The organism is Mycobacterium shimoidei, from assembly GCF_900417275.1.
In the GTDB taxonomy this organism is placed as follows: domain Bacteria; phylum Actinomycetota; class Actinomycetes; order Mycobacteriales; family Mycobacteriaceae; genus Mycobacterium; species Mycobacterium shimoidei.
This window is the reverse complement of sequence record NZ_UEGW01000001.1, coordinates 3,219,691-3,276,642: the sequence shown is the minus strand read 5'-3', so window position 1 is coordinate 3,276,642 and position 56,952 is coordinate 3,219,691. Positions and strand designations below refer to the sequence as shown.

The following is a 56,952-nucleotide window of genomic DNA, read 5'->3' as shown; positions in this document are numbered from 1 at the left end:
TTGGCGTCGGCGTTGTCCATAGACACCAGATCCATGATCACCGGCGTACCGTCGCGGAACCGCTCACCGATGGTGCGTGCCTCGCTGTAGTCCTTGGGCCGCAGCGTGGTGATCTTCGACAGCGGGCTGCCCTCCTCGAACAGCATCGCCATCCGGCGTGGGTCCATCGCCAGCGCGCCGCGCGTCGAGCCACGCAGTGAGCCGAACCGCGGCCTGGGAAGCTCGCTGCGCTCGAAGTCACGCGGGTGGAACCGGTGGTCGTCGGCGTAGCCGCCGCGGTAGCTTCCCGGCGGCTCGTCGTACTCGCGCTCGTCGAAGCGCCCCTCGTAGCGGCCGTACCCGTCGCCGGCGAAGCGCTGGCGCGAGTAGCCCGCGGAGCCACGGTCGTCGTCGTAGTACTCGTCGTCATAGTCCTCCATCGGAGCCATACCGAAGTAGGCCTTGACCTTGTGCAGTGTGCTCATCTGGGTGACCCCTTCTTTGCCGAGGCTCTGGTGTCCGTGATGAAGATGTGACTAGAGTGACTGCTCACGGTGACGGTAGCGGTCGCCGACCCAATAACGCGGTACCGACACGCACACAGGTCGAACCATGTTTCACCGCGCTCTCCAGGTCGTTTGACATGCCGGCCGACAATCCGGTCGCGTTCGGGTGGGCCCGGAGCACCCTGGCGTGTTCGGTTTGCAGGCGCGCGAACGCCGCCTCCGGGTCCGCGTCAAGCGGCGGAATACCCATCAGCCCAATCAGTTGCAGGGACTCTGCGGCCTCGACCTCGGCGCAGATCTTGTCGACTTCGGCGGGCTGCGAGATGTCGACACCACCCCGGGACACGTCGCCGTCCAGGCTGATCTGCACGTATATCTGCAGCGGACGCTGGCGACGGCCCTCGCGCAGTGCGGCAGCCACGGCCCGGTCGAGCGCGCTGACCACGCGGCTGCTGCTCACCGAGTGGACGGTGTGCGCCCAGCGGGCCAGCGACCGGACCTTGTTGCGCTGGATCTGGCCCACCATGTGCCAGCGCACCGCGGCTGCCGCAGGACCCAGCAACCTAGCAAGCTCATCTACCTTCGCCGACGCCTCCTGTTCTCGAGACTCCCCGAACGCCTGGCATCCCAATTGCGACAAAATCGCAACATCGGTTGCTGGAAAGAATTTGGTAATTGGCAGAAGTTCAATTTCGGCGACGTTGCGGCCGGCCGCCTCGGCGGCGGCGGCAAGCCGCGTCCGTAGCGCGGTCAAGGCGTTGACCAATTCGGATTCCCGGTTCGCCAGCATGGCGGTCATTCCATCCACACCACCGACGCCAGCCGCCCGGTCGGGGCGCTACGGCGATGGCTGAACAGGTTGGTGTCCGCCACGGTGCAACGCGGGTCGATGTCGATGGCCGTCACCCCTAAGCGTTTGAGCTGACCCGCGATTCCGGCTCGCAGATCCAGCGCGGGGGTGCCGGCCGAGGTGGTGGTGCGACTGCCCGGCAGCGTCGCTTCCACCTCGTCGGCCATCTCGGCGGGCACTTCGTAGTTGCGGCCGCTGACCGCCGGTCCGAGCAGGGCAGAGATGTCTTCGGCGTGCGCCCCGATCGCCAGCATGGCTTCCAGCGCCCGGGCCACTACGCCGTCGCGCGCGCCCACGCGACCGGCGTGCACGGCGGCAACGACCCCGGCCCGCGCGTCGGCCATCAACACCGGCACGCAATCAGCGGTCACCACGGCCAGCGCCAGCCGGGGGGTGGCGGTCACCAGGGCATCGGTGTCGGCAACCGCGTCCTTCCGCGGGCCTTCGACCACCGCGACGTGGTCGCCGTGCACCTGATGCATCCAGACCAGCGGGTGGCCGATCGTGGCGGCGAGCCGGGCGCGGTTGGCCGCCACCGCGGCCGGGTCGTCACCGACATGGTCGCCGAGATTGAAGGTGTCGAACGGTGGCGCGGACACACCGCCCGCCCGGGTGGTGATCACCCGCCGGATACGAACGCCCACGTGCCCAGTATCGGGGGCGGCTAGCGTCGCATGAAGGGCGGCACGTCGACGTCTTCGTCGTCATCGCCGCCGATATTGAGGGTCGAACCGTTGGTCTGCACCGGCACGCTGACGGCATCGGCCGGCTCGAACAACGTCGAGGTGACTTTGCCGGCCGTCCCCGGCGCTATCGTCTGGCTCTGATCGCTGCCGACGATCGGCTTTCTGCTCGGCCCGGTGGCGTCGAAGCCGGCCGCGATCACCGTGACCCGCACCTCGTCGCCGAGCGAGTCGTCGATGACCGTCCCGAAGATGATGTTGGCGTCCTGGTGGGCGGCGTCCTGCACCAGCGAGGCAGCCTCGTTGATTTCAAACAGGCCCAGGTCGCTGCCGCCGGCGATCGACATCAGCACCCCGCGGGCGCCTTCCATCGACTGTTCCAGCAGTGGCGAGTTGATCGCGATCTCAGCGGCTTTGAGCGCCCGGCCGTCGCCCCGGGCTGAGCCGATACCCATCAGCGCGGTACCGGCGCCGGACATGATGCCCTTGACGTCCGCGAAGTCCACGTTGATCAGGCCCGGGGTGGTGATCAGGTCGGTGATCCCCTGCACGCCGTTGAGCAGCACCTCGTCGGCGCTGCGGAATGCGTCCATCAGCGACACCGCGGCATCGCCCATCTGTAGCAGCCGATCGTTGGGGATCACGATGAGCGTGTCGCAGCTTTCCCGCAGCGTGGTGATGCCCTGCTCGGCCTGGGTGCCGCGCCGTTTGCCCTCGAAGGAGAACGGCCGGGTGACGACGCCGACGGTCAGCGCGCCCAGTTTGCGGGCAATGCTGGCGACCACCGGCGCCCCGCCGGTGCCGGTGCCGCCGCCTTCACCGGCGGTCACGAACACCATGTCGGCGCCTCGGAGCAGTTCTTCGATGTCGTCCTTGGCGTCCTCGGCGGCGCGCCGGCCGACCTCGGGGTCGGCGCCGGCGCCCAGGCCGCGGGTGGAGTCGCGTCCCACGTCGAGCTTGACGTCGGCGTCGCTCATCAACAGCGCCTGGGCGTCGGTGTTGATGGCGATGAACTCCACTCCCTTGAGGCCCTGCTCGATCATCCGATTGACGGCGTTGACGCCGCCGCCGCCGATTCCCACGACTTTGATGACGGCCAAGTAGTTATGCGGGGGGGTCATCATTGAAGTCTTCCTCCCTAATGGGACCTGGCTGGCAAACCTCAACCTCAACTAGAGGCTTAGAGTTATGTCAAGTTGTTCCGGGCAAACAGAACGGTATGGGGCAGATGCGCGCTATCGCCGCAGGCGCGCCGACGTGATGCGGGCGAATTTTGTGCAATTTCTCGCCGCGGTCTCGCCACAGCACCACCGAGAGTGAAGCTGGCCGCACGCTCGACGCCGAGAGTGAAGCTGGCCGCACGCTCGACCGGTGGGCCTCTACTGCACTACTTGACGGTCGGCAGGTCCGGGCTGGACACGTCGTAGGTGTGCCCGGGCTGGGTCAACAGCGCCGCCAGCTTCTCGGCCTTCTCGTCGGTGCGGTCGGTGGTGCCCCAGATCACCGTGCGCCCGTCGGTCAGGGTCAGCGTGATCGAGGCAACCGATGGAGCCGCGATCCTGCCGACCTGACCGGCGACCTCGGGTCGCAGCGCCGTCAGCACTTCGAGCGCGGCCTTGGTCGCCGGATCGCTCGGCCCGGGATTGTCGACGTCGATATAGGGCAACGCCGCGGGCGGCGGCGCTGTCGCGAAGTCGACGCCGTCGCGGTCGTAGAGGTGTGGTCCGTCTGGAAAGTCTTTGACCACGACGGGAATTCGCTCGACAACGGTAATGCGTAACGCCGAGGGATACTGGCGCTGCACCCGCGCGCTGGCCACTCGGCGGATCGCTGCCACCCGATCGGCGATCGCGCCGGTGTCGACCTGCAGCAGTGGGGTCCCGAGCTGGACTTTCGCCGTGTCGAGCACCTCCTCGCGGCTCACCGCGCCAACGCCGATGACGATCACGTCGCGCACCGACATCACCGGCGTGAAATACAGGATCAGCCCCAGCCCGATGGCGGCCACCGACACCAACATCGTCGCCAGTGCCATCTTCAGGCCCCGAACCGCGCCTCGCGGAACGGGTTTGGGTTGGGCCCCGGCGCGGCCGCGGGCGCGGCGCTTGGCCTCCCGGCGGGCCTGCTCGATCGCGGTGGCCCGCGCCTGCGCGGCTCGACGCTCGGCACGTTCCCGACGTGCCCGCCGCCGTGGACCCTCGAATACCTCGGGGCCGGCCTGCTGTTCGGCCGACTCGGTCGCAACGGGTTCGGTCGGCGCTTCGGTCGGGGTGTCGTTTGCCTCGGTCACCAGCGCCGCTCCTGCTCATCGCTTCGCTCTGCATCGTCGCCGGCGCGGGTCACCACGACACCCCCGGTGCGCTGCGGTTGGCCCGCACCCGCAGCGCCGTGACGATCTCCGGCGCCAGCATGGTCACGTCTCCGGCGCCCATGGTCACCACGACGTCGCCCGGCTCGGCGGCAGCAGCCACCAGCTCGGCGACTTCGGAGAAGTTTGGAACATACTGCACCGGCACGCTCACGTGCTCGGCGACACTGGCTCCACTGACGCCGGCCAGCGGTTGTTCGCGGGCAGCGTAGACATCCAGCACGAAAACCTGGTCGGCCTCGTCGAGCGCGCGGCCGAACTCAGCGGCGAAATCCCTTGTTCGCGAATATAAGTGCGGCTGGAACACCACTAGCGACCGACCGCCGCCGCTTTGCTCGAGCAAGGTGCGGACCGCTCCCAGCGTCGCGCTGATCTCGGTCGGATGGTGGGCGTAGTCGTCGAACACCCGCACCGAGCCCGCGGTGCCGATCAGCTCGAATCGGCGGCGGACACCTTCGAAACCGGCCAGCCCGTCGAGCACGCACTCGGCCGGAGCGCCGACCTCGATCGCGGCCAGCAGGGCGCCCAGCGCGTTGAGCGCCATGTGCCGGCCGGGCACCGACAGCCGAAGCACCCACGGGTGGATCTCGCCGGCGAGCTTGATCTGCGCGACGCCGCCGGTGCCTTGCTGCTCCCAGGACAACAGTTCGCCGGCTAGCTGGTCACCCGACGAGCCATACCGCAGGACCCGAATCCCCAGTGCGGCAGTGCGTTCGGCAAGTGCTGCCGCGCCCGGGTCGTCGGTGCAGACGACGAGCGCCCCACCGGGGGCAAGCCGCTCGACGAAGGAATCGAACACCGCGGTATAGGCGTCTGCGGTGCCGAAGAAGTCCAGATGGTCGGACTCGATATTGGTCACCACGGCGACATTCGGGGTGTATTCGAGTAGCGAGCCGTCGCTTTCGTCGGCCTCGGCGACAAAGCAGTCGCCGCTGCCGTGGTGGGCGTTGGTGCCGGCCTCCCCCATTTCGCCACCGACGGCGAACGACGGATCTTTCCCGCAGTGCTGTAGGGCGACGACGAGCATCGATGTGGTGGTCGTCTTGCCGTGCGTGCCGGTGACCATGAGCGTGGTGCGCCCGGCCATCAGCTTGGCCAGCACCGCGGGCCGCAGCACTACCGGGATGCCGCGCCGTCGGGCCTCGACGAGCTCGGGGTTGGTCTTGGGGATGGCGGCGTGGGTGGTGATCACCGCGGTGGCGCCGCCGGGCAGCAGATCCAGTGAGTCGGCGTGGTGGCCGATCCGGATCAACGCGCCACGGGCGCGCAGTGCCCGCACGCCGCGGGACTCTTTGGCGTCCGATCCCGACACCATCCCACCGCGGTCCAGCAGGATGCGGGCGATCCCCGACATGCCCGCTCCCCCGATGCCGACCATGTGTACCCGCTGCAGCTCGGGCGGCAACGGCTCGGTGATCATCGCGAACTCCGGTCGCGGGCTTGCCGGGCCACCTCCAAGGCGATTCGCGCCACCTGCTGTGCCGCGTCGCGGTGACCGACCCGGGCCGCGGCCGCCGTCATCGCGGCCAGCCGAGCTGTGTCGTTGAGCAACCCGGCCACCTCGCCGGCCACGAAGCCCGGGGTGAGGTCCGCGTCCGCGACAAGGAGCCCGCCGCCGGCCTTGACCACCGGCAGCGCGTTGAGTCGCTGTTCGCCGTTGCCGATCGGCAGCGGCACATAGACCGCGGGCAGCCCGACCGCGGACACCTCTGCGACCGTCATCGCACCGGACCGGCAGATGGCCAGATCGGCGGCGGCATACGCCAGATCCATCCGGCTCAGATACGGCACCGCCACGTAGGGCGGGGCGTCGGGCGCTCGAGCAGGCAGATCGAGGGTGTTCTTGGCGCCGTGGGCATGCAGCACAGCCACCCCGGCGGCGGCCAGGTCGCCGGCGGCCGCCGCGACGGCGCGGTTGATCGAGGCCGCGCCCTGCGATCCGCCGAACACCAGCAGCACCCGGGCGTCCTCGGCGAAGCCGAAGTGCGCACGTGCCGCCGACCGTAACGCCGAGCGGTCCAGCGCGGTGATCGCCGACCGGATCGGGACGCCGACCACCTCCGAATGCGGCAGGCCCGAATCGGGCACCGCGGACAGCACGCGTTGCGCCGAGCGGGCCCCCACCCGGTTGGCCAGTCCGGCGCTGGCGTTGGCCTCGTGGATCACCACCGGCACCCGACGCCGACGTGCGGCCAGGTAGGCGGGCAGCGCCACGTATCCCCCGAACCCCACCACCACGTCGGCGTCGACATTTCGCAGCACAGCGCCGGTCTGCCGGACCGCGCGCAGCACCCGCGACGGCAGCCGGACCAGGTCGCCGGTGGGTTTGCGCGGCAACGGGACCGGGGTGATCAGCTCCAGGTGGTAGCCCCGCTCCGGCACCAGCCGGGTCTCCAAACCGCGCTGGGTGCCCAGCGCGGTGATGCGGACCGCGGGATCCAGGGCTACCAGCGCGTCGGCGACGGCCATCGCGGGTTCGACGTGACCGGCGGTGCCGCCGCCGGCGAGCACCACCGACAACGACCTGCCGCCGTGCTGGGTCCCCGAGTCGCCGTTTATCCCGCTGGCCGGCTCCAAGACCGAGTCGTTCACCGCCTAAGCTGACCTTCCAGTGCGCGACCCCGCCGCCCCCGAACCCGACGGTGATCGACATATCGCCGTTCACGTCCATGATGCCTTGACCGAGGCGGCCGCCCGCCCCCGCTGGGGGGCTTGGCAGCGGCTTTGGGCGACGGCGGGCGGGGGCGCAGGCGGTCACGCAGCGCCCCGACCCGGGTCGGCGCGTAGGGCTCGGGCAGTGGCAGCCGCAGCAGCCGGTTCATCCGGTCGTCGCGTCCGGCGCGTAGCGCGGCAACGGCCTCGGGTTCGTGACGTGCCGCGTTGGCCATCACGCCGACCATGAGAAGTGTTGTCGCCGTTGATGTTCCACCTGCCGAGATGAGGGGCAGCTGCAGGCCGGTGACCGGCAGCAGACCGATCACATAGCCGACGTTGATGAACACCTGGCCGAGCACCCACAGCGTGGTGGTCGCCGTCAGCAGTCGCAGGAAGGGGTCAACCGAGCGGCGTGCGATGCGCATTCCCGTGTAGGCGAACAACCCGAACAGCGCCAGCAACCCGAATGCGCCGACGAAGCCGAGCTCTTCGCCGATGATCGCGAAGATGAAGTCGTTGTGGGCGTTGGGCAGGTAGTTCCACTTCGCGGTGCCCTGGCCCAAACCGTGGCCGAAAATGCCGCCGTTGGCCAACGCGAACTTCGCCTGACGAGCCTGGTAGCCCGATCCCTGCACGTCGGCGGCGGGATCGAGCCAGGACCGCACCCGTTCGGATCGATAGCCCTCGGACACCGCCAGGACCGCCGCCGACACGATGACGGCGAGCAGCGAGCTGCAGAACACCCGCAGCGGCAGCCCGGCGTACCACAACAGGGCCAGCAAAATGATGCCCAGCGAGACGGTTTGTCCCAGGTCGGGTTGAGCGACGATGAGCGCCAGCGCGATGACGGCTGCCGGCACCAACGGGATCAGCATTTCGCGCAGCGAGGCTCGCTCCATGCGCCGCGCGGCCAGCAGGTGCGCCCCCCAGATGGCGAAGGCGATCTTGGTCAGCTCCGAGGGCTGCATGGAAAAGCCGCCGATCACGAACCAGCCGCGAGAGCCGTTGGCGTAGTGGCCGATTCCGGGCACCAGCACCAGCACCAGCAACACGATCGACAGCGCGAAACCCGAGAACGCCATGCGGCGCATGAACCGCACCGGCACCCGCAGCGCCACGTAGCACGCGATGAGCCCGACAATCGTCCACATCACCTGCCGGCCGAAGATCACCCAGGCCGAGCCGTCGTCGTCGTAGGAGCGCACCCCCGATGCGGAAAGCACCATGATCAGACCCAACGTGGTCAACAACGCGGCCACGGCGACGATCAGGTGAAACGACGTCATGGGCCGGCCCAGCCAGGTCCCGAACCGGGTCCGCGGGCCCGAGCCGGACACCCTGTGCGAAGCCGGCGTTTCGCCGGCGTTCTCGTCATCCTTGGGACCCCGGTGCAGCAACCGGGCCAGCGCCTGTGTCACCGGTGCTTACCCGGTCGTGGCGTGCACCGCCGCCGCGAATTGGTCCCCGCGGTCGGCATAGCCGCTGAACTGGTCGAATGATGCACCCGCTGGCGCCAGCAGCACGGTGTCGCCCGGGTTGGCGAGGTCTCGGGCCGCAGCTACCGCGGCGGCCATCACGCGGCTGCCCAGCGGTTCGCCGGACACAGTCACCACCCTCGTCACATGAGTCACACCAGACTCAGCAGTCGCATACATACCAGCATCCTCGCCTGTCACAAGCTCGATGACGGGGAGATCGGGCGCGTGTCGTGCTAACGCCTCGGCAAAGTTGGCCCGGTCACGACCGATCAGGACTGCCCCGACCAGCCGCGATGCCATCCCGGCGACGGCCGCGTCGACGGACGCGCCCTTGAGCAGGCCGCCGGCGATCCACACCACCCGGGGGTAAGCACGCACCGATGCCTCGGCGGCGTGCGGGTTGGTGGCCTTCGAATCGTCGATGTAGCTGATGCCGTCGACGACGGCTACCACCTCGCCGCGGTGCCGACCGACCCGAAAGCCGGCCAGCGCGTCCGCGATCGCCTGGGCGGGGACGTCGACGCTGCGCGCCAACGCCGCCGCGGCCAGCGCGTCGAGCACACCCACCGGGCCGGGTACCGGTAGCGACGAGACCGGTGCCAGCGCCAGCTCGTCGGCGCCGGCGCAGCCAAAGGCTCTGTCGATCAGCTGGCCGTTGCGCACGCCGAGTTCCCCGGCGGCGGGTTCGCCCAGCCGGAACCCGACCCGCACCGGCGCCGCGGCACCGCTCAGCAGCGCGGCCGCCCGCGGATCATCCAGCCCGACGACCGCGACCCGGCCGCCCAGCACGCGCGCCTTGGCGGCGATGTAGTCGGCCATGCTCGGGTGCCAATCCAGGTGATCCTCGGCGATATTGAGCACCACACCGGCCTCCGGTCGCAGCGACGGCGCCCAATGCAACTGGAAGCTGGACAGTTCGACGGCCAGCAGGTCGCCGGGCTGTTGCAGCGCATCCAAAACCGGAGTGCCGATGTTGCCGCACAGCGTGGCATCGAGCCCCGCGGCGGTCAGCATGGCGTGCAACATCGACGTGGTGGTGGTCTTGCCGTTGGTGCCGGTCACCGCCAGCCAGCGACGCGGCGGCCCGTAGCGGCCCGCCATGTCAAGCCGCCAGGCCAGCTCCACATCGCCCCAGATCGGCACGCCGGCCGCCGCGGCCGCAACCAGCACCGGCGCCGCCGGCGGAAAACCAGGGCTGGTGACCACCAGCGCGTAGTCGCTGATGCGCGCGGCGGCGTCCGACGAGCTCATCGTCGCCACCCCGGCATCGGTGAGCCGGCGGCGAGTATCGGCGTCGTCGTCGCACAGCGTTGCGGCCACATCCAGTGGCCGCAACGCCGCCAGCACGGACTGCCCGGTGACGCCGGCCCCGGTGATCAGCACCGGCGCGCCGGGCGCCAACGGGTGCAGTGTCACCTCAGCCACCGGTCGCGGCGAGCCACTCGCTGTAGAACAGCGCAACACCCAGCCCGCAGCTGATCGCGGTCAGCAGCCAAAACCGAATGATGACAGTGGTTTCGGCCCAGCCGACCAGCTCGAAATGGTGATGGAACGGCGCCATCCGGAACACGCGACGGCCGGTGGTGCGAAACGCCAGGATCTGGATTACGACCGAGGTGATCTCCGCGACGAACAGTGAACCAAGCACCACCGCCAAAATTTCGGTCCGGCTGGTCACCGACAGTCCCGCGATGATGCCGCCCAGTGCCAGAGATCCGGTGTCTCCCATGAAGATCTTGGCGGGCGCCGCGTTCCACCACAGAAAGCCGATACAGGCGCCGGCCGTCGCCGCCGCGACCAGCGCCAGGTCCAGCGGATCGCGCACGTTGTAGCAGCCCAGGCCCGGTGCGGTGGCGCACGCATTGCGGTACTGCCAGAACGTGATCAAGACATAGGCCGCGGCCACCATTGCCATCGCGCCGCCCGCCAGCCCGTCCAGGCCGTCGGTGAAGTTCACCGCATTCGACCAGGACGCGACGATCACCACGCAGAACAACACGAATACTGCGGGAGCCAGTGTGACGGTGGCGATTTCCCGCACATACGACAGGTCGGCGCTGGCCGGTGTGAGGCCGTCGCCATTGCGGAACTGCAGCGCCAGCACACCGAACAGCACAGCCGCAGTGATCTGCCCGACCGTCTTGGCCGTCTTGTCCAGCCCGAGATTGCGAGAACGGCGAATCTTGATCAGGTCGTCGACGAATCCGACCGCCCCCAATGCGGTGGCCAGCAACAACACCAGCACGCCGGAGGCTGACGGCCCTTCACCGCCGAACGCCAGGCCGGCGATGTGGGTGCCCAGGTAGCCAGCCCACATACCGGTCAGGATCGCGACGCCGCCCATCGAGGGTGTGCCGCGTTTGGTCTTGTGGCTCGGTGGGCCGTCCTCGCGGATCTGGTGGCCGAAGCCCTGGCGGGTGAACAGCCGAATCAGCATCGGCGTCAGCACGATAGACACCATTAGCGCGATGGCGACGGCGATCAGGATTTCGATCATTGGGCGGCGCCTTGGCCGCCACCTGCGGCATCGGCGACCAGCGCGTCGGCCAGCGTCCCGAGCCCAGCGACGTTCGATGCCTTGACCAGCACCACGTCCCCCGGCCGGAGTTCGGCGCGCAACAGCGCCAGAGCCGCATCGGCGTCGGCCACCATGGTGGCCCCTCTTTCACCGTCCGAGCCCCATGCGCCCTCCATGACCGCCCCGTGGTGCATGGCGCTCATAGACCTCCCTGTTCCGACGACAACGAGTCGAGACACATCTAAGCGCACCGCCAGCCGGCCCACGCGATCATGCTCGGATATCGCGTCCTCGCCGAGTTCGGCCATCTCGCCCAGCACCGCCCAGCTTCTTCGCTCCCTTTTTCGCTCTCCAGACCCACCGTGGGCCATCCAGGCCAGTGCCTGCAGCCCGGCCCGCATCGAGTCGGGGTTGGCGTTGTAGGCGTCGTCGATGACGGTCACGCCGTCGGCGCGCGTGGTCACCCGCATGCGATGACCCGACACCGGACGCGCACCGGCCAGCGCGGTTGCCACCTGCTCGGTGCTGGCGCCGCACTCCAGCGCGACGGCGGCCGCGCATAACGCGTTGCCCACCTGATGGTCGCCGTGCACGGCCAGGCTGATTTCCTGGGTTCGCTCGCCGGCGTGCAGCGTGAATCGCGGCCTGGCCAGTTCGTCGAGCGTGACCGGACCGGCCCGGACATCGGCGGTGGATTGCTCACGACTGACGCGCACCACCCGTGCGGCGGTGACGTCGGCCATTGCCGCCACCGCCGGGTCGTCGACATTGAGAACCACCACCCCCGACTCTGGGATTGCTTGCGGCAGTTCCGCTTTGGTATTTGCGATCACTTCTCGCGAGCCGAATTCACCCAGGTGCGCGGTGCCGACGTTGAGTACCACTCCGATCGTCGGCGGCGCGATGGCCGCCAAGGCGGCGATGTTGCCGGGATGACGCGCCGAGAGCTCCAGCACCAAGTAGTCCGTTTTTTCGGTGGCGCGCAACACCGTCCACGGATGGCCGAGTTCGTTGTTGAACGACCCGGGCGGCGCCACCACCTCACCGAGCGGCGCGAGCACCGCGGCCAGCAGATCCTTGGTCGACGTCTTGCCCGACGATCCGGTGACACCAATGATGGTCAGCCCGTTGGCGACCAGCTTGGCGGCCACCGCCGCGGCCAGCCGGGCCAGCGCGGCCAGCACCGCGACGCCCGATCCGTCGGTGTCGTACTCGAGCACACCGGCGGTGCTCGCCGCCTGCGCGTCCGGGGCGACCACGATCGCCGGCACGCCGACCGGCCGGGCGGCCAGCACGGCGACCGCGCCCGCGGCGACCGCGGATTGCGCGTAGTCGTGCCCGTCGGCGCGTGAACCCGGCAGGGCCAAGAACAGTCCGCCGGGCGTGACCGCGCGGGAGTCGAATTCGACGGTTCCGCTGACATGTAATTCCGCTGCCGCCTGCGGTGAGATGTCGGCCAACTCCCCGCCGACGATCTCGGCGATCTGAGCAACGGTCAGATCGATCATTGACGCCGCTCCTGCAGCGCGGCTGCAAGCTCGACCCGGTCGTCGAACGGTCGGATCTGCCCACCGCTGGTTTGCCCGGTCTCGTGGCCCTTGCCGGCGACCAGCACGATGTCGTTGCTGCGGGCCCAGTTGACGGCGTGCCGGATCGCTGCGCGTCGGTCGCCGATTTCGACGATTTCGGCAGATCCTTCCGTTGTGCCGGAAAGGATTTCGCGGCGGATCGCGGCAGGATCCTCACCGCGGGGGTTGTCGTCGGTGACGACGACGAGATCAGCCAGCTCAGCGGCGACCCGACCCATCGGTGCCCGTTTACCCGGGTCTCGTTCGCCGCCGGCCCCGAACACCACCGCCAGCCGACTGCCGGGACGACGCAGGGACTGCAGCACCGCCCGCAGCGCGCCCGGCTTGTGGGCATAGTCGACCAGCGCGAGAAAGTCTTGGCCGCGGTCGATTTGTTCCAGGCGCCCAGGGACCCGAATATCGCGAAGTCCGGCCGAGGCCTGCTCGGGTGACACCCCCAACACATCCAGGATCGCCAGTGCGACAAGGGTATTGGCGATGTTATAGTCGCCGGACAGGCCGATGCCCACGCGGTGGTGCACACCGGCGGGGTCGACCGCGGTGAATGTTTGTCCACGCGCCGAGGCGGTGACGTCTTCGGCTCGCCAGCTTGCGGGTTCGCCGGTGGCGCTGACGGTCACCGCGTCCTCGGCGAGTTCGGCCATTGCGCGTCCGGCGTCGTCGTCGATGCACACCACCACCGAACGCGCCCGCAGCGGCGAGGCCGGATCGAATAACCGGGCCTTGGCCTCGAAGTAGTCGGCCATGCTGGGGTGAAAGTCCAGATGGTCGCGGGACAGGTTGGTGAAAGCGCCCACCGCGAACCGGATGGCATCGACGCGGCCCAGGCGCAAAGCGTGGCTGGACACTTCCATCACCACGGTGTCGACCCCGCGTTCGGCCATCGCCGCGAGCAGGCCTTGTAGCTCCGGAGCCTCCGGAGTGGTCAGCGCGCTCGGCACGTCGGCGCCGTCGATGCGAACCCCGATGGTGCCGATGAGTCCCACCGTCCGGGCGGCCGCACGCAGGCCCGCTTCGACAAGATGTGTGGTCGTCGTCTTGCCCGATGTTCCGGTGATCCCCACGACGGTGAGCCGATCGGACGGATGCCCGTAGACGGTGGCGGCAAGCTCGCCGAGCACGGTGCGCGGCGTCGGGTGAATCAGCACCGGAACTGCGGCGTCAGCCAACTGCACGGCCCCGTCGGCGTCGGTGAGCACCGCCAGCGCGCCTCGCCGGATCGCTTCACCGGCATAGCGGGCACCGTGGGTCGATGCGCCCGGAAGCGCGGCAAACAGGTCGCCCGGCTGTGCGTCTTGGGCCCGCAGCGTGACCCCGGTGACCCGCAGGTCGGGGACCACGCTCCCCTCCGCGGACACGGCGCAGATCTGGGCCGCCAGCGCCGGCAGCGGCACGCCTGACCCAGCGCTGGGCCGCGGCGCAGTGGGCACCGTCATCACCTCCGTCCGCTGCTGCCTCCAGGCCGTGATCACCACATCGACGGCCCTGCCACCTTATCCATCCGACCTGCTGGTATCAGTTACCGCTCAGGTACCGGCGGGTTCGAGCGAAGCCGAGCTGGTAACGGGGCTTCAAGTCTAAGCGGGCGTAGGGTGACCGTCTGGCGGGAGCTTTGCCGATCAACGGCCGGTTGGGCCGGTCACAATGCTTGGAGGGTCAATGGCGGCCCGGGATCCGGTGAGAGCGGCACGTTTTCGCGCTGCATTAGCCAGCCGGCGATGTTGTGGAACAGCGGCGCCGCAGAGGTTCCCGGTGAACCGTCGGCCGCGTGGTGCGGGTTGTCCAGCATGATGCCGACCACGTAGCGCGGATCGTCTGTCGTGGCAATTCCGGCGAAGGTGATCCAGTAGACGTCGTCGTAGTAGCAGCCACAGGCGGGGTTGATCTGTTGTGCTGTACCGGTTTTGCCGGAGATCTGATAGCCCTCGACCGCGGCTGCCGGCCCGGTGCCCTGCTGAACGCCGGTGGGATCGTGTTGCACGACCGCCCGCAGCATGTTGCGGACGGTTTGCGCGGTCCGTGCGGAGACCACCTGAACGCCTTCCGGGCGTGGCTCTTCGGTGCGGGTGCCGTCCGGAGCGATGGTCGCCTTGACAATACGCGGCGGCATCCGTAGCCCGTCATTGGCAATGGTTTGGTACATGCTGGTCATCTGCAGCAGCGTCATCGAAAGCCCTTGCCCGATAGGCAGGTTCGCGAAGGTGCTGCCCGACCATTGGTCGATCGGCGGCACTACCCCGGCGCTCTCGCCGGGCAAACCGACACCGGTGCGCTGGCCGAGGCCGAATTTCCTGAGCATCTCGAACCAGCGATCCGGGCCGACACGCTGGGCGAGCATCAGGGTTCCGACGTTCGAGGACTTTCCGAAGATCCCGGTGGTGGTGTAGGGCGCGACGCCGTGCTCCCAGGCGTCGTGCACCTCGACGCCGCCCATGTGGATGGAACCCGGAACCTGTAGCACCTCATCGGGATTGCTCAGGCCGTATTCGATGACCGACGAGGCGGTGATGACCTTGTTCACCGAGCCGGGTTCGAACGGTGATGACACGGCCGGGTTACCCATCTGCCGGTTACCTTGGCGTCCGATGTCTTGAGAGGGGTCGAACGTGTTGTCGTTGGCCATGGCCAGTACTTCGCCGGTTTTGGCGTCGAGCACGACCGCGGACGCGTTGCGGGCGCCCGACAGGTTCTTGGCCTGCTGCACCTGCTGCTGGACGTAGAACTGGATGTCGTTGTCGATGGTGAGCTGCACGGTCGACCCGTTGACCGCCCGGTGCTGATTGCGATAACTGCCGGGAATCACCACTCCGTCGGAGCCGCGGTCATAGGTGATCGAGCCATCGGTGCCGGCCAGCACTGCGTCCAGCGAGTCCTCGAGGCCGAGCAGGCCGTGTCCGTCCCACGCCACGCCGCCGACGATGTTGGCCGCCAGGGATCCGCCCGGGTACTGCCGCAGGTCCTGACGCTCGCTGCCGACCTCGGGATATTTCAGGTTGATAGCGCTGGCGATAGCGGGATCGACAGCGCGGGCCAGGTAGACGAACGTCTCGTCGCTACGCAGCTTTTTCAGCACCGTGGCTTCGTCGGGTTTGTTATTCAGCCGTGTCGCAACCTCTTTGGCGATGTCGCGTAGTCGCTGCTGCGGGTCCGGTGCGTTGTCATCTTTTTGCTTGGCCTCGGCGAGTTGCTTGCGGATCTTGCGCGGCTGAAATGTCAGCGCACGGGCTTCGATCGTGAACGCAAGCTGGTCGTTGTGGCGGTCGACGATGCTGCCGCGGACCGCCTTTTGGGCGTCGGTGACCTTAAGCTGCCCGGCGGCCTCGGCGCGTAGACCCGACGCCTTTGGCACCTGCAGATAGAACAGTTGCGCGGTTGCCACCAGCAGCGCCAAGAAGATCACGACATTGCCGGCCCGGTGCCGATACAGAAATGACGCGCCGCTCATACCCACGTCGACGGCTTGGCGGGTTCGTCGTTCCCGCGCAGAATGGCCCGCCGCGGCGGGAGTTCCAGCCGGCTTCTTGGGCTTGCCGAGCCGCTTTCGGGCGTCGCGCCCGCGCGGCGCCGGTTGCGACGGGCGCCCACCGGAACGCTTGGCGGTCCTCATCGTGCGGCGCCTGGAGTCATGGCGGACAGTGGGCCGAATTGTTCGCCGACGGCCGGCGGCAACGGCGCGGCAGGCGCGGGCAACGGCGCGACCGGCGCGACCGTAGCCGGTCCAAGCGCTGGTGCTTGGGGCAGGCCGGGCAGCACCGGCACGGTCTGGTCCGGCAGAGGTTGAGCGCCCAGCGTCGTTGCGCCAGTGGGGTCTCGGAGCAGAACTTCCGGCCCGGTTGTTGCGGGCGGCACCGGGGCACCGCCACCGGGCAACACCCGCACCGGCACCTCAACCGAATTCATCGCGGGCGGCGGTGACGGCGGTTTTTCTTCCGGCAGCTTGGTGTTCAACGGCGGCGGTGGGACGCCCTCGGCCGGCTTGGGCGTCCCAACGACGACCCAGTTTCCCGCTGGATCCTGCACCAAGTGGGCGGTGTCCCGCGTCGGAATCATGCCGAGGTTGCGGGCAGCCTCAGCCAGCGCCGGCGCAGCCTCCGCCTGCAGCACGTCGCGCTCGAGTGCCTCCTTCTGTTGCTGCAGGAGCCGGTTCTTCTCCCGGGCGTTGGCTAACTCATAGGAACGCTCGGCGGAATCGGTGGACAGCCACAGCGTGATACCCAGCCCGGTGCCGAGCGAACCGATGATCAGCACCACGAACGGCACCTTGGCAGCCAAGGTACGCGGGCGCAGATCGATCGATGCCAGCCGCGTCAGAAGTCGCTCTCGAAGAGGTGGCCGAATAACTTTAGGCGCTTTAGCTTTTCGGGCTTTGGCGCGGGCCTTGGCCTGGCTGGTGTTCTTCGGCCGAGCCGGTCGTTCGACAGGTCGAGAGATCGGTGTGGTTTGCGGCGACGACCGCGACACCCGGGGCTCGCGGGCAGGAGCCGACGCCTTTCCGGCGTGCGCCCGGCGCCCGGCGGCCGGCTCAACCGGGCGGCGCTTGCCCTTACCGGGGGCGTTGTCGTGTCCGCGGCGACGACCGCTGTCACGGCGCTGCGGCGCTTGGCGTTTGACCTTCATCGATCGCCCTTCCTTGCTGCCTGCGCGTCGTGCTCGGTGTGAGGCCGGATCTTTTCCAGGGCGCGCAACCGCACCGCCGCGCTTCGCGGATTGCGCTGGATCTCGGTGTCGTCGGCGCGTTCGGCGCCTCGAGTTAGCGACTTGAATTGCGGTGCATGCCCAGGAAGTTCGACCGGCAGACCGGTCGGGGTCCGAGAGGCGCTCGCGTCGGCGAACGCACGTTTGACGATGCGGTCTTCGAGTGACTGATACGCCAACACCACGACCCGCCCACCGTCAGCCAGGGCGTTCAGGGCGACCGGAAGGGCGCTTTCCAAGGAATCGAGCTCAGCGTTGACAGCGATGCGTAGCGCCTGAAACGTCCGCTTGGCGGGATGCCCGCCGGTGCGACGGGCCGGCGCCGGAATCGCGTGGTAGATGACCTCGACCAGCTGCCCCGTCGAGGTGAACGGCGTGCCGCGGCGGCGGCGCACAATCTCCGCTGCGATCCGGCGCGCGAATCGCTCCTCGCCGTAGCGCCGCAGGATGTCGGCGAGCGCGGCCTCGTCATAGGTGTTGACGATGTCGGCAGCGGTCTGCGGCGCCGTCGGGTCCATTCGCATGTCCAACGGTGCGTCGTGGGCATAGGAGAAACCTCGTTCGCGGCGATCCAGCTGCATCGATGACACGCCGAGATCAAACAGCACGCCATCCACTGAACCTGTTGCGGGATAACCAGATTCGGCGAGTGCCTCCGCAAGCCCGTCGTAACGTGTGTGGATCAGCGTGACCCGGTCGCCGAACGGCGCCAGCCGGCTGGCAGCGATGTCCAACGCCGAGGGGTCGCGGTCGAGTCCGATCAACCGCAAGCCGGGAAGCGCGGTGAGAAAGCGTTCCGCGTGCCCACCCGCGCCGAGGGTGGCATCGACCAGCAGTGCTCCCGACCCGTCAGGATGGCGTCGAGTCAACGCCGGGGTGAGCAGCGTGACACAGCGGTCGGCCAGCACCGGTACGTGGCCGAAATCACTTGTGTCCTCAGCCACGGCAACACCTCCCGCTGCGCCCGGCTCCGCCGCGCTTGCGATCGCCCGGCCAGTCGGCGGGCGACCCGCCGCGCCCGGCTCCGCCGCGCTTGCGATCGCCCGCGCATCGAGGTCCCTGTCCGAGAGCGCGAACCTGGCGTTGGGGAAGTACGTCAGGGTCGGTTCGGGCAGAGGCCACCATGCACGGGCACAGGCCTCAGATGATGTCGCCGAGTGCTTCATCGCTGGCTGCGGAGAAGTTCTCTTCGTGGGTCTGCTGGTACTCCCGCCAGGCCTGCGCGTCCCAGATCTCGAGGTAGTCGACCGAGCCGATCACCACGCAGTCCTTCGTGAGGTTGGCGTAGCGGCGATGATCCGCTGACAACGTAATCCGGCCCTGCGCGTCGGGGTGTTGTTCGTCGGTGGCGGCGGCCAGATTACGCAGGAAAGCCCTTGCCTCCGGGTTACTGCGAGATACCTTGCTGGCCCGGCGAGCCAGTGCTTCGAATTCCGCCCGGGGGTAAACGGCCAGGCTGTGGTCTTGGCTCTTGGTGACCATCAAGCCTCCTGCCAACGCGTCGCGGAACTTCGCAGGCAGCGTCAGCCGCCCCTTGTCGTCGAGCTTGGGCGTGTAGGTGCCGAGGAACACCTGGCCACCTCCCGCGCCACGAAGCGGAACCGTTTTGCCTCCGCCTCACCCACGACTTCCGCCACCATACCCCACAATCCCCCACTTTGCTCCATTTAGTGGGTAACAGATTCGTGTTTTGCCGATCTACGCTCCACACAGGCCGCCTCCGGCCCAGGGGATTCCGGCACGTCAGGAAAACAATTCCCAGGTCAGAGCTGATGGATTAGCAGGTGGGGTGTTGTGGGGCGTTCTGCTTGTTGTGGGATCACGCACTCACACAAAAAAGGGCAGCCGATTCGGCTGCCCCTCATCAAGTCACCTAATCGTCGAAACGACGCCGGAACCGGTCCTCCATGCGGCTGGTGAAGGAACCGCCGCTGCCCTTCGGACGGCGCTGACGCGTTCCCAAGGCCGAACCGGGCTGATCCCGCTTACCCGCCAACCGCGGGCCGGTGATGGCGAATACCACCCCACCGAACATGACGAGGAAGCCGAGAACGGAAAGGACAGGGAAGTTTCCGATCATGGTGGCCTTGAATGCCACGCCGGAAACCAGCATTCCCAAACCGATCACGAACAGTGCGGCGCCCTGCAGCCGCCGCCGTGCGGTCGGCGCGCGGAACCCTCCGCCGCGGACGCTCGATGCGAACTTGGGGTCTTCGGCGTAGAGAGCGCTCTCGATCTGGTCGAGCATCCGCTGCTCATGATCGGAGAGTGGCATCCGTCCCTCCTTGCCGACAAGCCGTCACGTGACGATGCCCGTTTGCGTGGGCAACTAACTCAAATGATACGAGGTCAACCTGTGCCATACCACCGGTTCGAGAGCCGATTGTAGCCGCGCCGGATCGGCGGTCAGCATCAGCTCACCCGTCCGATAATGGCGATGTAGGCAGCGCATCAGACGACGATCGTCAGGAGGACACCGCGAGTTGACGACTTTTGTCATCGACCTGGCGGCGCACGACATGCAACGCCGTCTCGGTGACGCGTTGGGCGTGTATGTCAACGCGATGCACTACCCGCCTGGCACCGAACATCAACGCGCCGCCATGTGGCTGGAACACACTCGGCGCCGGGGCTGGCAAGCGGTGGCCGCGGTGGAGGTTGACGCCGAACCCCAACAGACGCCGTCGGCAGGCCAACTGAGCAACGCTCCGCTGCTCGGCGTGGCCTACGGATATTGCGGCGCGCCCGACCAGTGGTGGCAGCAGCAAGTGGTCTCGGGGTTGCAACGCGGCGGCTTCCCGGGCCAAGAGATCGCCGACCTGATGAACAGCTACTTCGAATTGACTGAACTGCATATCCATCCGCGCGCGCAAGGCCGCGGGCTCGGAGAGGCGCTGGTGCGTCGTCTGCTGGCCGACCGCGGCGAGGCGAACGTGCTGTTGTCGACACCGGAAACCAACGGTGAGTCCAACCGCGCGTGGCGGCTGTACCGACGACTGGGCTTCACCGACATCATCCGCGGCTACTACTTCGCCGGTGACCCACGGCCGTTCGCGGTATTGGGCCGCAAGCTGCCGCTCTGACGCCCACGTCTGGCACGATGACCTGGTGCATGCCCCCGCGGTCGAATTCCGGTCCCGACGACGCATCGCCGCCGGCATCCTCGCCTTGGTCATGCTGTTGTTGGTGACGCCGATGGTCGCCGGATGTCTGCGGGCCAGGGCGTCGATCACCGTCTCGCCGGACGACACGGTGTCCGGGCAGATCATCGCCGCGGCCAAGCCCCGCAACGACAAGGACGCCGGTCCACAGCTCGACCCCAACGTGCCGTTCAGCCAGAAGGTGGCAATCTCCAGATACGAGCAAGACGGGTATGTCGGGTCGGAGGCGGTGTTTTCGGACTTGACTTTCGCCGAGCTGCCGCAGCTGGCGAACATGAACCCCGATGCCCAGGTGGTGAACCTGACCCTGCGCAGAGCCGGCAACGTGGTGATCCTGGAAGGCCGCGCCGATCTCACGTCGCTGACCGATCCCGACGCCGACGTCGAACTCACCGTTGCCTTTCCCGGATCGGTCACCTCCACCAACGGTGAACGCGTCGATGCCGAGATGGTGGCGTGGAAGCTCAAACCCGGCGTCGTGAACACGATGACCGCCCAGGCTCGCTACACCGATCCGAACATCCGCTCGTTCCGCGGGGCGGCGCTGTGGCTGGGGTTGTCGTCGGTGGCCGTGGCCGGGGTGGTGGCGGTACTGGCCTGGTTCGGCCGCGACCGCTCTCCGCGGTTCGCTGACACCAGTGACGAGTCGTCCGACTGAATCCGCTCGCCCGGCTAAGCCGGCGACCAGTACTCCAGCATCGCAGCGAACGTCTCGAAAGCCGCGGCATTCACGCCGTAGGTCGCCTCGAAATGCACGCTCAGCGGGTAACCGAGGTCGACGACGCCGTCGATGACCCGCTTGTACAGGTCGACCATCAGCTTGCACCGCTGATCGCGTTCGGCGTTGGCCAGGCTCTTTACAAAGGCCTGCTCTTCGGCGACGACGGCGTTACCCGGGTCCTGGATGAGCCAGTTGATCAAACCGACCCGGGTCTCCACTTTCGGCACGAAGCCGAACGACAACAAGATCTCCGGCCGATGCTCGCTGGTCTTGGCGAATTCCGTCAAAAACCCCACAATCGCGTCGGAATACAGCAGCTGGGTCAAGGCGAAGGTCGCGCCACGATTGCACTTGAACTCGAATCGGCCCTGTTCGCCCTCCCGGGTCGGAATCATGATGACGCCGCGGTTGGCCACCTGCTCGCGATAAATCGACAGCGCGTCGGTCGGCGCGACGCCGGTGCCCTCCCCGTCTTGCATGGTTCGTGGCACACCGACGAAGACGATGCCCTCGATACCGGAGTCGACCAGTTCGGTGAGGCGCTGGCGCAGCGGCTGCTCGTCCATGAAAGCGGTGACCTGGGTGCACAATCCGCGCACACCCGGCAACTCCGGTTTGATCGCCGACCAGAACTCAAGCACGTCCAGCTTGGGCTTCATCTCAATCGGCCGGTCTTCTTCCTCGGCGATCATGCCCGGGATCATCACGTGCCCAATCCGGCCCTCCAAACCGGCGCCCGACGCGCATTGCAGCACTTTGTGTGCCTCGGCGACGGCTTGATCGATGCCTCGATCCGCGTTGGGCGGCACCAGCTCGAGCGCGATGGTATTGAGAGTCAAAAAACTGCTCCTCGTCGAATGGCTAGGTTCCCGCCGCGGCAGGCCGACCGCCAGCATAGTGAGCCGGTCGAAGCAACTGCAGCGGCCGCGGGCGACATAGACTGTCGGACCAGAGTGGCCAACGCGGAAAGGGGCGTCGCGCTGAGCGTCGAAGCAGCGGGAATCGTCGAAATCGCCGACGCCATCACCAACCAGTTGCGGGCGTATCTGCACGACCGCCGGCATGATGCCGCCCACATCGCGCCCGAGTACGACGCGCTGATCGCCGGCCTGGAAGAGTTCGTCCTGGGCGGCGGCAAGCGTATTCGGCCGGCCTTCGCCTACTGGGGATGGCGTGCGGTGTCAAACAAAGCCGCCGATGCTCAAGTGCTGCTGCTGTTTTCCGCGCTCGAGTTGCTGCACGCCTCCGCGCTGGTCCATGACGACGTGATAGACCGGTCTGCAACCCGGCGCGGCAGGCCCACTACGCATATGAAATTCGCTGCGCTGCATCGCAACCGGCAATGGCAGGGGCCATCGGACCGGTTCGGCACCTCGGCAGCCATCTTGCTCGGCGACCTGGCGCTGGCCTGGGCCGACGATATCGTCGCCGGTGTCGATTTGTCGCGCCAGGCACGTCGGCGCGTCCTGCGGGTGTGGGCCGACATCCGCACCGAAGTTCTCGGTGGCCAATACCTCGACATCCTCGCCGAAGCCAGCGCCGCCGAGTCGGTCGCCTCGGCGATGACCGTCAACACCTTCAAAACCGCGTCGTACACGGTGTCGCGCCCGCTGCAGTTGGGTGTGGCCGCGGCCGCGGACCGGCCCGATGTTCATAACCTCTTCCACGAGGTTGGCACCGATTTGGGGGTAGCGTTCCAGCTGCGCGACGATGTGCTGGGTGTATTCGGGGATCCGGCGGTGACCGGCAAGCCGTCCGGCGACGACCTGCGCTCGGGCAAGCGTACCGTGCTGCTGGGCGAGGCGATTGAGCTGGCAGACAAGTCAGATCCGTTGGCGGCCAACCTCTTACGCACCTCAATTGGCTCCGACTTGACCGACGCTCAGGTAGCTGAACTCTGCGCGGTCATCGAGGGAGTGGGTGCGCTGGCAGTGGTAGAGGAGCGAATCGAGACGCTGACCCAGCGGGCACTAGCCGCGCTGGCCGCAGCTCCCATCAACGCGTCGGCCAAAGCCGGGCTGTCCGAGATGGCCCGGACAGCCGCGAATCGATCGGCCTGAGCCACATGGCAAGTTCGACCATCACTTCGCTTGCCGCACAACATTTTCTGCGGCTACGCGAGTTCATACGATCCGCCGACGGCCGGCCGGCGCTGTTGGGCTGCGCCGGCGCGGCGCTCATCACCGCCGGCGGTCTCGGCGCCGGCAGCACCAAGCCGCACGATCCGCTCCTGGAGTCCATGCACCTGTCCTGGCTGCGTTTCGGCCACGGACTGGTGTTGTCCTCGGTACTGCTGTGGCTCGGTGTCGCGCTGATGCTGGCGGCCTGGCTGGCGCTGGGCCGGCGCGTGATGGCCGGCGGTGTCTCGGAATACACCATGGTTGCCAGCACGGGCTTCTGGCTCGCCCCGCTGCTGCTGTCGGTGCCCGTTTTCAGCCGGGACACCTATTCGTATCTGGCCCAGGGCGCCTTGCTGCGCGACGGATTCGACCCGTACGCGGTGGGTCCCGTCGACAATCCGAATGCGTTGTTGGACAACGTCAGTCCCATTTGGACCATCACCACCGCACCGTACGGTCCGGCGTTCATCCTGATCGCAAAGCTTGTCACCATGCTGGTCGGCAATCACGTGATCGTCGGAACGATGGTGCTGCGGCTGTGCATGCTGCCCGGCCTGGCGCTGTTGATCTGGGCCACGCCTCGGCTGGCCCGGCATTTGGGCGCTGACGCGTCGATAGCGCTGTGGATCTGCGCGCTCAACCCGCTGGTCATCATCCACTTGATGGGCGGTGTGCACAACGAGATGCTGATGGTCGGTCTGATGATCGCCGGCATTGCGCTGACCTTCGAGCGCCACCCCGTGACCGGTGTCACGCTGGTTGCCGTTGCGGTTGCGGTCAAGGCCACCGCCGGGATCGCGCTGCCGTTTTTGGTGTGGGTGTGGATGCGTCAGCTGGCCGACCGACGCGGCTACCGCCCGCTGCGCGCGTTCACGGCGGCGACTGCGACCTCGCTGCTGATCTTCGTCGCCGTGTTCGCGCTGCTGTCGGCGGTGGCGAGGGTGAGTCTCGGCTGGCTGACCGCACTGGCCGGTTCGGTCAAGATCATCAACTGGCTGACCGTGCCCACGGCGGCCGCCAACTTGATTCATGCCCTCGGCGGGTGGTTTTTCCCGGTCAATTTCTACGCGGTATTGCAGGTCACCCGGATTGTCGGGATCGCGATCATCGCGATTTCACTGCCGCTGCTGTGGTGGCGATTCCGCCGCGACGACCGTGCCGCGCTGACCGGCATCGCGTGGGCGATGCTCGTCGTGGTGTTGTTCGTGCCCGCGGCGTTGCCGTGGTATTACACCTGGCCACTGGCGGTGCTGGCACCGTTGGCCCAGTCCCGGAGGGCAGTCGCGGCGATCGCGGGATTCTCGACCTGGATCATGGTCATCTTCAAACCCGATGGCGCGCACGGCATGTACTCCTGGATTCACGTCATCATCGCGACGAGCTGCGCACTGCTCGCGTGGTACACGTTGCACCGGACGGCGGAGCCGGTGGCCCAGAGCGCCGAAAGTGTCAGTACGCCATAGCTTGTGCACGGCGCAGCACTTCGCGCGCCTGATGGGCGTGCAATGCGTCGACCGGGCGGGCGTTGTGGATCTCATCACGCGAGCCGTCGCGGGTGAGGGTCAGCGACGGGTCCCGGGTGAATAGCCACCGCATGATCTCGGTGTCTCGGTAGCCGCCGTCGTGCAGGACCATCAGCAGCCCCGGCAGGCTTTTGACCACCTGACCGGATTCGGTGAAGAAGACTCGCGGTACCACTACGTCGCCGGCGCGCCGCACGGCGACCAGGTGGCCTTCCCGCAGCTGCTGGTGCACCTTGGTCACCGGGACACCCAGCAACTTGGCGACACCGGGAAGGTCGTAGGTGGGCTCGTCGGGGTCGAGAACGTCGTCGCCTGCCGGAACACTGCTCATCGCCCCCAGTTTAGGGCTGATCGCGGCGCGCTGAGTGCACCTTCGCGGTGAAATTCCCGCTCCCGCCTACCATGGCCCCGTGACCGGCGCGGTGACGGGGGATGCCTTGGAGGGCAGGCTGCTCGACGGGCGCTATCGGGTGGTGGCCAAGATCGCCACCGGTGGTACCTCGACGGTGTACCGCGGCCTCGATGTCCGCCTGGACCGGCCGGTGGCGGTGAAGGTGATGGATTCCCGCTATGCCGGTGACGAGCAGTTTTTGACCCGGTTTCGGTTGGAAGCCCGCAGCGTCGCCCGGCTCAAGGATGCGGGCCTGGTCGCGGTCTACGACCAGGGTCTGGACGCCCGCCACCCCTTTTTGGTGATGGAGCTCATCGAAGGCGGGACGCTGCGCGAGCTGCTGGCTGAACGCGGACCAATGCCGCCACATGCCGTGGCCGCGGTGCTGCGCCCGGTGTTGGGCGGGCTGGCCGCCGCGCATCGCGCCGGCCTGGTGCACCGAGACGTCAAACCCGAGAACGTGTTGATCTCCGACGACGGCGACGTCAAGATCGCCGATTTCGGGTTGGTCCGCGCTGTCGCGGCGGCCGGAATCACCTCGGCCAGTGTGATTCTCGGCACCGCCGCCTACCTGTCCCCCGAGCAGGTGCGCGACGGCAGCGCCACTTTCCGCAGCGATGTCTACGCGGTCGGGATTATGGCCTACGAGCTGCTCACCGGCAGGCCTCCGTTCTCCGGGGACTCCGCGCTATCGGTCGCCTATCAGCGACTGGAGACCGACGTCGGCGCTCCTGGCGACGTGATCGACGGTGTGCCACCCCAATTCGACGAGTTCGTGGCGCGCGCCACGGCGCGCGACCCCGCGGATCGCTTCGCCGACGCTAAACAGATGCAGGACGCGCTCAATGACCTCGCCGATAAGCTGGCCCTGCCGGATTTCCGGGTGCCGGCACCACGCAACTCGGCAGGACACCGCTCGGCCGCCCGCTATCACAATCGGATGGAACAGACCCGGACCACCGGCCAGGATCGGCCAACGCCCCGGGTGTTGCAGCCCACCCGTGCGCTGCCTCGCGACAATCGGCCGAATGAACCCGAGAAACGCGACGCGGCGCGGCAATTCGCGGGTATCGAAATCAGCGAATTCGTCTGGGCGCGCCAGCACGCCCAGCGGATGCTGCTGATCTGGCTCGTCGTGGTGCTAACGCTGACCGGCCTGGTGGCGGGAGCGGCGTGGACCATTGGCAGCAATCTGAGCGGACTCCTCTGACCGCTGCCCGACGAAATGCTGAACGAAGTCAGTCGCGCAGCATCTCGGCGACCAGGAACGCCAGCTCCAGCGACTGTTGGGTGTTCAACCGCGGGTCGCATGCCGTTTCGTAGCGCCCGGCGAGGTCGGTATCGGAGATGTCCTGCGCACCACCGAGACACTCGGTGACGTTCTCGCCGGTGATCTCCACGTGGATGCCACCGGGATAGGTACCCAGCGCGCGGTGCACCTCGAAGAAGCCCTGAACCTCGTCGACGATGCGGTCGAAGTGCCGGGTCTTGTACCCGTTCGACGACTCGTGGGTGTTGCCGTGCATCGGGTCGCACTGCCAGATCACCTGATGACCAGTGGCCTGCACTTTCTCGATGATCGGCGGCAGCAGGTCGCGCACCTTGTTGTTACCCAGGCGGCTCACCAGGGTCAACCGGCCCGGTTTGTTGTGCGGATCGAGCCGCTCGACGTATTCGACGGCCAGTTCCGGGGTTGTCGTCGGGCCGATCTTGACGCCGATCGGGTTGGCGATCACCTCGGCCAACCCGATGTGAGCACCGTCGAGTTGGCGAGTGCGGTCGCCGATCCACAGGAAATGCGCTGACAAGTCGTACAGTTGCGGCTCACCGCTCTCGACGTCGGACAGCCGCAGCATGGCCCGCTCATAGTCGAGCACCAAAGCCTCATGACTGGCGTAGATTTCGGCGGTCTGCAGATTGCGATCGGCCACCCCGCACGCGCTCATGAATCGCAATCCACGGTCGATCTCATTGGCCAGCGCCTCGTAGCGCGCACCGGCCGGAGAGGTCCGCACGAACTCCCGGTTCCAGTCGTGCACCAGGTGCAGCGACGCCAGCCCCGACGAGGTCAACGCCCGCACCAAATTCATCGCCGCGCCGGCGTTGGCATAGGCGCGCACCAGCCGCGACGGGTCGTGCTCGCGAACCGCGGGGTCTGGCGCGAAGCCGTTGACCATGTCACCGCGATACGACTTGAGCCCGAGCGCGTCGACATCGGACGACCGCGGCTTGGCGTACTGGCCGGCGATGCGGGCCACCTTGACCACCGGAACGCTGGCGCCGTAGGTCAACACCACCGCCATCTGCAGCAGCGCCCGAATATTCCCCCGGATATGCGGCTCGGTGTTGTCGACGAACGTCTCGGCGCAGTCGCCACCCTGCAACAGGAATGCCTCACCGCGGGCGACCTTGGCCAGCATTTCCTGGAGCCGGACAACCTCGGACGGCACGGTGACCGGCGGCACGCTTTCCAGAACCGTCCGCATCGCCTTGGCCTGATCAGCCGGCCAGCTGGGCTGCTGCGCCGCCGGCTTGGCCAAGGCCTCGTCCAAACGAGCCCGCAGATCCGCCGGCAACGGAGGCAGCGGCGGCAGCTGGTCAATCGGGATGTCAACGGTCCAATTCACCCGTACATGGTAACCGGGCGCAGCACCCCGTTAATCAGGGCGAACGCTATTGTCCAGCTGTTAGGAGGCTGTGATGAGCCGGAAACGCCGCAGCTGGTCCCGCGCGTCGACAAGCGCGTCGTGCGCGTCGGCTGATCGGCGAGGCATCCGTGGGCTTCCGCGCTCTTCCCAGAGTTGGCGCAACTCGCGGGTGAACCGCGGCATGGCCGCCGGCAGCTCCGTCATCGGGCCCCACAACTGACATAACGCCACATGGTCGTAGGCGCCCACCCAGGCCCATAACTCGATCGGTTCGGTGCCGTCGATGCCGAAGAAGCTCTCCAGATCCGAACGGATCTGGGCGCGGGAGCGCCACAGCGGCGAAGCCGGCGGCGGCAGCTTGGGCAGCACATGGCTGCGTACCCAGCTTCCGGCCCGCTCGGCGTCGAATTCGGTGGACACGGCGTAGTATTCGCGGCCGTCTTCGGCGGCCACCCCGATCGAGATCAGATCGATCGTGCGGCCGTCCTCAATGAATTCCGTGTCGTAGAAATACCGCACGCCTAGCCTGCCACCAACGGAGGCTGCCAACGGTCAGCCGCCTGGGCGAGATCGTCCGGCGGCGGCGGGGCGGCACGCACCTCAGCGTCCAGCTGGGCGTCGACCGTGTGCTCGTCGGGAAGCCGTGGCGCACCGGCAATCATGTTTTGCACCCACAACTTGGCGCGCACGAAGGGCCGGCGCAGCCGGCGTTCGCGCTGTACCGCCCGGCGCATCTTGTCCAGATGGCTGTTGTAGCGCCACCGCGCCCACGGCGCGTGCGGACGCGACAGCCGAACCGCCCCGATGACCAGCAGCACTACGAAGAACATGCCGATCAGGCCGGTCCACACCTTGCCCTTGAGCAAGACCACGATCGCCAGCGGCGGCATCAGCACCAGCCCAAGGATCACCATGGCATGCATCAACGGCGAGTGGGTGTCTCGCCACAGCGAGAGGAAAAACATCAACGGGTGCAGGCCCAGGACCAGCAGTCCACCCACCGCGACGGCGGCGAAGACCGCGTCCACCGATGCCCGACCGTCTTCCTCCCAGTAGACGTCGGACAGGTGCAGGATAAGCGCATACTCATCGAGCACCAGCGCCGCCCCGATACCGAAAAGTATTGCGACAGCGATGAATTCGGATTGATGTCCGTCCTCGGCCAACGTCACCAGTGTCACGCCGGAAACCATCACCAAGACCACCCCGACCACCACATGGTGGATGTGCCTGGACCCGACGTGAATGTTGCGCGGCTCCCACCACCTCGGCGGTATTCCGAGGTCGGCGCGATAGCGGATATAGCGCACACAGATCCGGGTTACGAAGAAGGTCAGGATGAATGCGATAAGGCAGCACAGCAACGGCAGTCGGCCGCGGTCGACGATGTCATGCTGTAACCAGTCGAGCATCTCTAAAAATTACGCCCACTTCCCCCGCGCTGCGCGGCGCAATGCCGGATGGCGCCGCAACTACCCGATAGGCTGTTTGCGAGATGAGTACGTGGCGGCCCGACGTGGGCAGTTGGCACGGGCGGGCAGCCGGGGGGCGGGCCGCCGTGTGGGGGTTGCTGCTGGTGGTCGCTGCCGCGTCACTCGGCTATGCGCTGTGGCAGCTGATCTGGCACGCGCAATACCGCATCGACATCGATGTCTACCGGATGGGCGGTCAGGCCTGGCTGGATGGCCGTCCGCTCTACAGCGGCGGGACGATGTTTCACACTCCGATCGGGCTGGACCTGCCGTTCACCTATCCCCCGCTGGCGGCCATCACGTTTTGCCCGTTCGCCTGGCTGGGGTTGCCAGCGGCCAGCGTGGCGATCACGGTGACGACGCTGGTGCTGTTGATCGCCTCGACGATGATCGTTTTGACCCGGCTCGAGGTGTGGGACACCTCCAGCACCGTGGCCGGGCCCGCCTGGCTACGGCGCTGCTGGCTGGCGGTGATCGTCGTGGCCGCCGCGGCGATCTGGCTGGAGCCGATCAAATCGAACTTCGCATTCGGGCAGATCAACGCGGTGCTGATGACGCTGGTGATCGTCGATTGCCTGCCCCGCCACACTCCGTGGCCACGCGGGCTGATGCTGGGGCTGGGAATCGCGCTGAAACTAACCCCCGCGGTCTTTCTCCTTTATTTCCTGCTGCGCCGCGACGGCCGCACGGCATTGACCGCGGTGGCGTCATTCCTGGCGGCGACGCTGCTCGGTTTCGCGCTGGCCTGGCGCGATTCCTGGGAGTACTGGACCGACACTGTGCGCAAGACCGACCGGATCGGGGCGGCGTCGTTGAACACCAACCAGAACCTCGCAGGCGCGTTGGCCCGACTCGGTCTCGGCGAACACGACCGCGCCCTGCCGTGGGTGGCCGGCTGCCTGCTGGTGCTGGCTTTGACGGTGTGGGCGACGCGCCGGGTACTCGGCGCCGGCGAGCCGACGCTGGCGGTCATCTGCATCGCCCTGTTCGGGTTGGTGGTTTCCCCGGTGTCGTGGTCACACCACTGGGTGTGGGCGCTGCCCGCGGTCCTGACGACGGCTGTGATCGGCTGGCGGCGTCGCAATGCCGCGCTGGTCGCGATCGCGGTGGCCGGGGTGGCATTGATGGTGTGGACGCCGATCGACCTGCTTCCCAAGCACCACGAAACGGCCGCGGCGGGCTGGCGTCAACTGGCCGGAATGTCCTATGTGTGGTGGGCGCTGGCAACCATTCTGGTTGCCGGAATCGCCGTCGCCGACCGGGCAACACGAACCGAATCGACCACCCAGCGATCCGTGCCCGTCCCGGCCGGGACCTGATCGAAGGACTAGCCCGCCGCGGTCTGGGGAATCCGGGCCGGGGGTTTGCCCGGCGACGCCGACTCGTGGCCGTCGTTTTTGGCTGTGGCGGCGTAGATGTCGACGTATTCCTGACCGGATAGCCGCATCAGCTCGTAGATCACCTCGTCGGTGACGGCCCGTTCGATGAATCGATTGCCGGCCAGTCCTTCGAACCGCGAGAAGTCCATCGGCTTACCGAACCGCACCGTGACCCGGCCGAACCGCCACATCTTGCTGCCCGGTGGGTTGACGACGTTGGTGCCGATCATCGCCACCGGGATCACTGGAACACCGGTCTGCAGCGCGAGCCGAGCCAGGCCGGTCTTGCCCTTGTAGAGCCGGCCGTCGGGCGAGCGGGTGCCCTCGGGGTACATGCCGAGCAGTTTGCCCTCGCTCAGCAGCCGCTGGGCGGTTTGCAGCGCGGCGTCGGCGGTGTCGGCGTCGGTGCGGTCGATCGGAACCTGCCCGGTGGTGCTGTAGAACCAGCGCAGGAACCAGCCCTTCAATCCGGTGCCGGTGAAGTATTCCGACTTGGCCAGGAAGGTGATGCGACGTCGCACCACCAGCGGCAGGTAGAAGCTGTCGGCGACGGCAAGATGATTACTGGCCAAGATCGCCGGCCCGCTTTGCGGGATGTTCTCCAGTCCTTCGACTTTCGGCCGGCCGAGCAGCGCAAGCAGCGGGCCCATGAAGATGTACTTGAAAAGCCAGTACCACATGGCCCCTCCCTCTCGCCCGCGCCGATGGTGTTCTGCGCCAACTGTACCGATCGAGGGTGGATGGGACCACAGTGCGACGTCAGACTGGCTTGTCGGCGACGACCCGCCGCGCCCGGCTCCGCCGCGCTTGCGATCGCCGCTACTACTCGTCGACAGTCACCGAGATGGGCTGATACCGACTTTTGGTGCCGGCATCGTCTGGCGCCTCCGCGGCCGCGCCGCCATCGGGCGGTCCCTCGGGTGGCCCCGGGGTGGTAGACCCGTTCGCGTCAGCGATGATGGCGCGGATCACCGCCAGCAGCGCGACGCTGTGTTCGGCGATCACGCTCAGCAATGGATGCTGCTCGCCGGTCACCACCGCGGCCAGGGCGCACACCGGGCACCAGACCTGTTGGCATCTCCCGGGACCCGCACCGCTGCCCGCTGCCCGGGACGCGGCCGCGCGTACCGCAGGGTCGATGCCGTCCAGGATGGTCTGCGCGAGTTTGCGCAACTCCGGACCGAGGTCGGGGTGAACGGTGTCCATTTAGCGCCGCTCCTCCTCATCGCTCACCCCGGCCACAGCTCCGGATCCGGTCGAAAACGGACCGTCAACTCACTACCTCGAAGATGCGCATCAAGCACGATGCAGCGTCTCAGTACGGACGCCAACCGCACTCTGCGGCGGATTCCTCCGGCACTGATGATCAGGTCGTCGTCGACTCGGCCCAGGGCCAGCTGGCCGGGATCGACTTGGGGCAACTCTAACCGCAGCCGGTACACCGAGCCCAGGCCACTTCCCGATTCCAAGTCCACGACCGGACGCAGCGGTCCCGGCGGCGGCGAGCCGTCGCGTCGGCGCACCTGCTCCATCAACTCGCCCAGCGCCTTGGGGCCGATCGGCTCACCGGCCAGGTGCGGGGCTAGCACGAGCGCCACGTCGCCGATGGTGGCATCCAGTTCGTCGAGCACCGCGCGCTGCTCACCGATGCGTTCGGCGTACCAGTCGAAGGCCGGATGTTCGGGCAGATTCCGGTACTCGTACGAATCATCTTGCACCAGAATCTGATTGACAATCATCTCCTCGACGCGTACCCCCATCAGCGCCAGCGAGCCCAAGGTGCGGACCGTTTCGGCCGCCACCACCCGTTCGGCGGTCAACACCAGGTGCGCACCGACCAGTTCGGGATCGGTGAGCAGCGTGCTGAGCCGCTCGACGCTGGCGTTGATGCGCTCGAGCAGCGCGACCAGCGCGTTCGAACGGGCATCGTCTGCAGCGCTGGACAGTCTGCGGTGCCGCGGCCAGGCGCGCTCGACATAGAGCGAGAAGGTGGCGGGCAGGGTAAGCATGCGCAGCGCATCGGCGGTGGAGGCGCAGTCGACCACCACGCGATCCCACGATCCGGCCGCGGCCAGTTGGCCGACCTCGTGCAGGCCGAGTACTTCCTGGACGCCCGGCAGCGCCGAAAGCTCTTCGGGCGCAATACTATCCAGCTCAGATTCTGGAAACCGCCGGCCCAGCGTGTCGACGACGTCGCGCCAGCGGGCTTCCAGTAGCGCCAGGGTGTCCATGGCCAGGGCATCGAGAGAACCGCCGCCGGTTTCGAGTTCGGTCAGCACCTGGACCGCGTCGCGCTTTCCAGTCGGTGGCACCGGGACGCCCAGCACGTCGCCCAGCGAATGCGCCTGATCAGTGGACACCACGAGCACCCGGTGGCCGGCGCGCGCATCTGCGACCGCCGTGGCGGCTGCCAGGGTGGACTTTCCTACCCCGCCCTTGCCGACGAACAGCCTGATCCGGGCCAGGGCGGGCGCTGCAGACTCACTCAGCCTCGACTCGTTTCTTCAGATCCTTCAACGCGGTGTCGGTCAACCGGCGCTCGGCCTTTCGCTTGAGCAGCCCGATCATCGGGATGGCCAGGTCGACCGTGAGCTCGTAGGTGACGTCAGTGCCAGAATCCTTGGGCGACAACCGGTATGCGCCTTCCAGCGAGCGCAATATCGAGCTGGACACCAGTGACCAGCGTACCGAGCCGCGGTCTTTGGGCCAGTCGTAGGAGAACACCATGGTGTCCTTGAGGACGGTGGTGTCAAGCACCAGCCGAGCGACCTTCGGGTAGCCCTCCTCGTCAGCCTCGAGCACTTCGGCCTCGGTGTACTCCGAAACCCACTCGGGGTACGAACCGATATCGGCAATGACGCTCATCACCGTGCCGGGGTCGGCATCGATGTGGATCGTTTGCGCCGTCTTCTCCGCCACCTGGCTGCTTCCCTCTCCCCCGCAAGCGGATGGTAGCCCCCAATCTTTCGGCAGAAACGCTACTCCGCGTTCTCGCTCAGACGGGCTCAGGCCACCGGGGCGACCCCCACAGGACGGGACCGCTCGAGCGCTGCTTTCACCTCGAAAGCCATTTTCTTGCCCGCGACTCGGCGTCGGTGGGTCATTCGGGCCAGATTCATTCGGGCCAACTGCCAGGCCGCCGCACCGGACGGCTCGGCGTGCAGAAAGTAATGCAGCAGTACGCCGTCGAGGGTGGGTTCCAACCAGATCTCCATCGTGCCGGTGAGCGGGCCGGTCACCGTCCACCTGATTCCCTTGTCGGCGCGATCTTCGACGACCTCCAGGCGCAGATCGGGCCACCAGCGTCGCCAGCTGGCCCGGTCGGCCACCGCCGCCCCCACCCGGGCGGCGCTGGCGGCGACGAATGTCGCGTCGGCGACTTGAATGCTGTGCACGACGTTAGCTTCACACATCGCCACCCGACCCGCATCGTTGCCTACTAGGCTGGATTGCACTCAGCCAGCTATCAAGCGAGGTTCAAAAGAGTGCGTGAGATCAGCGTGCCCGCCCCATTCGAGGTCGACGAACGCGACAACGTCGTCGCCGCGGCATTCGCCCATGAGCGCGACGACCCGGACTACGTGATCTTTCAGCGCCTGATCGACGGTGTCTGGACCGACGTCACCTGCGCCCAGGCGGCATCTCAGATTCGTTCGGCGGCACGGGGTCTGATCGCGCTAGGAGTGCAGGCCGGCGATCGGGTGGCTATTTTTTCGGCTACCCGCTACGAGTGGGCGATCCTCGACTTCGCGATCCTGGCGGTGGGCGGGGTCACCGTCCCGATCTACGAAACCTCGTCGGCCGAACAGGTGCGCTGGGTGCTGCAGGACTCGGGGGCCGTGCTGGCGTTCGCCGAGACCGATGCCCACGCCGCGATCGTCACCGAACTCATCGACGAGCTGCCCGAACTACGCCGGGTACTGCACATTGACGGTGCGGGTCCCAAGGCGCTGGACCAGCTGGCCGAGGAGGGCGCATCGGTCGATGACGCCCAGCTGACCGAACGGCTCGACGCGCTGCGCGCCGCCGACCCGGCCACGTTGATCTACACGTCGGGCACCACCGGGCGGCCCAAAGGCTGCCAGCTCACCCATTCCAACCTGGTTTACGAGATTCGCGGGGCGAAGGAGGCCCTGCCGACGCTGTTGACTGAAGGGCAGCGCCTGCTGATCTTCTTGCCGCTGGCCCATGTGCTGGCCCGGGCGCTGACCCTGGCTGCCTTCACCTACAAGGTGACGGTCGGATTCACCAGTGACATCAAGAATCTGGTGCCGATGTTCGCGGTCTTCAAGCCGACGGTCGTGGTCTCGGTGCCCCGGGTATTCGAGAAGGTGTACAACACCGCCGCACAAAACGCCGCCAATGACGGCAAAGGGCGAATCTTCCAGATGGCCGCCCAAACCGCGGTCGACTGGAGCGAGGCCTGTGACCGCGGCGGACCGGGTTTGATGCTGCGGGCCAAGCATGCGCTTTTCGACCGGCTGGTCTATCACAAGCTGCGCGCGGCGCTGGGGGGCAATTGCCGGGCCTCGGTGTCCGGCGGCGGACCGCTGGGTGCACGGCTTGGCCACTTCTACCGCGGCGTGGGCCTGACCATTTACGAGGGGTACGGCCTGACCGAGACCAGCGCGGCGATCACCGTCAACCGGGTCGGGGATCTGAAGATCGGCACGGTCGGCAAGCTGTTGCCGGGAAACAGCATGCGCATCGCCGACGACGGCGAGGTACTGGTGCGCGGCGGGGTGGTCTTCAAAGAGTACTGGCGCAACGAGCAGGCCACCGCGGAGGCGATGACCGACGGGTGGTTCAAGACCGGCGACCTCGGCGCGATCGACGACGACGGGTTTTTGACGATCACCGGACGCAAGAAGGAGATCATCGTCACCGCGGCCGGCAAGAATGTGGCTCCTGCCGTGCTGGAGGACCAGTTGCGGGCCCATCCGCTCATCAGCCAGGCCATGGTGGTCGGCGACGCCAAGCCGTTCATCGGCGCGCTGATCACGATCGACCCCGAAGCCTTGGACGGCTGGAAGCAGCGCAACAGCAAGCCCGCCGACAGCTCGATGGGCGATCTGGCCACCGACCCCGACCTGATGGCCGAAGTGGACGCCGCGGTCAAGCTGGCCAATCAGGCGGTCTCGAATGCGGAGTCGATCCGTAAGTTCCGCATCCTGCCCGTCGACTTCACCGAGGTCACCGGCGAGCTGACCCCGACGATGAAGGTCAAGCGCAAGGTGGTGGCCGAGAAGTTCGCATCCGATATCGAGGCGATCTACACCAAGAACTAGCCAAGAACTAACCGCGCAGCAGGTCGGCCAACCGCGCGGCCAGCATGTCCCAGCGCCATTGCGCCGTCGCCCACTTTCGGCCGGCGGCGCCCATCGCCGCGGCACGGTCCGGATCTGCCAGCAGTTCGATGACGGCTTCGGCGACCCGGTCGGGCGAACGGCCGTCGATCACCAGGCCGGTCTCGCCCGGCCGCACGGTTTCGGGTGCACCGCCTGACGTTCCGGCGATCACCGGCACACCGCTCGCCGACGCCTCGAGGTACACGATGCCCAACCCCTCCACATCAAGACCGGCGCCGCGGGTGCGGCACGGCATTGCGAACACGTCGGCCATCGCGTGGTGCGCGGGCAGCTCATCGGTGGGCACTGCGCCGGTGAAGGTGACGTGATCGCTGACCCCGTGGCGACGGGCCAATTGGCGCAGCGAATCCAAATACGGTCCGCCGCCGGCGATTACGAGCGCGGCGCCGTCGACCCGGCGCCGAATCGCCGGCAGTGCCCGGATCAGCATGTCCTGACCCTTGCGGGGTACCAGTCGCGACAGACACAGCACCGTGGGCCGCTGCCCAAGCCGGTACCGGGCGCGCAGTTCGGTGCGCGCCGCCGGGTCGGGGCGGAACCGGTCGGTGTCCACGCCCGGCGGCAAGTACTCCAAACCCGCGGCGGGCCCGAATGCGGAGGCGAACCGGCGGCGGGTATAGCGGCTGACAAACGTGACGACGTCACAGCTCTCACCGATGCGGCGCAGCACCGATCTGGCCACCGGAAGCATCGACCAGCCCACTTCATGGCCGTGCGTGCTGGCCAGCACCCGGCTCGCCCCGGCCCGCCGCGCGCAGGGCGCCAACAGGGCCAGTGGCGCGGCCGCGCCGAACCAGACGGTGTCAATACTGTTTGCTGCGATCAGCCCGCGCATGCGCGCAGCGACTGCGGGTCCCGGCAGCATCAGCGTCCCCGGGTGGCGTACCACCTGGTAGCCGGTCACACGGGCGTCAAATGTGTTGGCGCCCTTCCATTCTGGCGCGTATACCGTCAATGTGTGCTCTCCGCTGGCGGCCAGCCGGTTGACGAGCTCGCCCAGGTAGGACTGGATGCCGCCGCGCCGCGGCGGAAAGTCGTTGGTTACCAGCAGGACCCGGGACACCCCGATAGGCTAGCTGGTTAGCCATTGCCGCCAGCGGGCAAGCAGATCAGCCACATCGATCCCCAGCACGTCGCGTACCGCGCTGGTCATGTCCACATGCCCGGCCCCGCAGGCGGCTCGGTAAAAGGAGGCCAGGGTGGCCGTGTCATAGCTGTCGGCGATGAACCGCGCGAACCACCAAGCACGGTCATAGGCCGAAGACCGCTGCGACCCAGGGTTGTCGAGATCGGCGTCGGAAGGCAGGGCCGTGGGCGACGGCGTGCCCGCCGGGATAGCGGTGGGCGGGCGGGCCACGAAGTCCGCCACCCCTTCGGTCAGCCAACGCGGCGCATCGAGTGCGGTGTCGGCCCGAGCCGCATAGTGAAAGAGCTCATGGTTCAACACAATTCGAAATGCGGAATCAGTCATGTTGACCGCACCGGGTGCGAACACAATCCGCTGGCCGGCCGCGACGCGGCGGCTCGGGTCGACCCGGTCGGCAACAGCGACTGCGGCGATGTCAGCCCACTGCGCCGCGTTCCCGCCGCCTGCCTCGGCCTCGAACTGGCGTTGCGAGCCGGTGGCAACGATGGTGATCTCACGCGGCCAGTCCGCGCCCCAAAACGTCTGCACCGTCTCAACCGCCGCACCGATGTTCGCCGCGACGCGGCGCAACAGCGGCTCGGCGACCGGCCCGCCGGCGTTGACCAGCCGAACGGTTCGCCCGGCGGCCGCGACGGTGGGCGGAATGTCCGACTGGGCTTGCGGCCGGGTCAACACCGTCGCCGCCAGCACCAGCTCGGCGGTCAACATGCAGGCCAACAACGCCGGTAACCACCGGCGTCGGCGATCAGTAACGGCGAGCGTTGTAGATCGGGCCGGACGAGGTCATCGGCACCACTCGTACCGGCTGACCGTAGGTGGAGGAATGGACCATCAGGCCGTCGCCGACATAAATGCCGGCATGAGACGCATCGGAGTAGAACGTCAGCACGTCACCGGGCTGCAGGTCGGAAAGAGCGACGGGCTGCCCGCCGTGCGCGAGAGCCTGGCTGGAGTGCGGCAACGCGATGCCCGCCTGCTGGAAGGCCCACATCACCAGCCCGGAGCAGTCGAAGCCGCCGGGCGCGGCACCTCCCCATGCGTAGGGCGCGCCGACCTGGGTCAGGGCCGCCTGCACTGCGGTTGCCCGTGGGCCGGTTCCGGATATGCCGTCGGGGGCAGCGTCGGGCGCGGGCTCACCGGGTCCACCGCCCGGGGGCAGCGCTTCCGGGGCGGGAGCGGCCGCCGGCACCGCGGCGGGCGGCGGCGGCACCGGGCCGGGCTCGGCCAGCGCGGCCCGCTGCCCCGGCGACAGCGCGCCGTACTGCGACTTGACCACCGCGATCTGCAGTTGCAGCTGACTTTGCTTGGCCTGCAGGCTGGCTCGCACCGCGGCGGCCTGCTCGGCCGCGGTCTTGGCGTCAGCCGCCGACTTCGCCGACGCCTGCTCGGCCTTGGCGGCCTGCTCGCTGGCGGCCCGGTAGTTGGCCATCTGCGTCGACATCTCGGTCGCGATCACCCGCTGGGTGGCGAGCTTGCCGATCAGCTGCTGCGGCGACTCCGCGGTCAGGATCGCACCCATACCGTCGGTACGCCCACCCATGTACATCGCCGCGGCAAATTTGTTGACGCCGGCCTGAAACGCCGCCAGCCGGGACTTGGTGGCCTCCACCGCGGCCTGGTCTTCGGCGTGCTTCTTGTCGGCGGCCCGCTGCGCGGCCAGCTTCTCGTTGAGGTCGAGCTGCGCGCTGTGCATCGCCTCGGTGGTCTGCTCGGCCTGCCGGGACAGCTCGTTGAGCTTGGCGACGGCGTCATTGGCCGGGTCGGCCAGCACATTGGCCGGATGGGCCAGCACACTGGCCACCGCGATCCCGGATGAGAAAGTGATCAAACCTGCGGTCGCAGCGATGGCAAATCGCTTGGCCCGTCCAGCCCAGCCTCTACCGTCTAGCCCCGACCCTAAAATCGTGATTCCTTAAAACCCGTCGGCGAGATCGCCGGATTTGCTTTAGGTCTCAGACAGGTTACGAAACGGTATAGGTATTGTCCAACCTAGGAACATTAAGAAATCAGTCAGATTTTGACGGCCGTCAGCCCACTCCGCGGCGGTGAATCGGCACCAGCCGAAGCCTCGGTGCCAGGCCCGCATCGGCGAGTACCTCCAGGGCCGCGCGTTCATCCTCCAGCAAAGTTTCCGGTACCCCAAGTAACACGCTGACGACGCAGTCGCGGCATCCCGGACCGCGCACCGCGCAGTCGTCGCAATCGATTCTCACCGGTCCCGTCGGTCCGCGCGGGTCATCTGGCCTGGTGCTTCGTGACATCGGGCTGGTCCTTTCGCTGCGCTTGTCGCTGTGCCCGCAGGCTAACCGCGGCCACCGACAAGGTTGGTCGGTGTTGTCGGTGCGGTTGCTTAACGTCTCGCTCCATGGGCGACCCCGGGCAGCTGAGCCTCGCCGGGTTCGACGCGCTCGCGGAGGTGTCCCTGCGCGAGACGACGTTCGTCATCGTCGACCTGGAGACCACCGGCGGCAGCGCGGCGTCCGATGCCATCACCGAGATCGGCGCGGTCAAGGTGCAGGGCGGCGCGGTGCTCGGCGAGTTCGCGACGCTCGTGGACCCGCAGCGCAGCATCCCGCCGCAGATCGTGCGGCTCACCGGCATCACCACCGCGATGGTGTGCGATGCGCCGACCATCGGCGCGGTGTTGCCGGCCTTTTTCGAGTTCGCCCGCGGCGCGGTGCTGGTGGCGCACAACGCCCGCTTCGATATCGGATTTTTGCGAGCCGCCGCCGAACAGTGCGCAATCCCCTGGCCCCGGCCGGCAGTGCTGTGCACGGTTCGGTTGGCCCGTCGGGTGCTCAGCCGCGAGGAAGCGCCCAGCGTGCGGCTGGCCGCGTTGGCGCGGTTGTTCGCCGTCGCCAACGAGCCCACCCACCGGGCGCTCGAGGACGCGCGCGCCACCGTCGAGGTGTTGCACGCGCTGATCGAGCGGGTGGGCAACCAGGGCGTGCACACCTACGCCGATCTGCGTTCCTACCTGCCCGGTGTGACACCGGCGCAACGGCGCAAACGCGTGCTGGCCCAGCATCTCCCGCACCGGCCGGGCGTCTATTTGTTCCGCGGACCGTCCCGCGAAGTGCTATACGTCGGCACCGCAATTGATTTGCGGCGCGGGGTGTTGCAGTACTTCAACGGCGCCGACCAGCGGGCCCGCATCAAGGAGATGGTGGCGCTGGCCGAAGCCGTTGAGCATGTCGATTGCGCGCATGCGCTGGAGGCCGGTGTCCGCGAGTTGCGACTGCTGGCCGCGCACGCCCCGCCGTACAACCGCCGGTCGAGATTCCCGCACCGGTGGTGGTGGGTGGTGCTGACCGACGAGGCTTTCCCGCGATTCTCGCTGGTGCGCACACCGCGGCATCAGCGGGCGATCGGCCCGTTTCACTCCCGCGCCGACGCCGCCGACACCGCAGCGCTGCTGGCCAGGTTCACCGGGGTGCGCACCTGCACCACCCGGCTGGCGCGCACCGCCCGGCACGGGCCGGCGTGTCCGCCTCGCGAGGTGTCGCCGTGTCCGGCTGGGCGCGACCTGACCGCCGCCCAATACGCCGCGGCGGTCCGGCGTGCCGAGGCGTTGATCGACGGCACCGACGACAGCGCGCTGGCCGCGGCGGTCGACCACATCACCGCACTGGCCGACCGGCATCGCTACGAGACCGCGGCCCGGCTGCGCGACCACACCATGGCCGCGGTCGAGGCGCTGTGGCGCGGGCAGCGCCTGCGGGCGCTGGCCGCCCTCGGCGAGCTGGTGGCGGCCGCGCCGGACGGGCGCGGCGGCTGGCAACTCGCCGTCATCCGCTACGGGCGGCTCGCCGCGGCCGGCACCGCCGCCCGCGGCGTGCCGCCGATGCCCGTGGTCGATGCACTCCGGGCGGGAGCGCAGGTGGTCCTGCCGCACGCCGCCCCGCTAGGCGGCGCGTTGATCGAGGAGACCGCGCTGATCGAGCGCTGGCTTGCCGCGCCCGGTGTGCGCATCGTGCAGGCCGACCAAGGGTGGGCGTCGCCGCTGCGGTCGGCCGGCCGGTGGGCGGCGTGGGCGGCGGCGGCCCGCTCGGCGCGGGTGGCCGCTGCGCAGGTCGATTCAGACCTGCTGACTGAACCGCACCCATCGCGCGAGCAGCTGTTCGGCCGCTCCGGAGTCGATCGCGTCGGCGGCGCGGCGCAGGCCGTCCTCCCACGCCGGCAGCCACTCGGCGCGGCTGGATAACCCGGTGTGCGCCACGATCGCGCCGGCGGCGTTGAGTACGACGGCGTCGCGCACCGGGCCCTTTGCACCGGCCAGCACCGCCCGGGCCTCGGCGGCATTGGCCGTCGCGTCACCACCTAACAACTCGTCGAGCTCAGCGCGGGCGAACCCGAATCCCGCGGGATCGAAGATCAGTTTGTCCACCGTGCCGGCCTGCACCCGCCAGATGGTGCTCGTGGTGGTGGTGGTCAGCTCGTCCAGGCCGTCGTCGCCGTGCACCACCAACACACTGGACTGCCGCGCCGCGAACACTCCGGCCATCACCTCGGCGAGGTCGGCGAACGCGCAGCCGATCAGCCCGGCCCTCGGCCGACCCGGATTGGTAAGCGGGCCAAGCAGATTGAACACCGTGGGCACCCCGATCTCGCGCCGCACCACCGACGCGTGCCGGTAGGAGGGGTGAAACTGCGGCGCGAAGCAGAACCCGATCCCGACCTCCGCGACGCTGCGGGCGACCTCTTCGGGACCCAAATCGATGCGGACACCCAACGCCTCGAGGGTGTCGGCGCCGCCTGCCAGCGACGAAGCCGCCCGGTTGCCGTGCTTGACCACCGGCACGCCCGCGGCAGCCACCACGATCGCGGCCATCGTGGACAGGTTGACGGTCGACACCCCGTCGCCGCCGGTACCGACCACGTCGACGGTGTCGGTGCCGATGCCGTCGGTGGGCACCCGCAGCGCGTGGGCCAGCATCACCTCGGCCAACTCGTTGACCTCGGCAGAAGTGGGAAGCTTCGTGGTCAGCGCCACGGCGAACGCGGCAATCTGGGCCGGTGTCGCGGTGCCGGTCATGATCTGTTCCATCGCCCAGCCGGCCTGCCCGCGGGCCAGGTTCCGCCCGGCCGTCAGATCCGCCAGGATCCGCGGCCAGGACAACCCGGAAGGTGACATCGCCACGCGCCGATGGTCCCACCCCCAACGTGGGACGCGCCAATTGCCGCCCCGGGTGGAGTTCAACAACTACAAAGCGTCATACTTGCGGATGTGACGAGTGCTGTAGGGACCTCGGGTACTGCCATCACCTCGCGCGTGCATTCGCTCAATCGGCCCAACATGGTCAGTGTCGGCACCATAGTGTGGCTTTCCAGCGAACTCATGTTCTTTGCTGGGTTGTTCGCGATGTACTTCACCGCGCGCGCTCAGGCCGGCGGTGTCTGGCCGCCGCCGCCCACGGAACTGAACCTCTACCAAGCCGTTCCAGTGACGCTGGTGCTGATCGCGTCGTCGTTCACCTGCCAGATGGGGGTGTTCGCCGCCGAGCGTGGTGACGTGTTCGGGCTGCGCCGCTGGTACGTGGTCACCTTCTTGATGGGCCTGTTCTTCATCCTCGGCCAGGCCTACGAGTACTTCCACCTGACCACGCACGGCACCACGATCCCCGGCAGCGCCTACGGCACCGTGTTCTACCTGGCCACCGGATTCCACGGACTGCACGTCACGGGTGGGCTGATCGCCTTCATCTTCCTGTTGGTCCGCACCACGATGAGCAAGTTCACCCCAGCACAAGCGACCGCGTCGATCGTCGTCTCCTATTACTGGCACTTCGTCGACATCGTCTGGATCGCACTGTTCGCCACGATCTATTTCATCCGATGACCAGGCGCACACAAACCAACAGGAGTGCACGGTTGAAGACACTGAGCAGTAACCGCTTCCGGCGACGGCTGCACCGGCGGCTGTCCGCCGCCCTGCTGCTGTTGGTGGCGCTCGGCGTCGCCGGCGGGCTGGCCGCCGTCCTGACTCCCAGCCCTCAGGTGGCCGTCGCCGACGAATCGTCGTCGGCGCTGCTGCGCACTGGCAAGCAGCTGTTCGAAACCTCTTGCGTCACTTGCCACGGCGCCAATCTGCAGGGCGTGCCGGACCGTGGCCCGAGCCTGATCGGCGTCGGTGAAGCCGCCGTCTACTTCCAGGTATCCACCGGGCGTATGCCGGCCTCGCGCGGTGAGGCGCAGGCGCCGCGCAAGGACCCGATTTTCGACGAGCGGCAGATCGACGCGCTGGGGGCCTACGTGCAGGCCAACGGCGGCGGCCCGACAGTGGTGCGCAACCCGGACGGCAGCATCGCCCAAAAGTCGTTGCGCGGCGACGATCTGGGCCGCGGTGGCGACCTGTTCCGGCTCAACTGCGCCTCCTGCCACAACTTCACCGGTAAGGGCGGAGCGCTGTCGTCGGGCAAGTACGCGCCCGACTTGGGGCCCGCCAACGAGCAGCAGATCCTCGCCGCGATGCTGACCGGCCCGCAGAACATGCCAAGGTTCTCCGACCGTCAGCTGTCTTTCGATGCCAAGAAGGACATCATCGCCTACGTGAAAACCGTTAGCGAAGAACGTCAACCGGGCGGCTACGGCCTGGGCGGGTTCGGACCTGCTCCGGAGGGCATGGCGATGTGGATCATCGGGATGGTCGCCATCATCGGTGTGGCGCTGTGGATTGGGGCGCGGTCATGACTGAGACCAAGGGCACTGACGCACCGGGCCAACAGGGCGTACCCGACCAGCCCAGTGACGCCGACCTCAACGCGATGTCGCGCGACGAGCTCGTCCGGCTGGGTGGCCGGCTCGACGGCGTCGAAACCGTCTACAAGGAATCCCGTTGGCCGGTAGCCGGCACCCGGGCCGAGAAGCGCACCGACCGCCGGGTTGCGCGGTGGTTCTTGGCCGGTGGCGGGTTCGGCCTGGCGCTGCTGCTGGTCTTCCTGTTCTGGCCGTGGGAGTACAAGCCGGAGGGCTCCGAAGGCAGCTTCCTGTACTCGCTGACCACTCCGCTTTACGGGCTCACCTTCGGGCTGTCGATCCTGTCGATCGCCGTCGGCGCGGTGCTCTTCCAGAAAAAGTTCATCCCCGAAGAGATTTCGATCCAGGAACGCCACGACGGGGACTCCCCCGAAATCCACCGCAAGACGGTGGTCGCCAATCTGACCGACGCGTTCGAAGGCTCAACGCTGCGGCGCCGCAAGCTGATCGGCGCGTCGCTGGGCATCGGCCTGGGCGCGTTCGGCCTGGGCACCCTGGTGGCGTTCGCCGGAGGTCTGATCAAAAACCCGTGGAAGCCGGTGGTGCAGACCGCGGAGGGCAAGAAAGCGGTGCTGTGGACCTCCGGATGGACGCCGCGCTACCCCGGCGAGACCATCTACCTGGCGCGGGCCACCGGCGAGCATGCCGGAGCGCCCTTCGTCAAGGTGCGTCCCGAAGACATCGACGCCGGCGGAATGGAGACGGTCTTCCCGTGGCGCGAGTCCGACGGCGATGGCACCACACCCGAATCGCGGGAACGGCTGCAGACCATCATGATGGGTGTCCGGAACCCGGTGATGCTCATCCGCATTCGGCCCAACGACATGTCCCGGATGGTCAAACGCAAAGGGCAAGAAAGCTTCAACTTCGGGGAGCTGTTCGCCTACACCAAGGTGTGCTCGCATCTGGGCTGCCCGGCGTCGCTGTACGAGAAACAGACCTACCGAATCTTGTGCCCGTGTCACCAGTCGCAGTTCGACGCGCTGCACTTCGCCAAGCCGATCTTCGGCCCGGCGGCGCGCGCGTTGGCACAGCTGCCGATCACCATTGACAGCAACGGGTATCTGGTCGCCAACGGCGACTTCATCGAGCCCGTCGGACCGGCATTTTGGGAGCGCACCTCATGAGTCCGAAACTCGATATAGGCAACCTGCTGGCTCGTCAGGCTCAGGACATCGATACCCGATATCACCCGTCGGCTGCGGTGCGGCGCCAGCTCAACAAGGTCTTCCCGACACACTGGTCGTTCTTGCTCGGCGAGATCGCCCTGTACAGCTTCATCGTCTTGCTGATCACCGGTGTGTATCTCACGCTGTTCTTCGATCCGTCGATGACCGAGGTCACCTACAACGGGGTGTACCAACCTCTGCGCGGTGTGGAGATGTCGCGGGCCTACGAAACCGCGCTCAACATCTCCTTCGAAGTGCGTGGCGGCTTGTTCGTGCGGCAGATCCATCACTGGGCCGCACTGATGTTCGCCGCGGCGATCATGGTCCACCTGGCTCGTGTCTTCTTCACCGGGGCGTTCCGGCGGCCGCGTGAAGCCAACTGGGTCATCGGTGCGCTGCTGTTGATCCTGGCCATGTTCGAGGGCTACTTCGGCTACTCGCTGCCCGACGACCTGTTGTCGGGTATTGGTCTGCGGGCCGCGCTGTCGTCGATCACGTTGGGAATGCCTGTGATTGGCACCTGGCTGCACTGGGCATTGATGGGCGGGGACTTCCCCGGCGACATCCTCATCCCTCGGCTGTACGCCATCCACATTCTGCTGTTCCCCGGTATCATCCTGGCGCTGATCGGGGTGCATCTGGCGCTGGTCTGGTTCCAAAAGCACACGCAGTTCCCCGGGCCGGGCCGCACCGAGCACAACGTCGTCGGAGTACGGGTGCTGCCGGTGTTCGCGGTGAAGTCCGGCGCGTTCTTCGCGCTGGTCGTGGCCATCCTGGGTCTGATGGGTGGCTTACTGCAGATCAACCCGATCTGGAACCTGGGTCCCTACAAGCCATCTCAAGTGTCGGCGGGTTCGCAGCCGGACTTCTACATGATGTGGACCGAGGGCCTGGCCCGGCTTTGGCCGGCATGGGAATTCTACTTCTGGCATCACACGATCCCCGGCGCCGTCGGCGTCGCGCTGATCATGGGGCTGGTTTTCGTGCTGCTGACGATCTACCCGTTCCTGGAGAAGCGATTCACCGGCGACTACGCCCACCACAACCTGTTGCAGCGGCCGCGGGATGTTCCGGTGCGCACCGCCATCGGCTGCATGGCAATCGCGTTCTACATGGTCCTGACGCTGGCGGCAATGAACGACATCATCGCCTGGAAGTTCCACATCTCACTGAACGCGACGACGTGGATCGGGCGCATCGGGATGGTGGTGCTCCCGCCGATCGTCTACTTCATCGCCTACCGATGGTGTGTTGGGTTGCAGCGCAGCGACCGTGCTGTGCTCGAACACGGCGTCGAAACCGGCATTATCAAACGCTTGCCACACGGTGCCTACATCGAGCTGCATCAGCCGCTGGGCCCGGTCGACGAGCACGGCCACCCGGTGCCACTGGAATACCAGGGGGCGCCGGTGCCCAACAAGATGAACAAGCTGGGCTTGGCCGGCTCACCCGGCTCCGGCAGCTTGCTGTTCGCCGACCCGGTTTCGGAAGACGCCGCGCTTCGTGAGGCGCGGCACGCCGGTGAGCAGCGTGCGCTCACCGCGCTGCGCGAACATCAAGACGGCAGCAACGATTCCACCAACGGCCACCACTAGCGCTGGTGCTCAGCGAGTGTGCGGCGTAGCTGCCGCACATGGAGCCACGGGATCAGCGGCATCGTGACGGTGACGATGCCGGCGAGCACGTACATGGTCCACGCGCCAGCCTGGTGGCCGACGGCCATCAGATAGGTCGCCGCCGCGACCCCGATCAACGCCACACCCATAGTCGTCAGCAGACCTACGCTGCCGCGCAACCAGATGCGCTCCAGCTCCGCGTCCGACAACCCGGCCCGGCGCAATGTGGTCAACCGCTCGGTCGGATCCTGCTGACCGGCGATGGTGCGCGGCGGCGGGTACCCCGGCCTGATCGGCTGGCCGCGGTAATCGCGCGCGGGCATGATCACCGAGCGGCCGGTGGGCTCGGTCCGCGTGGTGCGTCGGGCACGTAGCAGCAGCGGAATCGCCGCCAGGATCACCAGCGCGGAAATGACGATGACGACGTACAACACCGCCGAACTGCGTGAATCGCCCTTCGATTCGTGAAATCCTCTGCCCAGGTCGATCAGCGCGACCAGGGCGGCCACGCTCATGCCGATCAGTGCCAGCCAGACCGCGGCGCACGCCCCGATCAGGATGCGATCGGCGGTCGTCGGCCTCATCGTCGCCCACCCGCGGCGGCCGACGGAATACCTGTTGACCATCAGCAGCTCGTTTGCGGGGCGTTGTTTTCGTTGGCCGACAACACCGTGCCGTCACTGCTGGTGTTCTTGCAGTTCAACTTGCTCGGGCGCAGCGGGCTGGCCCCCCCCCCCGAACCGATCTCAGACGCCGAAAGCGGTGTCGGTGTCGGGGTCCAGGGAATGTAGATTTTTGGCTGGCCCCGCCGCAATCCAGAGGCGTCGGTGTAGGTGATCGTGATCTGGTCGAACGGAGCCTTGGTCCCGGTCACCGAATAGGTGACCTGNCGGCGGTGGCTCGCTGGACGGCGGCGGAGGGGGTGCGGGCGGCGGCGTGGTGACGATGATCTCGTCTTGCATCGGTGGCGTGGACGACGGCGCGGTGCCGGGCGTGGCCAGATCGCTGGTCTTGGTGCGGGTGACCAGCAGCGACACGGAGACCACCAGCGCGATCGCGGCCAGAATCGCGGCGACACCCACCACCCACGGCCAGCGCGGCGGCCTCGCTTCGTCCTCGGCCGGTGCGTCGTAGTGGTCGTAGTCGTAGAGGTCGAGGTCGACCGGCACGTACGGACCGCTGGTGAAGTGCTCGGACTCCGGAGCTGAATACGCCCGAGAATAGATCTCGGTCTCGCTTGTCTGATCGCCCTCGTCGGCGTGATTCCTGTGGTAATCGGCGTCCAGCGCGTGGTCGTTGAGGCGCGGATCGCCGCCGGAATCCAGCTGGTCGGATTCCGGTCCAGGAGAATTCGGCCCGCTCATTTCTGTCTGTCCTGTTCCACCACATCAGCAGCGCGCCCGGGCCGCAGGGTTGGTGGCCTCAGGCACGCGTCGATGTTCCACATTGTGCTTGCAAAACCCTACCCAACCTGACAGATCACTACATTCACAGCGACCGACCACCGATCAACTGACGCCCTGATTGTGACCTTGTGAAGCGCCGATCAGTGCTTCTCGGGACCCAGGTAGTACTCGAAGACCAACCCCGCCGCCGAGGCCAAAATGAACACCACACCGGCGACAATCAGCCAGGGCAACCACAACGCGATTCCCACCGCCGCGACCGAGCCCGCCAGCGCGACCAGCACTGGCCACCAGCTGTGTGGGCTGAAGAAACCCAGTTCTCCGGCGCCGTCACTGATCTCGGCGCCCTCATAGTCCTCGGGCCGGGTGTCGAGCCGGCGTGCAACAAACCGGAAGAAAGTGGCGACGATCAACGCCATGCCGGCCGTCAGCGCCAGTGCCGTGGTGCCGGCCCATTCCACCCCGCCGGTGGCGAACATCTTCGTCAGCACGCCGTAGACCACCGTACTAACGATGAAGAACCCGGCTATGAATTCAAACAGCCTGGCTTCGATATGCATCGTTGTTGTCCTGGTTCTCTGGCTTGTTGTCGGGCTTGTTGTTGGGATTCGTACTTGCCTACTTGCTCGCTGCGGGCGACTGCTCTCCACGACGAGTGTCGAACGGATGGGTCGTAACCGCAAACGGAGGCTGATTGATCGCTTGCAACGCCTGCGAGTTCGACTTTCCGGCGATCCGCTGCTGCAGATAGGCCTTGAAGTCGTTGGGTGACACCACCCGAACCTCGAAATTCATCATCGAGTGATAGGTGCCGCACAGCTCGGCGCACCGCCCGACGAAAGCGCCGGTCTTGGTGATTTCGGCGACCTGGAATCTGTTGACCGAATGGTTGGCGTCAGGGTGAGGCATCACGTCGCGCTTGAACAGGAACTCCGGCACCCAAAACGCGTGTATCACGTCCGCGGAGGCCAATTGGAACTCGATTCGCTTGCCCGCCGGGAGCACGAGCACCGGAATCTCGGTACTGGTGCCCAGCGTTTCGACCTTGTCGAAATTGAGGTAGCTGCGGTCCTCGGTGTTGATTCCGCGGACCGGTCCGACGAGCTCTTCGCCGTGCTTGTCCTTGCCCTCAGGCTTGGAGACCATCGCCGCTTTGCGGGCCGGGTCGGCTCCGTTGTACTTGAGCGTGCCGTCCTTGAAGTCGACTTTCTGGTAGCCGAACTTCCAGTTCCATTGGAACGACGTGACGTCGACGACGACCTCCGGGTCGGACGCCAAATGCAGCATCTTCTCCTGCACCACGACGGTGAAGTAGAACAACACCGAGATGATCAGGAACGGTATGACGGTGAGCGCCAACTCCAGCGGCAGGTTGTAACCGAACTGGCGGGGCAGCTCGGTGTCGGTGGCCTTCTTGCGGTGAAACGCCGACGCCCAGAAGATCAGGCCCCACACGATGGCACCAACCACCAGCGAGGCGATCACCGCGCCAACCCATAGGTCCCGGTTGAGCTGGGCCTCCGGGGTGATCCCATACGGCCAGCCCAGCCCCAGGACTTGCTGCCAGCTGCAGCCGCTCAGGGTGACCGCCAGCACGCCCAGCGTGCCGGCCAGCAACGGCAGCCGAAGCCGACGAAAGCCTGCGGAACGGCTTGGCTCGCGGAGTGTCACGTTTGGCGCCTCCTGTTTCACCAGCGGGGCCGACGGCAGTCGGCCGACTCGCCGCAGCAGTCGAATACTACGCAGCGTAGACCACGGGACCCGGCTACCCGCGCAGAGTCCCCCTCGCCACGTCAGCACAGCTAGCAGGGTGCGGCATACTTGGCCCGGTGTGCGGACTGCTGGCATTCGTCGGAGCCACACCCGACACCGCTTCAGGCGCGGTCGACGCAGTCGGCAAAGCATCTCATCTGATGCGCCACCGGGGCCCTGATGAGCCGGGCACGTGGGCGGACGGGCCGGTGGTGCTGGGTTTCAACCGGCTGTCCATCATCGACATCGCGCACTCGCACCAGCCGCTGCGCTGGGGACCGCCGGCAACCCCGGACCGCTACATGCTGGTGTTCAACGGCGAGATCTACAACTACCTCGAGCTGCGCGCCGAGCTCGCCGATACTCATGGCGCCTCCTTCAACACCGACGGTGACGGCGAGGCGATCATCGCCGCCTACCACTATTGGGGCGCCGGGGCGCTCGCCCGGCTGCGTGGCATGTTCGCGTTCGCGCTGTGGGACAGCGTTGCCGGCGAATTGTTCTGCGCGCGTGACCCGTTCGGTATCAAGCCGCTGTTCATGGCGACCGGACCCGGCGGCACCGCGGTAGCCAGCGAGAAGAAATGCCTACTGGACCTGGCTGAGCTGGTGGGCTTTGACACCGGCATCGATCACCGGGCCGTGCAGCACTACACCGTGCTGCAGTACGTGCCCGAGCCCGAGACCCTGCACCGTGGGGTGCGCCGGCTCGAATCAGGCTGTTATGCCCGGATTCGTCCCGGAGATCCGACAACCGAGATCACCCGCTACTTCGTCCCCCGGTTCGCCGCAACGCCGATAACCCGCGACACCGAACAGGCTCGCTACGACGAGATCACCGCGGTGCTGGAGGACTCGGTTGCCAAGCACATGCGCGCCGACGTCACCGTGGGCGCCTTCTTGTCCGGCGGCATCGACTCGACGGCGATCGCGGCGCTGGCGATCCGCCACAACCCCAAGCTGATCACGTTCACCACCGGCTTCGAGCGGGAGGGCTTTTCCGAGATCGACATCGCGGTGGCCTCCGCCGAGGCGATCGGGGCACGACACATCGCCAAGGTGGTCAGCGCGGACGAGTTCGTCGCCGCGTTGCCGGAGATCGTCTGGTACCTCGACGAACCGGTGGCCGACCCCGCGCTGGTGCCGCTGTTTTTCGTCGCGCGCGAAGCCCGCAAGCACGTCAAAGTGGTGCTGTCCGGTGAGGGCGCCGACGAGTTGTTCGGCGGTTACACAATTTATCGGGAACCGTTGTCGCTCAAGCCTTTCAGCTACCTGCCCGCTCCACTACGCCGCGGAGTCGGCAAAATGTCCAGGCCGTTGCCGACAGGTATGCGCGGCAAGAGTCTGCTGCATCGCGGATCACTCACGCTCGAGGAGCGCTACTACGGCAATGCCCGCAGCTTTTCCGACGACCAGCTGCGCGATGTGCTACCCGGTTTCCGCCCGGAGTGGACCCACACCGACGTCACAGCGCCGATATACGCCGAGTCGGTGGGCTGGGATCCGGTGGCCCGCATGCAGCACATCGACCTGTTCACCTGGCTGCGGGGAGACATCCTGGTCAAGGCCGACAAGATGACGATGGCCAACTCGCTGGAATTGCGGGTGCCATTTTTGGACTCGGAGGTGTTCGCGGTTGCGTCCCGGTTACCGTTGCGGGCCAAGATAACTCGCACGACGACCAAGTATGCGCTGCGTCGGGCGCTGGAGCCCATCGTCCCGGCGCACGTGCTCAACCGACCCAAGCTGGGCTTCCCGGTGCCGATCCGACACTGGCTGCGCGCAGGCGAATTGCTGGAGTGGGCATATGCGATGACCGATTCCTCGCAGGCCGACCATCTGATCAATATCGCTGCGGTGCGCCGAATGATCGACGAACACCGTTGTGGCACAACCGATCACAGTCGCCGACTGTGGACAGTGCTGATCTTCATGCTGTGGCACGCGATTTTCGTCGAACACAGCGTGGTACCGCAGATCAGCGAGCCGCACTATCCGGTGCAGCTCTGATCTTCTGGCACACGCAGAGTCAACGCGGCAACGCGGCCGCGATCTCTTCAGCGGCCTCGTCGCCATAGGCGCCGGCCAGCCGCGACACCGCGACCTCACGGTCCCACTCCCACTCCTGAGTGCCGGTGGACTCCAGCACCAAAACCGCGACCAGCGACCCGAGTTGGGCTGACCGCTCCAGGCTCAGACCCGCGCTGTGACCGGTCAAAAATCCGGCCCGGAACGCATCCCCCACACCGGTCGGGTCCACCTGGCGGGTTTCGGGCACGACGCCGACGTGGATGGTGGTGCCGTCAGGCTCGACGATGTCCACCCCCTTGGGACCCAAGGTGGTGACCCGCAGCCCGACCTGCCCCATCACGTCGGCTTCGGTCCAGCCGGTCTTGGACAACAGCAGGTCCCATTCGTAGTCGTTGGTGAACAGGTAGCGGGCGCCGTTGACCAGCTTGCGAATCTCGTCGCCGTTAAGCCGGGCCAGCTGCTGCGATGGGTCAGCGGCGAACGGCAGACCGAGTTTGCGGCACTCTTCGGTGTGCAAGAGCATGGCCTCCGGGTCGTTGGCCCCGATGATGACCAGCTCCGGTGCCCCGATCGCCGACACCACATTGGCGAGAGAAATGTTGCGGGCCTGCGACATCGCGCCGGGATAGAACGACGCGATCTGGGCCATGTCAATGTCGGTGGTGCAGACGAATCGCGCGGTATGCGTCGTCTCGGAAATCAGGACGTTGTCACAGTTGACGCCGTGCGCCTGCAGCCAATTGCGGTAGTCGTCGAAGTCGTCGCCGGCGGCGCCGATCAGTGTCACGTCACCGCCCAGCACACCGATGGCAAACGCGATGTTCCCGGCGACTCCACCGCGGTGGATCACCAGGTCGTCGACAAGGAAACTGAGTGAAACTTTCTGCAGGTGGTCGGCGAGCAGTTGTTCGGAAAACCGGCCTGGGAACCGCATTAGATGGTCGGTTGCAATGGAACCGGTCACCGCGATCGTCACGAAAATCCACCCTTCGTTTCTAAGTTCAGCTAGCTAAGCCTACAGTCGCCGATGACGCCGGGTGCGCTAGCCTGCGTTAGGAGAACCGCGACGGTGCAGTCCACCAGCGTAGGAGAACTGATGCCCGGTCCGCAGTCGCCGAACCACGATGTCGGCGCGGACGGACCGCCGCTCACCGATCCGCATCCCAGTCAACCCATTCCCGGTCCGCTGATTTATGAAAGCACGCCGTCGGGGGCGCTACCGCCGCCGATACCGTACCCGCGACGCCGTCGTCGCAGGCTGCTTGTCGGCGTTGCGCTGGCCGTCGTGCTCGTCGGGGCGATGACCGCCGCGATCGTCTACGGCAAGCGTCAAAGCGGGTCCACGTCCGCGGGGACACTCACCGAAGCGACGGCCACGACGGCGATTCAGGGTTATCTGGATGCTCTGCAGCACCGTGATACCGAAGCCATCGCCCGCAATACGCTCTGCGGCATCTACGACGCCGTCCGGGATCGCCGTGCCGATCAAGCGTTGGCGAAACTGTCCAGCGACGCGTTCCGCAAGCAGTTCTCCCAAGCCAGGGTGACCTCGATCGACAAGGTCGTGCACTGGTCGAACTATCAGGCTCAGGTGCTGTTCAGCATGCGTGTGACCCCGGCGACCGGCGGTCCCGAACGCGACGGCGTTCAGGGCATCGCGCAATTGCTAGTTCAGCACAATCAGGTGCTGGTGTGCTCTTACGTGCTCCGGACGGGCGGCACGTATTAGTTGAACGAGTCGCCGCAGGCGCACGACCCGGTGGCGTTCGGGTTGTCGATAGTGAAGCCCTGCTTCTCGATGGTGTCGACGAAGTCGATGCTGGCGCCTTGCACATACGGTGCGCTCATCCGGTCAACGGTCAACGTGACACCGCCGAACTCCGCGGTCAGGTCACCGTCGAGCGAGCGGTCATCGAAGAACAGGTTGTAGCGCAGTCCGGCGCAGCCACCCGGCTGCACCGCGATACGCAGCGTCAGGTCGTCGCGGCCCTCCTGGTCCAGCAGTGACTTCGCCTTGGCCGCGGCGGCCTCGGTCAGGATCACGCCGTGGGTCTTGGCGGCTGACTCTTCCTGAACAGTCATTGCTTCTCCCTGTATGTGCTCATTGCGATCGCTGGGCGAGAACCCACGGTGTCAACGGTACCTTGTCGGCGCGCTATTCCCGAGTCGCGCCGCCGTCGCCGCCGCCAGCCCCATGAGCTGGTTGGCGGCGTCGGCCAGGGCCAACCGCACCGAACCCGCGTAGTCGGCGATCGCGAAGGCAGCCAGGATGCCCGCTGACCGCTGCGCTGTTTCGTCGAGATCCACCTGGCCGGCCAGCACCAGCACCGGCTTCTCGCACAACCGGGCGGCCGCCGCCAGCGACCCGACCACCTTGCCGTGCAGCGACTGCTCGTCGAACCGCCCCTCACCAGTGACGATGATGTCGGCGGCGGCGATGTCGTCTGCCAGGCGGGTGTGCTCGGCGATGATCGCGGCGCCCGATGCACACCGGCCGCCCAGCGCCAGCAACGCCGCTCCGAGGCCACCGGCCGCGCCCGCACCCTGCTCAGCGCTGACCTCCCGGCCGGCCGCTGCGTCCAGCTGAGCACCCCAGGCCCTGAGCCGGTTTTCCAGCTCGATGACCGTCTCGGCGTCGGCACCTTTCTGCGGGCCGAAGATCCGGGCGGCGCCCCACGGCCCCAGCAGCGGGTATTCCACGTCACAGGCGGCGACGAGCTCGATCCCGGCCAGCCGCTGCCGCGCGACGTCCAGCCCGCCGAGTTCGTCGATCAGGCCCCGACCGCCGTCCGTGCAGGCACTACCGCCCAGCCCGACCACGACCTGCGCCGCCCCGGCCGCCAGGGCCGCCGCGATGAGCTGGCCGACGCCCCGGCTGTGTGCGGCCAGCGCGGTCTGGGGTGTCGGCGGTCCGTCGAGCAGGGCCAGCCCGCAGGCCTGTGCACAACCCAGGTACGCCGTCGAGGAAGTGGGATCGAACACCCACTCGGCCTCCACCTCGCCATCCAGCGGGCCGGACACCAGTAGCCGGCGCCGCTCGCCAACCCGGTCGGCCAGCACGCCGACGAAGCCTGGCCCGCCATCGGATTGCGGCACGATGGTGAACTGATCACTGGGACGTGCCCTGCTCCACCCCGCGGCGATCGCGCCGGCCGCCTCCACCGCGGTCAGCGTGTCCCCGTAGCTATCCGGAGCGATCAGTACTCGCATCGGGGGGTGGGCGCAGACCGCGGCTCCCGACCCAGTCATCAGGCAAGCGTAAAGCCGGCCAAGTTGTCGGCACCGACAGAGGTTGATCGAGCCGACGGCCTGCGAAGTAACCTGGCAATTGTGAAGCTCCTGGGCCGTAACAAAGACGACAGCGCCGCCCCCGGCGAGGACGCCGCCGAGGTGCAGGACGACGACGCCGGGGCGTCTGCGCCGGTCTCTCGCGGATCGCGCACGACCGCCCCGAAGGGCCGGCCTACACCCAAGCGCGCCGATCGGCGCCGCGGCCCCGTCCCGCCGGCGCCGATGACCGCCGTCGAAGCCCGTGCCCGCCGCAAGTCAATCGCCGGGCCGAAGCTCAGCCGCGAAGAACGCAAAGCCCAGAGCGCTATGCGTCGAGCGGCGATGGCAGAACGCCGGGAGCGCATGCTGGCTGGCGACGAGGACTACTTGCTGCCGCGCGACAAAGGCCCGGTCCGCCGGTTCGTCCGCGACGTGGTGGACAGCCGGCGCAACCTGCTGGGCCTGTTCACGCCGTCGGCAATCGCGTTGCTGCTCATCATGTTCGCTGTTCCGCAACTGCAATTGCTGCTGTCTCCGGCGATGATGGTGTTGATGCTCCTGATGGTGATCGACGGGGTCATCCTGGGCCGTAAGGTCAGCAGAATGGTTGACGAGAAGTTCCCCGATAACACCGAAAGTCGTTGGAGAATAGGACTTTACGCTGCCGGCAGGGCATCGCAGCTGCGCCGCATGCGGGCACCACGGCCGCAGGTCAAACGCGGCAGCAAGCCTGCCTAATCCACCGTGCGGACTCTGGTGCTCGGCGGAATAAAGTCGGGCAAATCACTGTGGGCGCAAGCAGCGATCGCCGAGGCGCTCGAACCGCTTGAGCCGGTGCGCTTTTTGGCCACCGGCCCGGTGCTCGACACCGACCCGGCCTGGCTGCGACGAGTTGCCGAGCACCGCGACCGCAGGCCTGAACATTGGCTGACGGTGGAAAGTGACGACGTCGCAACACAATTGCGTCAAGAACCGACAACCCCCACCCTGGTCGACGACCTCGGGTGCTGGCTCAGCGCGGCGTTGGACCGACGGGGTTGGGAGGACGGTTCGGTCGCGGCGGACGTCGACGACCTGCTCGCAGCGGTGGCCTCGTTTGCTTCGCCGCTGGTCCTGGTCAGTCACGAAGTCGGTCTGACCATAGTGGCTGCCACTGCGTCCGGGCGCCGGTTCACCGACGAGTTGGGTGCGCTCAATCAGCGGCTGGCCGCGTTATGCGACCGGGTGGTCCTCATGGTGGCCGGCCAGCCGCTGCACATCAAGCCGGCGGAGATGCGATGACGTTTCCCCCGATACCATCCCCCGACGCTGACGCCGCAAACGCTGCCCGCGTCCGCCAGGACACGTTGACCAAGCCGGCGGGCGCACTGGGACGTCTCGAAGACCTGTCAGTTTGGGTCGCGTCATGCCAGGGAACCTGTCCGCCAAGGCAATTCGAGCAGGTCCGGGTGGTCGTGTTCGCCGGCGACCACGGCGTCACCCGATCGGGGGTATCGGCTTACCCGCCGGAGGTCACCGCCCAGATGGTGGCCAATATCGACAGCGGCGGCGCGGCGATCAACACGCTTGCCCAGATCGCCGGCGCGGCAGTCCGGGTCGCCGACCTGGCCGTCGACGCCGACGCGCTCTCGGAACGGATCGGCGCACACAAGGTGCGCCGCGGCAGCGGCAACATCGCCGTCGAGGATGCGTTGACCCCGC

At 67.2% G+C, this 56,952-nt stretch carries 54 protein-coding genes and 2 pseudogenes (2 of these 56 cut by a window edge); 17 read left to right on the top strand and 39 right to left on the bottom strand.

The window, feature by feature from the left end; translation table 11 throughout:
- The 17 genes from MSP7336_RS15795 to MSP7336_RS15715 all read right to left on the bottom strand — a co-directional run.
- Positions 1-464 carry the 5' portion of a cell division protein SepF gene (locus MSP7336_RS15795; protein ID WP_069397877.1) on the bottom strand. It extends 157 nt beyond the left edge of the window, so the window shows 464 of its 621 coding nt (coding positions 1-464); its start codon is at positions 462-464; its stop codon lies beyond the left edge, outside the window.
- 64 nt (positions 465-528) lie between these two features.
- Positions 529-1,284 carry a YggS family pyridoxal phosphate-dependent enzyme gene (locus MSP7336_RS15790; protein ID WP_113964103.1) on the bottom strand — a complete coding sequence of 252 codons (756 nt, stop codon included), beginning with the start codon at positions 1,282-1,284 and terminating at the stop codon, positions 529-531.
- Positions 1,281-1,979, bottom strand: a complete 699-nt coding sequence (gene pgeF, locus MSP7336_RS15785) for a peptidoglycan editing factor PgeF (RefSeq protein ID WP_113964102.1) — start codon at positions 1,977-1,979, stop codon at positions 1,281-1,283. The genes MSP7336_RS15790 and pgeF overlap by 4 nt, the downstream gene beginning before the upstream one ends.
- 20 nt (positions 1,980-1,999) lie before the next feature.
- A complete protein-coding gene (gene ftsZ / locus MSP7336_RS15780; RefSeq protein WP_069397905.1) occupies positions 2,000-3,139 on the bottom strand; it encodes a cell division protein FtsZ in 1,140 nt (379 codons plus the stop codon).
- A 266-nt stretch (positions 3,140-3,405) separates the two neighbouring features.
- Positions 3,406-4,308 (bottom strand): cell division protein FtsQ/DivIB, encoded by a 903-nt coding sequence (locus MSP7336_RS15775; RefSeq protein WP_069397880.1) that lies wholly within the window; start codon positions 4,306-4,308, stop codon positions 3,406-3,408.
- A gap of 49 nt (positions 4,309-4,357) precedes the next feature.
- Entirely contained in the window at positions 4,358-5,806 is a 1,449-nt protein-coding gene (gene murC, locus MSP7336_RS15770) for a UDP-N-acetylmuramate--L-alanine ligase (RefSeq protein WP_113964100.1), read from the bottom strand.
- The gene (gene murG, locus MSP7336_RS15765; protein WP_232321122.1) at positions 5,803-6,963 is read right to left on the bottom strand and encodes an undecaprenyldiphospho-muramoylpentapeptide beta-N-acetylglucosaminyltransferase; all 1,161 of its coding nucleotides are present in this window, start codon (positions 6,961-6,963) and stop codon (positions 5,803-5,805) included. Before murG ends, murC begins: the two co-directional genes overlap by 4 nt.
- Positions 6,964-6,974: 11 nt before the next feature.
- Complete coding sequence (gene ftsW, locus MSP7336_RS15760) at positions 6,975-8,459, bottom strand: putative lipid II flippase FtsW (protein WP_244917476.1); 1,485 nt, start codon at positions 8,457-8,459, stop codon at positions 6,975-6,977.
- A gap of 6 nt (positions 8,460-8,465) precedes the next feature.
- Positions 8,466-9,944 (bottom strand): UDP-N-acetylmuramoyl-L-alanine--D-glutamate ligase, encoded by a 1,479-nt coding sequence (murD, locus tag MSP7336_RS15755; protein WP_244917475.1) that lies wholly within the window; start codon positions 9,942-9,944, stop codon positions 8,466-8,468.
- Positions 9,937-11,016, bottom strand: a complete 1,080-nt coding sequence (mraY, locus tag MSP7336_RS15750) for a phospho-N-acetylmuramoyl-pentapeptide-transferase (RefSeq protein ID WP_113964099.1) — start codon at positions 11,014-11,016, stop codon at positions 9,937-9,939. Before mraY ends, murD begins: the two co-directional genes overlap by 8 nt.
- Positions 11,013-12,545, bottom strand: a complete 1,533-nt coding sequence (locus MSP7336_RS15745; RefSeq protein ID WP_113964098.1) for a UDP-N-acetylmuramoyl-tripeptide--D-alanyl-D-alanine ligase — start codon at positions 12,543-12,545, stop codon at positions 11,013-11,015. The genes mraY and MSP7336_RS15745 overlap by 4 nt, the downstream gene beginning before the upstream one ends.
- Positions 12,542-14,062 (bottom strand): UDP-N-acetylmuramoyl-L-alanyl-D-glutamate--2,6-diaminopimelate ligase, encoded by a 1,521-nt coding sequence (locus MSP7336_RS15740; protein WP_113964951.1) that lies wholly within the window; start codon positions 14,060-14,062, stop codon positions 12,542-12,544. The genes MSP7336_RS15745 and MSP7336_RS15740 overlap by 4 nt, the downstream gene beginning before the upstream one ends.
- 203 nt (positions 14,063-14,265) lie before the next feature.
- Positions 14,266-16,233 carry a peptidoglycan D,D-transpeptidase FtsI family protein gene (locus tag MSP7336_RS15735; protein WP_113964097.1) on the bottom strand — a complete coding sequence of 656 codons (1,968 nt, stop codon included), beginning with the start codon at positions 16,231-16,233 and terminating at the stop codon, positions 14,266-14,268.
- Positions 16,230-17,243, bottom strand: a complete 1,014-nt coding sequence (gene ftsL / locus MSP7336_RS15730) for a cell division protein FtsL (RefSeq protein ID WP_069397887.1) — start codon at positions 17,241-17,243, stop codon at positions 16,230-16,232. Before ftsL ends, MSP7336_RS15735 begins: the two co-directional genes overlap by 4 nt.
- The gene (rsmH, locus tag MSP7336_RS15725) at positions 17,240-18,487 is read right to left on the bottom strand and encodes a 16S rRNA (cytosine(1402)-N(4))-methyltransferase RsmH (protein WP_113964096.1); all 1,248 of its coding nucleotides are present in this window, start codon (positions 18,485-18,487) and stop codon (positions 17,240-17,242) included. Before rsmH ends, ftsL begins: the two co-directional genes overlap by 4 nt.
- Complete coding sequence (gene mraZ, locus MSP7336_RS15720; RefSeq protein ID WP_069397889.1) at positions 18,462-18,893, bottom strand: division/cell wall cluster transcriptional repressor MraZ; 432 nt, start codon at positions 18,891-18,893, stop codon at positions 18,462-18,464. Before mraZ ends, rsmH begins: the two co-directional genes overlap by 26 nt.
- Positions 18,894-19,194: 301 nt before the next feature.
- Positions 19,195-19,596, bottom strand: coding sequence for a DUF3040 domain-containing protein (locus MSP7336_RS15715; protein ID WP_069397890.1), 402 nt, complete (start codon positions 19,594-19,596; stop codon positions 19,195-19,197).
- A gap of 208 nt (positions 19,597-19,804) precedes the next feature.
- On the opposite strand from MSP7336_RS15715, the gene MSP7336_RS15710 reads away from it, so the two are divergent.
- Together MSP7336_RS15710 and MSP7336_RS15705 are read left to right on the top strand one after the other, a co-directional pair.
- A complete protein-coding gene (locus MSP7336_RS15710; RefSeq protein WP_181786776.1) occupies positions 19,805-20,404 on the top strand; it encodes a GNAT family N-acetyltransferase in 600 nt (199 codons plus the stop codon).
- Positions 20,405-20,495: 91 nt separating this feature from the next.
- Positions 20,496-21,140: an LppM family (lipo)protein gene (locus tag MSP7336_RS15705; protein ID WP_069397909.1), complete on the top strand. Its 645-nt coding sequence runs from the start codon at positions 20,496-20,498 to the stop codon at positions 21,138-21,140.
- Positions 21,141-21,154: 14 nt separating this feature from the next.
- Here MSP7336_RS15705 and MSP7336_RS15700 read toward each other — a convergent pair whose 3' ends face one another.
- Positions 21,155-22,042, bottom strand: a complete 888-nt coding sequence (locus tag MSP7336_RS15700; RefSeq protein ID WP_069397891.1) for a mycobacterial-type methylenetetrahydrofolate reductase — start codon at positions 22,040-22,042, stop codon at positions 21,155-21,157.
- A 171-nt stretch (positions 22,043-22,213) separates the two neighbouring features.
- Here MSP7336_RS15700 and idsA2 point away from each other — a divergent pair, with 171 nt between their 5' ends.
- A complete protein-coding gene (idsA2, locus tag MSP7336_RS15695) occupies positions 22,214-23,263 on the top strand; it encodes a bifunctional (2E,6E)-farnesyl/geranyl diphosphate synthase (protein ID WP_069397910.1) in 1,050 nt (349 codons plus the stop codon).
- Positions 23,264-23,268: 5 nt separating this feature from the next.
- Positions 23,269-24,786 carry an alpha-(1->6)-mannopyranosyltransferase A gene (locus MSP7336_RS15690; RefSeq protein ID WP_113964095.1) on the top strand — a complete coding sequence of 506 codons (1,518 nt, stop codon included), beginning with the start codon at positions 23,269-23,271 and terminating at the stop codon, positions 24,784-24,786.
- Here the strand turns inward: MSP7336_RS15690 and MSP7336_RS15685 are convergent.
- Positions 24,773-25,177 carry an Rv2175c family DNA-binding protein gene (locus tag MSP7336_RS15685; RefSeq protein WP_113964094.1) on the bottom strand — a complete coding sequence of 135 codons (405 nt, stop codon included), beginning with the start codon at positions 25,175-25,177 and terminating at the stop codon, positions 24,773-24,775. The two genes, MSP7336_RS15690 and MSP7336_RS15685, sit on opposite strands and share 14 nt — an antisense overlap.
- Before the next feature lie 79 nt (positions 25,178-25,256).
- Between MSP7336_RS15685 and MSP7336_RS15680 the strand changes: the two genes are divergently transcribed.
- Complete coding sequence (locus tag MSP7336_RS15680; RefSeq protein WP_244917474.1) at positions 25,257-26,447, top strand: protein kinase domain-containing protein; 1,191 nt, start codon at positions 25,257-25,259, stop codon at positions 26,445-26,447.
- Between the two features lie 28 nt (positions 26,448-26,475).
- On the opposite strand, the gene MSP7336_RS15675 is transcribed toward MSP7336_RS15680, so the two are convergent.
- From MSP7336_RS15675 to MSP7336_RS15665, 3 genes are read right to left on the bottom strand one after another with little or no spacing between them, the layout of a single operon-like run.
- A complete protein-coding gene (locus MSP7336_RS15675) occupies positions 26,476-27,864 on the bottom strand; it encodes a class II 3-deoxy-7-phosphoheptulonate synthase (protein ID WP_069397894.1) in 1,389 nt (462 codons plus the stop codon).
- 60 nt (positions 27,865-27,924) lie between these two features.
- A complete protein-coding gene (locus MSP7336_RS15670) occupies positions 27,925-28,404 on the bottom strand; it encodes a polyadenylate-specific 3'-exoribonuclease AS (protein WP_069397895.1) in 480 nt (159 codons plus the stop codon).
- 2 nt (positions 28,405-28,406) lie between these two features.
- A complete protein-coding gene (locus MSP7336_RS15665) occupies positions 28,407-29,297 on the bottom strand; it encodes a hypothetical protein (protein WP_113964093.1) in 891 nt (296 codons plus the stop codon).
- An 83-nt stretch (positions 29,298-29,380) separates the two neighbouring features.
- Here MSP7336_RS15665 and MSP7336_RS15660 point away from each other — a divergent pair, with 83 nt between their 5' ends.
- Positions 29,381-30,676, top strand: a complete 1,296-nt coding sequence (locus MSP7336_RS15660) for a glycosyltransferase 87 family protein (RefSeq protein ID WP_113964092.1) — start codon at positions 29,381-29,383, stop codon at positions 30,674-30,676.
- An 8-nt stretch (positions 30,677-30,684) separates the two neighbouring features.
- Here MSP7336_RS15660 and MSP7336_RS15655 read toward each other — a convergent pair whose 3' ends face one another.
- The 5 genes from MSP7336_RS15655 to MSP7336_RS15635 all read right to left on the bottom strand — a co-directional run bounded on the left by MSP7336_RS15655 (position 30,685) and on the right by MSP7336_RS15635 (position 34,131).
- Positions 30,685-31,416 (bottom strand): lysophospholipid acyltransferase family protein, encoded by a 732-nt coding sequence (locus MSP7336_RS15655; RefSeq protein WP_069397898.1) that lies wholly within the window; start codon positions 31,414-31,416, stop codon positions 30,685-30,687.
- A 142-nt stretch (positions 31,417-31,558) separates the two neighbouring features.
- Positions 31,559-31,942 (bottom strand): hypothetical protein, encoded by a 384-nt coding sequence (locus MSP7336_RS15650; protein WP_069397899.1) that lies wholly within the window; start codon positions 31,940-31,942, stop codon positions 31,559-31,561.
- 23 nt (positions 31,943-31,965) lie between these two features.
- On the bottom strand, positions 31,966-33,225 hold the full coding sequence (locus tag MSP7336_RS15645; RefSeq protein WP_113964091.1) for an ArsA family ATPase: 1,260 nt from the start codon (positions 33,223-33,225) through the stop codon (positions 31,966-31,968).
- Entirely contained in the window at positions 33,218-33,655 is a 438-nt protein-coding gene (locus tag MSP7336_RS15640; protein ID WP_069397901.1) for an SRPBCC family protein, read from the bottom strand. Before MSP7336_RS15640 ends, MSP7336_RS15645 begins: the two co-directional genes overlap by 8 nt.
- 86 nt (positions 33,656-33,741) lie before the next feature.
- On the bottom strand, positions 33,742-34,131 hold the full coding sequence (locus tag MSP7336_RS15635; protein WP_069397912.1) for a polyketide cyclase / dehydrase and lipid transport: 390 nt from the start codon (positions 34,129-34,131) through the stop codon (positions 33,742-33,744).
- Between the two features lie 90 nt (positions 34,132-34,221).
- Here MSP7336_RS15635 and MSP7336_RS15630 point away from each other — a divergent pair, with 90 nt between their 5' ends.
- Complete coding sequence (locus MSP7336_RS15630) at positions 34,222-36,024, top strand: AMP-dependent synthetase/ligase (RefSeq protein WP_069397902.1); 1,803 nt, start codon at positions 34,222-34,224, stop codon at positions 36,022-36,024.
- A 7-nt stretch (positions 36,025-36,031) separates the two neighbouring features.
- Here the strand turns inward: MSP7336_RS15630 and pimB are convergent, their stop codons facing one another.
- The 4 genes from pimB to MSP7336_RS24310 all read right to left on the bottom strand — a co-directional run bounded on the left by pimB (position 36,032) and on the right by MSP7336_RS24310 (position 39,513).
- Positions 36,032-37,168, bottom strand: a complete 1,137-nt coding sequence (gene pimB / locus MSP7336_RS15625) for a GDP-mannose-dependent alpha-(1-6)-phosphatidylinositol monomannoside mannosyltransferase (RefSeq protein ID WP_069397903.1) — start codon at positions 37,166-37,168, stop codon at positions 36,032-36,034.
- Positions 37,169-37,177: 9 nt separating this feature from the next.
- On the bottom strand, positions 37,178-37,960 hold the full coding sequence (locus MSP7336_RS15620) for a hypothetical protein (protein WP_069397904.1): 783 nt from the start codon (positions 37,958-37,960) through the stop codon (positions 37,178-37,180).
- 37 nt (positions 37,961-37,997) lie between these two features.
- The gene (ripC, locus tag MSP7336_RS15615) at positions 37,998-39,098 is read right to left on the bottom strand and encodes a peptidoglycan hydrolase RipC (RefSeq protein ID WP_113964090.1); all 1,101 of its coding nucleotides are present in this window, start codon (positions 39,096-39,098) and stop codon (positions 37,998-38,000) included.
- 181 nt (positions 39,099-39,279) lie between these two features.
- Positions 39,280-39,513 (bottom strand): hypothetical protein, encoded by a 234-nt coding sequence (locus MSP7336_RS24310; protein WP_084226458.1) that lies wholly within the window; start codon positions 39,511-39,513, stop codon positions 39,280-39,282.
- A 104-nt stretch (positions 39,514-39,617) separates the two neighbouring features.
- Between MSP7336_RS24310 and MSP7336_RS15605 the strand changes: the two are divergent.
- Positions 39,618-41,393: pseudogene (locus tag MSP7336_RS15605) on the top strand (DEDD exonuclease domain-containing protein); the annotation flags it as partial.
- Here MSP7336_RS15605 and trpD read toward each other — a convergent pair.
- A complete protein-coding gene (gene trpD, locus MSP7336_RS24305; RefSeq protein WP_069396316.1) occupies positions 41,331-42,386 on the bottom strand; it encodes an anthranilate phosphoribosyltransferase in 1,056 nt (351 codons plus the stop codon). The pseudogene MSP7336_RS15605 and the gene trpD overlap by 63 nt on opposite strands.
- Before the next feature lie 93 nt (positions 42,387-42,479).
- Between trpD and ctaE the strand changes: the two genes are divergently transcribed.
- From ctaE to qcrB, 4 genes are read left to right on the top strand one after another with little or no spacing between them, the layout of a single operon-like run.
- Positions 42,480-43,091 (top strand): aa3-type cytochrome oxidase subunit III, encoded by a 612-nt coding sequence (gene ctaE / locus MSP7336_RS15595; RefSeq protein WP_069396292.1) that lies wholly within the window; start codon positions 42,480-42,482, stop codon positions 43,089-43,091.
- Positions 43,088-43,942 carry a cytochrome bc1 complex diheme cytochrome c subunit gene (gene qcrC / locus MSP7336_RS15590; RefSeq protein ID WP_069396291.1) on the top strand — a complete coding sequence of 285 codons (855 nt, stop codon included), beginning with the start codon at positions 43,088-43,090 and terminating at the stop codon, positions 43,940-43,942. Before ctaE ends, qcrC begins: the two co-directional genes overlap by 4 nt.
- Positions 43,939-45,135 carry a cytochrome bc1 complex Rieske iron-sulfur subunit gene (gene qcrA / locus MSP7336_RS15585; RefSeq protein ID WP_069396315.1) on the top strand — a complete coding sequence of 399 codons (1,197 nt, stop codon included), beginning with the start codon at positions 43,939-43,941 and terminating at the stop codon, positions 45,133-45,135. The genes qcrC and qcrA overlap by 4 nt, the downstream gene beginning before the upstream one ends.
- The gene (qcrB, locus tag MSP7336_RS15580; protein ID WP_069396290.1) at positions 45,132-46,772 is read left to right on the top strand and encodes a cytochrome bc1 complex cytochrome b subunit; all 1,641 of its coding nucleotides are present in this window, start codon (positions 45,132-45,134) and stop codon (positions 46,770-46,772) included. The genes qcrA and qcrB overlap by 4 nt, the downstream gene beginning before the upstream one ends.
- Here the strand turns inward: qcrB and MSP7336_RS15575 are convergent.
- From MSP7336_RS15575 to ctaC, 4 genes and pseudogenes are all read right to left on the bottom strand, one after another.
- Positions 46,769-47,419: a DUF2561 family protein gene (locus tag MSP7336_RS15575; RefSeq protein WP_069396289.1), complete on the bottom strand. Its 651-nt coding sequence runs from the start codon at positions 47,417-47,419 to the stop codon at positions 46,769-46,771. The two genes, qcrB and MSP7336_RS15575, sit on opposite strands and share 4 nt — an antisense overlap.
- A pseudogene (locus MSP7336_RS15570) lies at positions 47,419-48,157 on the bottom strand (MmpS family transport accessory protein). Before MSP7336_RS15570 ends, MSP7336_RS15575 begins: the two are co-directional and overlap by 1 nt.
- Positions 48,158-48,339: 182 nt before the next feature.
- Positions 48,340-48,759 carry a cytochrome c oxidase subunit 4 gene (locus MSP7336_RS15565; protein WP_069396287.1) on the bottom strand — a complete coding sequence of 140 codons (420 nt, stop codon included), beginning with the start codon at positions 48,757-48,759 and terminating at the stop codon, positions 48,340-48,342.
- 58 nt (positions 48,760-48,817) lie between these two features.
- Positions 48,818-49,870: an aa3-type cytochrome oxidase subunit II gene (ctaC, locus tag MSP7336_RS15560; RefSeq protein WP_244917473.1), complete on the bottom strand. Its 1,053-nt coding sequence runs from the start codon at positions 49,868-49,870 to the stop codon at positions 48,818-48,820.
- Positions 49,871-50,028: 158 nt separating this feature from the next.
- Between ctaC and asnB the strand changes: the two genes are divergently transcribed.
- Positions 50,029-51,960 carry an asparagine synthase (glutamine-hydrolyzing) gene (gene asnB, locus MSP7336_RS15555; protein ID WP_113964088.1) on the top strand — a complete coding sequence of 644 codons (1,932 nt, stop codon included), beginning with the start codon at positions 50,029-50,031 and terminating at the stop codon, positions 51,958-51,960.
- Positions 51,961-51,979: 19 nt separating this feature from the next.
- On the opposite strand, the gene MSP7336_RS15550 is transcribed toward asnB, so the two are convergent.
- Positions 51,980-52,957: a carbohydrate kinase family protein gene (locus MSP7336_RS15550; protein WP_113964087.1), complete on the bottom strand. Its 978-nt coding sequence runs from the start codon at positions 52,955-52,957 to the stop codon at positions 51,980-51,982.
- 120 nt (positions 52,958-53,077) lie between these two features.
- On the opposite strand from MSP7336_RS15550, the gene MSP7336_RS15545 reads away from it, so the two are divergent.
- Positions 53,078-53,710 (top strand): Rv0361 family membrane protein, encoded by a 633-nt coding sequence (locus tag MSP7336_RS15545; protein WP_069396284.1) that lies wholly within the window; start codon positions 53,078-53,080, stop codon positions 53,708-53,710.
- On the opposite strand, the gene MSP7336_RS15540 is transcribed toward MSP7336_RS15545, so the two are convergent.
- Positions 53,707-54,063 carry an iron-sulfur cluster assembly accessory protein gene (locus tag MSP7336_RS15540; protein ID WP_069396283.1) on the bottom strand — a complete coding sequence of 119 codons (357 nt, stop codon included), beginning with the start codon at positions 54,061-54,063 and terminating at the stop codon, positions 53,707-53,709. The genes MSP7336_RS15545 and MSP7336_RS15540 overlap by 4 nt on opposite strands.
- Positions 54,064-54,114: 51 nt before the next feature.
- Positions 54,115-55,230: a glycerate kinase gene (locus MSP7336_RS15535; protein WP_244917472.1), complete on the bottom strand. Its 1,116-nt coding sequence runs from the start codon at positions 55,228-55,230 to the stop codon at positions 54,115-54,117.
- A gap of 141 nt (positions 55,231-55,371) precedes the next feature.
- Between MSP7336_RS15535 and MSP7336_RS15530 the strand changes: the two genes are divergently transcribed.
- The 3 genes in view from MSP7336_RS15530 to cobT are tightly spaced (at most 6 nt apart) and all read left to right on the top strand, a layout consistent with a single transcriptional unit that may run on beyond the window.
- Positions 55,372-55,989, top strand: coding sequence for a DUF3043 domain-containing protein (locus MSP7336_RS15530; protein WP_232321032.1), 618 nt, complete (start codon positions 55,372-55,374; stop codon positions 55,987-55,989).
- Between the two features lie 6 nt (positions 55,990-55,995).
- The gene (locus MSP7336_RS15525; RefSeq protein ID WP_069396280.1) at positions 55,996-56,532 is read left to right on the top strand and encodes a bifunctional adenosylcobinamide kinase/adenosylcobinamide-phosphate guanylyltransferase; all 537 of its coding nucleotides are present in this window, start codon (positions 55,996-55,998) and stop codon (positions 56,530-56,532) included.
- Positions 56,529-56,952: the 5' portion of a nicotinate-nucleotide--dimethylbenzimidazole phosphoribosyltransferase gene (gene cobT, locus MSP7336_RS15520; protein ID WP_113964085.1), read on the top strand. The gene runs 623 nt beyond the window's last position; only the first 424 of its 1,047 coding nucleotides appear in the window; it begins with the start codon at positions 56,529-56,531; its stop codon lies off the right edge, out of view. Before MSP7336_RS15525 ends, cobT begins: the two co-directional genes overlap by 4 nt.

Excerpts from the sequence above, each read along its gene's own strand:
- MSP7336_RS15790 (WP_113964103.1), bottom strand. The coding sequence starts at position 1,284 with ATGACCGCCATGCTGGCGAACCGGGAATCCGAATTGGTCAACGCCTTG.
- ftsZ (WP_069397905.1), bottom strand. The coding sequence starts at position 3,139 with ATGACCCCCCCGCATAACTACTTGGCCGTCATCAAAGTCGTGGGAATC.
- murC (WP_113964100.1), bottom strand. The coding sequence starts at position 5,806 with ATGATCACCGAGCCGTTGCCGCCCGAGCTGCAGCGGGTACACATGGTC.
- mraY (WP_113964099.1), bottom strand. The coding sequence starts at position 11,016 with ATGATCGAAATCCTGATCGCCGTCGCCATCGCGCTAATGGTGTCTATC.
- MSP7336_RS15745 (WP_113964098.1), bottom strand. The coding sequence starts at position 12,545 with ATGATCGATCTGACCGTTGCTCAGATCGCCGAGATCGTCGGCGGGGAG.
- MSP7336_RS15740 (WP_113964951.1), bottom strand. The coding sequence starts at position 14,062 with ATGACGGTGCCCACTGCGCCGCGGCCCAGCGCTGGGTCAGGCGTGCCG.
- MSP7336_RS15735 (WP_113964097.1), bottom strand. The coding sequence starts at position 16,233 with ATGAGGACCGCCAAGCGTTCCGGTGGGCGCCCGTCGCAACCGGCGCCG.
- ftsL (WP_069397887.1), bottom strand. The coding sequence starts at position 17,243 with ATGAAGGTCAAACGCCAAGCGCCGCAGCGCCGTGACAGCGGTCGTCGC.
- rsmH (WP_113964096.1), bottom strand. The coding sequence starts at position 18,487 with ATGAAGCACTCGGCGACATCATCTGAGGCCTGTGCCCGTGCATGGTGG.
- MSP7336_RS15715 (WP_069397890.1), bottom strand. The coding sequence starts at position 19,596 with ATGCCACTCTCCGATCATGAGCAGCGGATGCTCGACCAGATCGAGAGC.
- MSP7336_RS15705 (WP_069397909.1), top strand. The coding sequence starts at position 20,496 with ATGCTGTTGTTGGTGACGCCGATGGTCGCCGGATGTCTGCGGGCCAGG.
- MSP7336_RS15690 (WP_113964095.1), top strand. The coding sequence starts at position 23,269 with ATGGCAAGTTCGACCATCACTTCGCTTGCCGCACAACATTTTCTGCGG.
- MSP7336_RS15685 (WP_113964094.1), bottom strand. The coding sequence starts at position 25,177 with ATGAGCAGTGTTCCGGCAGGCGACGACGTTCTCGACCCCGACGAGCCC.
- MSP7336_RS15665 (WP_113964093.1), bottom strand. The coding sequence starts at position 29,297 with ATGCTCGACTGGTTACAGCATGACATCGTCGACCGCGGCCGACTGCCG.
- MSP7336_RS15660 (WP_113964092.1), top strand. The coding sequence starts at position 29,381 with ATGAGTACGTGGCGGCCCGACGTGGGCAGTTGGCACGGGCGGGCAGCC.
- MSP7336_RS15655 (WP_069397898.1), bottom strand. The coding sequence starts at position 31,416 with ATGTGGTACTGGCTTTTCAAGTACATCTTCATGGGCCCGCTGCTTGCG.
- MSP7336_RS15650 (WP_069397899.1), bottom strand. The coding sequence starts at position 31,942 with ATGGACACCGTTCACCCCGACCTCGGTCCGGAGTTGCGCAAACTCGCG.
- MSP7336_RS15620 (WP_069397904.1), bottom strand. The coding sequence starts at position 37,960 with ATGTTGACCGCCGAGCTGGTGCTGGCGGCGACGGTGTTGACCCGGCCG.
- MSP7336_RS24310 (WP_084226458.1), bottom strand. The coding sequence starts at position 39,513 with ATGTCACGAAGCACCAGGCCAGATGACCCGCGCGGACCGACGGGACCG.
- trpD (WP_069396316.1), bottom strand. The coding sequence starts at position 42,386 with ATGTCACCTTCCGGGTTGTCCTGGCCGCGGATCCTGGCGGATCTGACG.
- qcrC (WP_069396291.1), top strand. The coding sequence starts at position 43,088 with ATGACCAGGCGCACACAAACCAACAGGAGTGCACGGTTGAAGACACTG.
- qcrA (WP_069396315.1), top strand. The coding sequence starts at position 43,939 with ATGACTGAGACCAAGGGCACTGACGCACCGGGCCAACAGGGCGTACCC.
- qcrB (WP_069396290.1), top strand. The coding sequence starts at position 45,132 with ATGAGTCCGAAACTCGATATAGGCAACCTGCTGGCTCGTCAGGCTCAG.
- MSP7336_RS15575 (WP_069396289.1), bottom strand. The coding sequence starts at position 47,419 with ATGGTCAACAGGTATTCCGTCGGCCGCCGCGGGTGGGCGACGATGAGG.
- MSP7336_RS15565 (WP_069396287.1), bottom strand. The coding sequence starts at position 48,759 with ATGCATATCGAAGCCAGGCTGTTTGAATTCATAGCCGGGTTCTTCATC.
- MSP7336_RS15545 (WP_069396284.1), top strand. The coding sequence starts at position 53,078 with ATGCCCGGTCCGCAGTCGCCGAACCACGATGTCGGCGCGGACGGACCG.
- MSP7336_RS15540 (WP_069396283.1), bottom strand. The coding sequence starts at position 54,063 with ATGACTGTTCAGGAAGAGTCAGCCGCCAAGACCCACGGCGTGATCCTG.
- MSP7336_RS15535 (WP_244917472.1), bottom strand. The coding sequence starts at position 55,230 with ATGACTGGGTCGGGAGCCGCGGTCTGCGCCCACCCCCCGATGCGAGTA.